The organism is Amycolatopsis sp. NPDC004368 (assembly GCF_053602515.1).
The window spans coordinates 1-55,592 of record NZ_JBSGDT010000029.1; the positions used below are offsets into that span (position 1 = coordinate 1).

Here is a 55,592-nt window from a genome sequence, read left to right on the forward strand (position 1 = left end):
CCCCCCGGATCATGGGTTCGACTGGGGGCGTTAGTCATGCCGGGTCTGGTGACCACAGCTCCTTGATCAGGAACTACGAAAAAGGTAACGGGGGGCCTGGCCCAGGTCGAATCGCACGTTCGAGGCGCCGGTCGTCGCGGCCAGGCCGGCGACGTCGAGGACGCCCATGGGTTGCGCGTCGAAATCGGGCAGGCCGGTGCGGGACACCGAGCGGATGTTGTCGGCCTGGACCAACCAGTCCCACTGGCCGTCGCGGCGGACCAGGCTCGGGGTGAAGAACGCGCCGCTGTCGTCGGCGGTCATCGTGCCCGTGGCGTCGGCCGGGTCGAAGAGGGCGGACAGCTCGATGGTGTCGACCCGGGCGAACTCCCGTGCGGCGGTCAACGCCGCGTACGTGGTGGCGCCGGCTTGCAGTGCCCCAGCAGCAGCGCGGGTTTGCGCGCCATCGAAGCCGCGGCGAGCGCGGTGGGGCCGACGTTGTCCACCTTGCGCACGATCCCGATGTGCGCGGCGCCGGCGCGCAACGCCGCGAGAAGCAGGTCGTCGTGCGGATCCTGCACCATCGAGATCACCAGGTCGACGGCGCCGGCCGCGGCCATCGACGCCTCGGCGTCGGCGATGTCGAACCGCACGACCTCGGCTCCCACTTCACCGGCCAGCGGACGGCCGGCGTCGGGGGACCGCCCGCCGAGAACGATCTCCAGGTCGTGGCCCGCCGCCCGGAGGTGCCGGGCCACCCAGCCTCCGACCAGTCCGTAGCCGCCGACGATCAGCACCCGAGTCATGTCCACCTCACCTTTCCGTAAGTTACTAGTAGTAAGTTACCACTCATAACTTAAGTGGTTCAAGGTGCGGCTCGGTGCCCAGGACTTCGACCTGGGACGGCGACCAGCCCGGCTCGCCTCGGTGGACGAAGGCGACCCAGGTCGCGTGGGTGCGCCTCGCCGGCTCCGCCGGCAGCGGGTCCGGCCCGAGAAGGCCCTTCGCGCCACGCAGTGCCGGCAGGTCGAGCCGAGCGAAGACGAACGGGGGCTCCACGCGGTGGCAGGCACCGAGCCGACCGTCCACAGCGGACGAACGCATCGGTGATCAACCGCGCGGTGAGCTCGCCTCCGGTTGCGCGGTGCTTGCGGCTCCGCGACCCGTCGGCGGACAGCCGACAGCAGGGCCTGCTCCGATCCCGCGTCGCCGGACGGGGCGGTGTACAGGTTCGCCTCCTCTGCGTTCGTCTCGATCAGCAGGTCGATGCCGGCGCCGGCGCCCGCGCGGACCGCGTCCGAAGGCCGGGCGGGCAGGAGTTCGCCGTCCAGCACGGGTTCGAGCGGGCTGTTCGCCAGGGCTCGGTCGACGAACGCGTGGTCGGCGTGCTCGATCGGTCCCCTCGCGTCGGCCGCTTCGAGCAGCCGGTCCTCGGTGAGCTCGGCCAGGACCGCCGCGCTCGCGAGCGCCCCGAAGGCCCGGCCGCGTCAAGCGTGAGGTGCAGCGACAACGGCAGCAGCCGCAACAGCAGAGCGCCGACCGAGTCGAACCGGAAAGTGCCGCGGCACGGGTCCAGCTCGAACGCCCCGTGTCGCGGGCTGGGCGCCGTCGTCACGTGGTGCGCCTCGCCGTCCGTGACCAGCAGCAGGTCGCCGCGGCCGAGCTCGGCCGAGCCGGACGCGGTGGTCACCGTGCAGGTGCCGGCGAGCGACCGGCGCTCGCTTCGTGACTTGAGTGTCAAGGTGGGTCGGTCAGGACCACCGCGGCAGGAGTTGGCCGCGTCGCACGAGTTCTGATCGCAGACGGGTTCGCTTCTCGTGTGCCGGCTCTTCGGTGATCGCGAACCGGGGCACGAAAATCGTCGGAAGGCGGCAGTTCCATCGGCCGAGGCAACCGGATGCCGGGTTCGCGCGTGGGATGGGCATGACGACCACAACGCCACGCCTGTTGGACGAGGACTGGTGGGATGCGCTGCCCTACGCGGTCCGGCGTCGTGACCTCCGCGGGGCCGGCGCGAAAAGGCCGCTGCCGGATCCGCCCGCGTGGCAGCGGATCTGCGCGATCGCGGTCGATCTCGTGCTGCACCTGACGGTCGCGATCGTGCTCCTGGCCGTGGCCGGAATCGACCTGCCGGACCTGGTGGTGCTGATCGGGTCGTACGTCGGGGTGTCGTTCGTCCACCGGGTCGTGCTGCAGTGGTGGTGGCGCGCGACGATCGGCCGGGCGCTGTTCGGATTGCGCAGCGCGGTGGCCACGGGGGCGAGGCCGCGCTTCGGGGCGCTGCTCACGCTGTGGGTCTTCCAGGGGCTCGTCGCGGCGACTGGCGTGCTCGGTTAGCACACCGAGGCCGGAGATCCACTGTGGACAGATACGTTCCCGAGGTCGGGTGCGCCGAGGACCTCTCCGCTCGTCGGCGACGGCGCGCCGTTCGGCATCGGTTGCCCACCGCTGGTTCGGAGGTGGTTGCGGTGGGGGTGCCGCGGTGAAGATGATCGTGCGGGCTGCTTTTCGCGCGGTCGCGGCAGCGGCCGGGTGGTGCGGCCGCACCGTCCACTGTGAAGTGTCGAGAAGGGATTCCGATGCACCGTCTCACTGTGCTCTACCGTCCGCCGGTCGACCCGGAGCACTTCCGGGAGTACTACGTCAGCACGCACCTGCCGTTGGCCGCGAAGCTGCCGGGGCTGATCCGGTCGGACTACTCGATGCAGGTGTCGGCGCTCGGTGAGGAGAACCCGTACTTCGCGGTGTTCCACGGTGACTTCGAGTCGGCCCAGGCGATGACCGCCGCGCTGGAGTCCCCGGAGGGGCAGGCCGTGGCGGGCGACGTGGCGAACTACGCGACCGGCGGCGTGGAGATGATCCATTACCCGTTGGCCTGAGCCGAACCGCACACCCCGGTCGCCGCGGACGGCATTGCGCTGCGAGCTCCACCGCGTGCGCACCGGGCGCCCGGCGAGCCGAGTCGTGACGGCCGGGAGTCACCCGGCCGTCACGACGGGGGGTTCTTCTCCAGCACCGAGCGCAGTTCCCCCAGCAAACCGTCGGGGTCGGTGCCGAACATGGCGGCGTCCACCTTTTCCACGGCCCGCACCGCTTTGCCGACCAGGTCGAGGCCTTCCGGGGTGAGCCGGACGAGTTTGGCGCGCGTGTCAGCGGTGTCGACGGTGCGGGTGAGCAGGCCTTTGGCCTCCAGGCGGGCGATGACCTGAGAGGTCATCTTGATGTCGGTGCCCGCCTGGGCGGCCAGCGTCTGCTGGCGCGGTGTGGTGCCGTGGCTTTCGAGCCACCAGCAGCACGCCAGCAGCACGAACTGCACGTGGGTCAGGTCGAGCGGCTCGAGGGTGAGCCGGATCCGCCGTTGCCACGCGAGGGTGACGTGCCAGAGCAGGAAGCCCGGGCTTTCACCCGGGCCGGAAAAGCGGGTCATCGCGCGGCGGCGCCGGTGCGTTCCGCGAAGGCGAGCAGGTCGGCCATGGCCACGGGGAAGTCTTCGCTGATCTGCGGGCCCAGTTCGGGCGCCATCGCCGCGGCGCCGGGGCCGTCGATCTCGAGGCGGTGGGTCACGGTGGTGCCGCCGTCGGCGCGACGCACCAGCGTGTGGCGGAAGCGCAGGAGCACGTCGCCGAAGCTGGTTTCGTCTTCGTACACCTCGTTTTCGACGAGTTCGGTGATGCGCGAGCGGAACGTGTCCTGGCCCTGCGGCGTGACCGAGACCTCGGTGCCCTTCGCGAACGGGCCGTGCAGCTCGAACTTGTCGCTGCGCTCGCTGAGCCGTTCGCCGCTGTGCAGAGCGCGCAGCGCCGCCCACACCGCCTCGGGAGCGGCAGTGGTGTCGGCGGAGTGGTCAGTGGTCCACATGGGAAGTCCCTTCCAGTTAGTCTGTGCGTAGACTATCTGCGCGCAGACTGATTGCCAAGGCCGGGGTCACGCGTAGCAGTCGGGGAGCCGGCCGCCGTTGTAGGCCACCATTTCCCCGAACACGCTCGCCACGTCGAGCGGCGCGCCCGGCTCCGCGCCACCGAGTTCGGCGTACGCGCGGTGCAGGTTGCCGACGACGCGTTCGGCGTCGAGCAGACCGGCGAACTCGCCGAGGTCCAGCTCGCGCGCCGCCTCGGCGGGGGCCTGGCCGTGGTCCGCCGCGTCCGCCGCGGTGCTGCAGTCGATCGGGGCGCGGTCGTGAGCGCCGTCGTCGTCACCGGCATCGGCGCGATCGCCCAGGTCGCCGGCAAGGGCCTGATGGGCCGGGTGATGAGCACGGTGGGCATGGCGCTGGTGCTCGGGCCCGCGATCGGGCCGAGCCTCGGTGGTTTCCTCATCGCGCACGCGTCGTGGCCGTGGCTGTTCGTGATCAACGTGCCGGTGGGCCTGGTGGGGCTCTGGTTCGGTTCGCGGGTGCTGCCGAAGCAGGCGGGGGGACAGCGTTCGCCGTTCGACGTTCCGGGGTTCGTGCTGATCGGGCTGGGCCTGCCGGTGCTCACGTACGTGATCAGCCAGTCGGGTGCCGCGGCCGGACCTTCCGTCGGCTGGCTCGTCGTGCTGGGTGTGGCCGGTGCCGCGCTGCTGGTGTGGTTCGCGGTGCGCTGCGCGCGGCGGCCGGAAAGCCTGCTGCGCGTGCGGCTGTTCGGCAACCCGGTGTTCGCCGCGGCGGCGTTGTCGAGCTTCTGCGCCGGGTTGCTGCAGTTCGGTGTGCTCGTGGTGTGGGCGCTGTACTTCCAGTTCGTGCGCGGCTACAGCCTCACCGAGGCCGGGGTGGCGATGATCGGGTTCGCACTGGGGTCCGCGGCGCTGCCGGTCGCGGGCCGGCTCACCGACCGCTGGGGCGGCGGGGCCGTCGCGTTCGGCGGGGCGGTGCTGAGCGTGGCCGCGCTCGTGCCGGTGGTGGTGCTGCCCGGCGGAGCGGATCTGTGGGTGCTCGAGATCTTGCTGGTACTGCTGGGAATCGGCAACGCGTTCTCGGTGGTGCCCTCGTCGACGGCGGGCTACACCGCGATCGAACCGGCCGCGATCCCCGACGCGGTCACCCAGATCAACATCCTGCTGCGGTTCGGCGGCGCGGTGGGCACGGCGCTCGTCGTGGCCGTGCTCGGCGCCCCGGCCGCCGGGGTGGCCGCACCGCCTTCGCCGTGCTCGCCGCGGCAGCTCTCGTCGCGGCTGCCGCCGCCGCGTTGTTGACCGTGACCGGGCGCCGGGCCGCGGTGTGATCGAGGAGGTTCCGATGGGTGAAGTGCTCGAACTGCCGGCCGCCGCGCCGTTCGACTTCGAGGCGAGCCTGCGCTTCATCACGCGGTTCCCCGCGATGACCGGGGAACAGGGCAGCACCGGCGGCGTGCTGGTGAAGGCACTGCGCGAGGCCGGCACGGTCGTGGGCGTCCACCTGTCGGCGGCACCCGGAGGATTGACCGCGCGGCTGTACTCCGCGGAACCCCTGTCGTCCGAAGCCCGCGAGGCGCTCCGCGACCGGCTGACGTTCTTCCTCGGCCTGGACGACGACCTCGGTGAGTTCTACTCGGTGGCCGCCGGCGACCCGCCGTTCGCCGCGGTGGTGAAGAAGCTGCACGGGTACCACCAGGTGAAGTTCCCGTCGCCGCTGGAAATGCTGTGCTGGTCGATCCTGTGCCAGCGCGTGCCCATGCCCGTGGCGCGCGGCATGAAACGCGCGATCGTCGACGCGTGCGCCAACACGATCGACATCGACGGCACCACCCACCACGCTTTCCCCGATCTCACCCAGCTGCTCGCGTTCGACGAGTCCCGGTGGCAGGAGCTGATCGGCAACAGCCGCAAGGCGGGGTACCTGCACCGCGCCCTGCCGCAGTGGGCGGAACTCGACGAGCCGTTCCTGCGCCACGGCCCCTACGACGAAGTCCGCGAGGCCCTGCTGGCCCTGCCGGGCATCGGCCCGTGGTCGGCGACGTTCATGCTGATCCGCGGACTCGGCCGCATGGAACACATGGATCCGGACCGGGAAGCGCTGAAGGCTGCGGCGCGTGTTTACGGCACCGCGGTGAACGAGGACGATTTTCGGCGGCTCGCGGATCGGTATGGGGTGTGGCGGGGGTATTGGGGGCACTACCTGCGGGTCGGGAGCTGAAGCGCCTGCCGCGGGCGGACTTCGGCGGCACGGGTGGTTTGCGGAAGTCGCAGCACCAGGTCGGCCTCGGCGCCCGCCACCCGGATGACGTCCACCGGCGCGGTGTTGTCCGCGAAGGCCGCGACGAGTGCTGCCGTCAGCACGGTGGGGGCCCAAGCGGCTGGTGATTCGTGCTGCCCGCCGCGTTGTCGGTGGCCGTCGTCAAACCGGCGCGACGCGGCGGAGTTCACCGCAAAACGGGCATCCAGCCCAAGAAGCACATCGCCCTCAAGGCCTTGACGCGGTCGAATACAGCAGCGTATTCATGATTGTATTCACCGCGGACGAGGAGGCCGAGATGCCAGAGACACGAACGATGTCCCTGGCCGAACGGGCCGTGCTCGCGCTGCGGGAACTGGTCCACGACGGCGTGCTGCTGCCGGGTCAGCCGATCCGGCAGGCGGCGATCGCGGAGCAGCTGGGGATCAGCCGCGTCCCGGTGCGGGAGGCGTTGAAGAACCTCGAAGCCGAAGGTCTCGTCGAGCCCTCGCCCAGCGGTGGGTTCGTGGTGGCGCGGCTGTCCGCCGACGAGCTGAGCCAGATCTACCTGATGCGGCGGCTGCTGGAAACCGAGCTGCTGCGCCGGATCACCTCGGTGCCCGAGGCCGAACTCGCGGCGCTCAGCGAGCTCAACGGCCGCATGGCCGAGCTGATCGACAACCCCTCCCGCGAGCTCAGGCACCTCAACCGGGAGTTCCACTTCCGGATCTTCCGGTTGTCCGGCCTGGACCACGTCGTCGCCGAGACGGCGCGGCTGTGGGACAAGACCACGCCCTACCGGCTGGTCTACAGCACCGAGCGCGCCGCCAGGGTGCGCATCGTGGACGATCACGAGAAGCTCATCGGCGCGCTGCGGCGCGGCGATGTCGACCGGTTGATCCAGTCCATGGACGACCATCGGGGCACCGGCGAGCAGAACGTCGTCTCGGTGCTCTCCCACCCCCACCGGTAGCGCCCCGGGGACCCGCGACACCGGTGTGCACGCCGGTGCGTCCCACCCTGCCCTCGGCGCGCCGCGACGTGTGCAAGGAGGCACCGTCATGACCTCTGCCCACCCTCGGTCCGCACAACTTGCCCCGCCGGAAGCCCGCAGCAGCAACGGTTACGTGACCTTCGTGGTCGTGCTGTCGTTCCTCGCCTGGGCCCTGGTGTCGATGGACAACGTGATGCTCGGCGTCGCCGTGCCCGCACTGGCGCCGGCGCTGCACCTGTCACTGTCCACAATAGAATACCTGGTCGGCGTGTTCTCGTTCGTCACCTTCGCCGCGCCGGTGCTGGCCGGACGACTGATCGACCGGATCGGGCGCCGCGCCAACTTCCAGCTTTCCCTGGTCGGCACCGGAGTTTTCGGCGGGCTGACCGCGCTGGTGGCCAACGCGTGGCAGTTCATCGTGGTGCGGCTGCTGGTCTCGACCTCCTACGGCCTCACCGAACCGGTGATCAACACCCTCGTCGCCGAAGAAGCGCCCCGCCACCGCCGCGGTGTGCTGATGGGGCTCGTGCAGGCCGGCTACCCGCTCGGCGCCGGCGTGGCGGGCACGATCGCCGCGGTGCTGCTGCCCGCCCACGGCTGGCGGCCGCTGTTCTACCTCGCCTTCGCGCCGCTGCTGCTCGTGCTCGTGGCCGGCTGGTTCCTGCGCGACTCCGCCCGCTTCAAGCAGGTCAAGGCAGCGACCGCGCGCCACGCCGTGGAGCACAAACCGGGGTGGCGCAAGCTGTTCACGCCCGAGCAGCGGCGGCAGACGATCGTCACCAGCCTGTTCGGGTTCTGCATCAACGGCGGGATCGGGTTGATCATCGGCGTGGTCACCACGTACCTCGTGCACGTCGACCACCTCTCGCTCGGCTCCGCGGCCTTCCTGTTCGGCCTGAGCAACTGGGTCGCGCTCGGCAGCCAGGTCCTGGTGGGCTGGCTCGCGGACCACGTGCCGTCGAAGTGGCTGATGACCGGCTACTCGGTGCTGGCCGCGGCGGCGCTGGCGTTGCTCGCGATCCCCGGTCTGTCGTTCACCACGGCGACGGTGAGCCTGGTGGCGTTCGGGTTCTTCGGCAACGGCACGTTCGGCTGCTACACCCGCTACACCACCGAGTCCTACCCGACCGAGCTGCGCGGCACCGGCACCTCGTTCTCGCTGGGCTGCTCGTTCCTGACGCTGTCGTTCATGCCGATCATCGGCGGCGCGCTCATCGACTCGGCGGTCCCGGCCGCGATCCCGCTGATCTCCGCCGCGCTGGTGCTGATCGGCGCCGGGGTCATGGCGTGCGGCAAGAGTTTCGCGCCACGCCGGGACCTCGACGAGCTGACCCCCTCGAAGCTGCTGACCGACTAGAGGAGCCCGCATGGCGGACCTGGAGTACACGAAATCCGACGGCATCGGCACGATCCTGCTGAACCGCCCGCACCGCAAGAACGCCTTCACCCACGAGATGATCGACGAGTGGGCGCGGATCCTCGTCGACGCGCGCACCGACCCGGACGTCCGCGTGATCGTGCTGACCGGCGCGGGTGACGCGTTCTGCTCCGGTGTCGACTTGTCGTCGATGTCAGGTGAGCGCACTCCGCTGCAACGCAAGACCCAGCTGTCCGAACGCATCCACCGCATCCCGTTCGCGCTGGAGGACCTCGACAAACCGGTGATCGCGGGGATCAACGGCGTGGCCGTCGGAGCGGGCATGGACATGGCGCTGATGTGTGACCTGAGGATCATCGCCCGGTCCGCGCGGCTGTCGGAGGGCTACATCCGGGTCGGGCTGGTTCCCGGCGACGGCGGTTGTTACTACCTGCCGAGGCTCGTGGGGCAAGCCAAGGCGCTGGAACTGCTGCTGACCGGCGACTTCATCGACGCCGAGGAGGCCGCGCGTCTCGGCATCGCCAACCACGTCGTGGACGACGACGAGCTGCCCGCGGCGGTGCACACGCTCGCCCGCAAGCTCGCCGACGCCCCGCCGATCGCGGTGCGCACCATCAAGCGGGCCGTTTACCAGTCCGCGCGCAGCGACCTGCGCACCGCGCTCGACCTGATCTCGTCGCACATGGCGGTGGTGACGTCCACGCAGGACTCGGTTGAGGCGCTCGCCGCGTTCAAGGAGAAACGGCCCGGCGCCTACGTCGGCCGCTGACCAGAAAGGAGCACCCTTGTCGTTCCAGGGTTTCGACCTGCCGGAAGACCTGAAGATGCTGTCGGACACGATCGCGGAGTTCGTGCGGGACGAGATCGTGCCCGCCGAGTCGTCCGTGCCCGGCGACGAGCGCTCGATCCCGGCCGAGCTGCTGGCACCGTTGCAGAAGAAGGCGCGCGACGCCGGGTTCTGGTGCCTGGAGGCGCCGAAGGAGTTCGGCGGCGGCGGGCTGAGCACGTTCGAGGGCACGGTGCTGGCCGAGCAGATGGCCAAGCACCGCTACAGCTTCCCGTCGCCGGGCGGGGGTGTGTTCGGGATCGAGCCGCCGGTGGTGCTGTACAAGGGAAGCCCGCACCAGATCGAGAAGTACGTGGTGCCGACGATCGAGAACGCGTGGTCGGCCTTCACCGCGATCAGCGAACCGACCGGCGGCTCGGACCCGGCCCGCGCGATCCGCACGACCGCGACCCGCGACGGCGACACCTACCGCATCAACGGGCACAAGCTCTGGACCACCGGCGCGGACTCCGCGCGCTACGGCATCGTCTACGCCCGCACCGACCGCGCCGCCGGCCGCAACGGGATCAGCGCGTTCATCGTCGACGGCGAGGTTCCCGGGATGACCGTCACCGGCGTTCCCGTGCTGCGCGATCACTGGACCACGGAGGTGGTCTTCGACGACGTGGTGGTGCCGGTGGAGAACCTCGTCGGTGAGGAGGGACAGGGGTTCGGGCTGGCGCAACAATGGCTGGTGCGCGGCCGGCTGCGCTACGCGGCGCAGGCGATCGGGGTCGCCGAGGAAGCGGTGCGGATCGCGACCGAGTGGGCCAAGTCGCGCGAGACGTTCGGCGCGCTGCTGGCGACCCGGCAGGCGGTGCAGTTCGCCATCGCCGACGCGCGGGTGCGCATCACCGCGGCCCGGCACCTGACGTGGGACGCGGCCTGGGACGCCGACCAGGGCCGCGACGCGCGGACGAAGGCGTCGGTGGCGAAGCTGTACGGCACCGAGACCGGCTTCGCCGTGGTGGACGCGATGATGCAGATCCTCGGCGGCATGGGCATGACGAAGGACCTGCCGCTGGAGCACTGGTTCCGCGGCCTGCGGGTGGCGCGGGTCGTGGAGGGGCCGAGCGAGATCCACCGGTTCCTCATCGCGCGCGACATCCTCGGCGGCGCCGCGCTGGGACGCACGTCGTGACCGCGGACCTGGGCTCGCTGCTGCGCCCGGCGTCGATCGCGATCATCGGCGCGTCGGCGACACCGGACATCATTTCCGGGCTGCCGCAACGGATCCTGGCCCAGCACCGCTACGCCGGCGCCGTGTACCCGGTGAACCCGCGCTACGACGCCATCGACGGCCTGCGCTGCTACCCCGGCATCGAGGCGGTGCCGGGTCCGGTCGACGTCGCGCTGGTGGTGGTGAACGCCGAACGCGTCAACGGGGTCGTCGCCGCGTGCGGGCGCGCCGGCGTGCGGTTCGTGGTGGTCATCAGCTCGGGCTTTGCCGAGCAGTCCGACGGCGGCGCCCGCCAGCGTGAACTGCGGGCGCTGTGCGACGCGTTCCCGGAGATGCGCGTGCTGGGGCCGAACGCCGAGGGCACGATGAACATCGTCGACACGATCCCGCTCGGCTTCAGCCCGACGATCAACTACGACCGGGGCCTCTCGCGGCTCATCAGCGGTGACGTCGCGGTGGTCGCGCAGAGCGGCGGCCTCGGGTTCGCGTTGTTCAACGACGGACTCGGCCGGGGGCTCGGGTTCAGCCACGTCGTGAGCACGGGCAACGAGGTGGACCTCGACCTCGCCGACGTGGCTGCCCACCTCGTCGGCGACCCGGCGACACGGGTGCTGCTGCTGTTCGTCGAAGGCCTGGCCGCCCCGGAACGCCTGGCGAAGATCGGCCTCGCCGCCCGCGCTCGCGGCAAGCACGTGATCCTGGCCAAGGTCGGCGCCACCGCCGCCGGCCGGCGCGCCGCCCTCGCCCACACCGCCCACGACCCGGGCGACGCGGCGGAGTTCGCCCGCGCCGTGCGGGAAGGCGGCATCGTGACGGCGGTCGACCAGGAAGCGCTCGTGGACCTGGCCATGGTGTTCTCGCGCACCCGCACTCCGGCGGGTCGCCGCGTCGGCGTCGTGACCACCTCGGGTGGCGCGGGCACGTGGCTCGCGGACGATCTCGTGTCGGCGGGCCTGGACGTGCCGGTGCTCGGCCCGGCCGTGCAGGAGCGCCTGCGAGCCTTGATCCCGGCGTACGGCAGCGCGGCGAACCCCGTGGACACCACGGCGCAGGTGCTCAGCCGCGGAGGGGTGGCGCCGGTGCTGCGGCTGGTCGCCGACAGCGGGGAGGTCGATGTGCTGGTGCTGGTCGCGACGCTCGCGGACGCCAAACAGCTGGAGCGGGAGGCGGTGGAGCTGACCGCGCTGGCTTCCGAGGTGCCGTTGGTGGTCTACAGCTACACGCGGCCTTGTGCCCGGAGCCTGGAGCTGGCGCAGGAGCTGGGGATCGCGTGTTTCACGAGTGGACGCCGGACTGCCGCGGCGGTGGCGGCGTTGGCGGGTGGGGTGGTGGCCGGCTGACTGTCGGTGCGTGCCCGGCCACCTGCATCGGTGGCCGGGCGCGTCACCGGTGTTCGGGTTTGCCGTTGCCCTTGCCGGGGTGCTTGTCCTTCTGCGGCTCGTGATCCGGCCCGTGCTCGGGCTGGTGCTGTGCCGGAACCGGTGGTTGGCGGGCGGCCTGCGTGGCAGGCTGCTCGACCGCTCGCAGGGTGGCCGCGGCGGTGTGCGGCACGCTCACGGGCGTGGGCGGCGGCTGGGAACCGGCGGCCGGTGGGGCGGCTTGCGGTGTGGTGAACGGGAACGACAGGGTGATGGCGGCGGCGCCGAGAGCGAGGGCCACGACCGCTGCCGCGCGCTTTGCCTTGCGGTGGCGTGGTTTCGCGGCGACGACGGCCTGATCCGGTCGGGCGGCGGCTACGGCAGGAAGTGGTTCGGCCGTGGGGGGAGCAACCACTGCGGCCCGCTGCGTGAGTTCCGTGTGGACTGCCGCGGCGCTTGGGCGGGCCGCCGGTTCGTGGGCGGTCATGCGTCGGATCAGGTCCGCGAGCGCGGCGGGCACTTCGGCGGGGATGCGGGGCGGGCGGGTCAGCCGTGCGACCGCGGCTTCGACCATGGTGCCGGGGTACTCCAGCCGGCCGGTGAGGCATTCGAGCAGGATCAGGCCGAGGGAGTAGACGTCGGCGGGCGGTCCGACGGGGTCACCCACCACCTGCTCGGGCGCCATGTAGGCCGCGGTGCCGACGACCGTGCCGGTCTCGGTGACGCGGGTGACGTCGAGCGCGTGGGCGATGCCGAAGTCGGCGATGAGCGGCCCGTGCTCGCCGAGCAGGATGTTGGCGGGCTTGAGGTCGCGGTGGGTCACGCCGGACGCGTGGAGGTGGGCGAGCGCATCGGCCAGCCGGGCGGCCATCGCGGCCACCTCGCCGGCCGGCATGGGCCCGGTGAGCAGGCGTTGTGAGAGGTTCTGCCCGGCCACGAACTCCATCACCAGGTAACTGCGACCGTCTTCGGCGCCGCTGTCGAGCAGCCCGACGATCCCGGGATGGTCGACGCTGCCGTGGATCCCGGCTTCGCGCAGGCGCCGCCGCTGCTCGACCAACACCGCGTCGCGGTTGAAGACCTTGATCGCCACGGTCCGGTCGAGCCGCCGATCGCGACCTCGGTACACGCGGGCGGTCGCGCCGACGCCGAGCAGGCCGCCCACTTCGTACCGACCACCGAAGACCGGCCCGTGGCCCGCCCGGTCTTCGGCGTCCAGCACGAACCGCGGCCGCGTCGGCTGGTCGCCTCGCAGTGCATTCACGTCGCCTACCCCGTTCCTCGGCTTCCGGCGGCGAGTACCCCCGGCGGATGGGAGCCCAAACGGTGGGTTTTCGGGCGGGTGCGGGAGGAACGGTTCATCCACGGTGCTCGACGCCCTCGGTGTGCCGATCACCCGCCGGCGCCCGGATGACCACCGCTGAGGGGAGTGCGACCGCACGGGAACCAACCACCGAAACCGTACGTCCCAGGACCGGACGAGTGTTACATTACCGGCACGGCATGTCACTCGGCCGAATCGATGGCGGCCGCCGGTGGGGGCGGGGCTGGGCGGAAGGAAGCGCTGTGGGGTTCGAGGTCGAGGTGGAGAACATCAGCAACGCCGCGGCGAAGCTGGGCGAAGGGAAGCCGCCGGAGATCTCCGGGTTGCCCGCGCCGAACGTGGGGGGCACGAGCAAAGCCGGGGACTTCAAGAGTGACTACGAGGTGTGGTTGCTGACGCGGCAGGAGGATCTCGACGCGGCGCACCAGCAGGTGCTCAACCTCGTCGAGACCATCGGCAACGCGGTGAAGAGCTACCGCGGCAGCGACGCCGACGCGAGCGACGTGTTCCTGAAGTCCCTGGACAGCGGGTTCGAACGGATCGACCGATGACGTCGGTGTTCGACACGATCCGGGAGCTCGCCGGGAAAGTGGAGTCGGGCAGCACCATCGAGCTGGACGACCGGGTGCGGGCCTGCCGGGTCGCCAAGGCGGCGGTGAAGGACGCCGAGGCGTTGCTGGAGAACGTGCGCACCCAGCTGGGCGAGGCGTGGCACGGCGGGGCGGGTGAGGCGGCGCTGTCGTCGCTGGATGCGTTCAAGAAGAACCGCGACGACCAGGCCGAGGACCTCGAACAGTCGGCCAAGTCGTTCGAAACGGTGCGCGACGCGCTGGCCAAGGCGCAGTCCGACGCGCGGAGCAAACGCGAGGACGCCGAGGCGCTGGAGAAGAAGCTCGACAACGTGTGGCACAACCTCTCCAACGGCAAGGGCAACATCGTGTTCGCCTGGGCGCAGGACAAGGTCATCAAGGCCCAGGCCGTCCTCCTGCTCGAGGACGTGTCGCGCACAGTCGGCACGTACAACGACGTCCTGCACGCCGAAGGCGGAAAGCTGCGCAACCGCACGGGCCAGATCTGGGAGCTCGCGGGGTCGGAAAAGCGCAGCCGGCTCGAGATCGCCGAGATCCTCGCGCGGGAGATCCCCGGCATCGCCGAGATCGTCAAGAAGGACCCGAAGCTCCAGTGGGCCCTGCTCACGGGGAATCTGGACGCGATCATGCGCAACCCCGAGATAGCGCAGAAGGTCTACGACTACTTCGGCTTCAAGTACGTCAAGGACGGCGACTTCTACACCACCGGCGAACACTCCGTGCAGAGCTACCTCGGCTGGACCGATCTCTACGACAAGCTGGAACCGGTCATCGGCGCGCACCTCGACCGCACCAGCGACGACGGTGACAACATGCAGTTCACCGACCCCAAGACCGGGAAGCAGTACCGCTTGGAGCTGTGGAAGGGCAGCTACGGGTTCGGCAGCGCGTTCGGCGGCGAGGTCGGCTTCTACACCCGCGACCCCAACGCCCAGGGCTCCGCGGGCTACTTCGGCGCCGCCCAGGGTGACGACCAGATCAAGGTCACCCAGACGATCTACGACAAGAACACCAACGAGGTCTACTTCACCAACGACGGCCAAGGCGCCGACGGCAGCGACAAGAAGCACTTCTGGAACCTGGCGATCCGCTCCGAGCCGGGCCACTCGCCGGAGAGCCTGTGCCAGCGCGCCACGATCGAGGTGCGGGACACCGACATGCGCGACCGGATCTACAACGAGATGACCCGCTACGCCGCCGCACACCCGAACCAGAAGCTCACCGTCACGATGGGGTCCGACCACCCGCCGACGCTCAGCTACGACTGGCAGGCCTGACCCGCCGTCACAGCGTGGTCAGCGGCTGGAACTCCCACGGCTCTTCGTCGTCGTCGCGGCTCGGCCGGCGTTCGCGGGTCACCGAACGCACCGGCGCCTCTCGCACGGGCGTCGGCGCCTGGCGCGCGGACGGCGGCGCGGGGGCTGCGCGTTCGGTGAGCCCCGCGAACACCTCGGCCACGTCGATCAGCGCGGCCACCTGATCGGCGACGCCCCGGCCGTGGCGCTCGTCGATCTCTTCCAGCCCTGCGCGCAACGCGGCGGTCGCGGCGGCGCGGGCCCGGTCGCGCAGGGCGCGGGCCAGCTCGTCGGGCGTGCCGCCGGCGCGTCTCGGCTCAGTCATGAGCACACAGTAGCGGCAAACGGTGACAAATCGGAAGCAATTGTCACACGTCGAGCGAGTACCACTCGGCGGCGTTGCCCGCCAGAACCCGCGACCGTTCCCCTTCCGTCAACGCCGCCAGCAGCCGCTCGCCACCCGGGCCGTGGTCGTGGGGGTGGTCGCTGGCGTACATCAGCATCGAGCCCGCGTCGAAGAGGTCCAGGGCGTGGCGCACCTGCACCGGGTCCTGCGGCAGGTGCGCCGGTGCCGTGGTCAGGCGGAGGTGGTGGCGGGCGACCTCGGACGGTTTGCCGGTCAGCCAGGGAACTTCGCGCCAGACGCCCTTCCAGTCCTTGTCGAAGCGCCACAGCAGGGCGGGCAGCCAGCAGAAGCCGCACTCGAGCAAGGAGACGCGCAGGGCGGGCAGCTCGGCGAAAGCGCCCTGGGTGATGAGGCTGGTGATCTGGGCCTGCACGAGCAGCTGCGAGTTCGCGAGGTAGTCCTCGAGGTAGGTGTGGGTGAGGCCGCTCGAGGTCGGGGCCTGGCCGAGGCGGCCCCAGGCGTGCAGGCCCACCACCAGGCCGCGGTCGGCGGCGGCGCGCAGCAGGGCGCGGTGGCGGATGTTGCCCCACGGCACGTCGGTGCGCACCGGCAGCAGCACCTGCACGATCTGCGGGTGACCGCCGATCCGGTCGATCTCGGCGACGGCGGCCGCGGTGTCGAGGGTGGGCACGACCATGCTCGCGCGCAGCCGGTCGTCGCGGCTGAGCCAGTGTTCGACGAGCCAGTCGTTGACCGCGCGGGTGAGGGCGGCCTCGTAGTACGGGTTGCGGTTGCAGTGGAACGACGTCGTGCAGTTGAGCACCGCGAACCGCAGCGCGTCCGCGTCGAGGACGGCCGAGCGCAGCCGGCCGACGTCGCTCGCGGGCAGGAGGCCGGCCGCGCGGGCGGCGGGAGTGGCGCTGGTGGGCGCGAGCGGCGGGTAGGCCCCGCCCTGCGATGGCGAAAGCGTCTGCCCACCGTCCACGAGGTACTCGCGCCAGTACTCGTCGAGGAACGGTTCCAGCTCGGCCAGCGACGACGGTGCGCAGTGCACGTCCGTGTCGATCGACCCGAGCCCGAGGACGGCGGTCATCGCGCTTCCCCCGCAACCGGCAGGCCGTACAGGCGGCAAGCGTTGGCGCCCATGATCCCCTCGCGCGCGGCGGCCGGGAACAGCCGCGGCGCCAGGCGGGGCGAGTCGAAGTCCCAGTGCGGGTAGTCGGAGGCGAACATGATCTTGTCGTCCATCCCGAGGTGCTCCAGTGCGGTGGCGAGGTGGCGCGGGTCTTCCGGCTCCTCGATGGGCTGCGTGGTGAACCACAGGTGCTCGCGCAGGTACTCCGAGGGCGGCTTGCGCAGGTGCGGCACGTCGGCGCGCAGCCGCGGCCACGCCTCGTCGAGTGCCCACATCAGCGGCCCGAGCCAGACGATCCCGCCCTCCACGCAGATCACCTTCAGCGCAGGGAACTCCTCGAAAACGCCTTCGCACAACAGGTTCGTGACGAGCGCGGCCATCATGTTGCCGTTCCACACGTGCTCTTCGAGGTAGAACGACGGCCACCCGGCACCGCGGTGCTGCTCGATCCCGCCGGTGTGCGCGGCGATCGGACGGCCCGCTTCCACGGCCGCGCGGTAGATCGGCCAGTAGCGGCGCGAACCGAACCCCGTCTCCCCACCGGTGGGCAGCAGCACCTGCACGAACCGCGGGTCGTCGGCGCGGCGGGCGATCTCCTCGGCCGCGAGGTCGGGCGCCTCCGTCGGGATCGCGATCGAGCTGCGCAGCCGCGGTTCGGGCGTGAGCCATTCGTCGGCCAGCCAGTCGTTGAGCGCGCGGCACAGTGCGGCGGAGTACCGCGGTTCCTCGGCGCCGAAGGTGTGTCCCTGCAACGGGATCAGCACGCCGTGGTCGACGCCGAACTCGTCGAGCAGCTGCGTTTGCACCATTCCCAGGTCGCTGCCGGGGATGCCGCCGGCCTCGGGCCACGCGTCGAGCCGGAAGCCGGCGTTGCGCACCCGTGGGTAGAACTCGGGCGGGTTCGGCACCCGGCTGCCGAACATCTCCCAGCGCGCGAGGTGGTCACCGCTCAGCCGCGCCTTCAGCTCGGCGGCCGGGGCGCTCGGGTGGATGTCGGTGTCGACGATCGGGTGGCCGGCGCGGCCGGTCGCGGTCGGCGCACCGGTGGGCAGGGTGCTGGTCATGACGTACCTCCGACGGGGCTGCGCGGGCTGGTTTCGACCACCACGTAGGCGTCCTCGACGTGGACGGCGTAGGTCTCGGTCACGTACGGGCCGGGGCGCCGGCCGCCTTTCGGACCGGCGGGCAGCGGCGCGACCCGGTCCGCGGCCACGGCGCCCGCCGCAACTTCGGCTTCCACGGACACCGCGTAGGTGCGCGCCGGCGGTTCGCCGGGGCCGAGGAACGACTGGCCGGTCTCGAGGTCGTACTCCCAGCCGTGCCAGGGACAGGCGACGAGGGCTTCCTCCTCGGCCATCGCGTAGTCGCCGGGGCCGGTGGAGCTGACCCACGGTTTCGTGCGGCCGAGGCACAGCGGGCCGCCCATGTGCGGGCAGTGGTTGTTGATCGCGTAGAAGCGGTCGCCGACCCGGAACACCCCGATCGACCGGCGCCCGGCCTGCACGATCCGGCGTTCGCCGGGCGGGAACTCGTCGAGCCGCGAAACGACAATCTTCACGGTTTCCGACTGTAAGCAGGCCGTTTCCACGGCGGAAACAGAAAGTCGGGATGGCCGACATCAACGCCGTGAATACGCACTCGTTCGGCGGATCACCGGCGGGTGTCCTCAGTGGACGGTTCCGGTGAGCGGCACCGCGACAAACGACGTAGGCGGAACGGGTCACCGCGGCCGTGCCTGGGACGGATTTGTCTGGTTTCCTCGGGTGCGCCGCCCGTGCCGAACCGCTCGCGAGGAGTACGGATCCATGGCCGAACCGTCAACGCCGACGCGTCCGTCGAAGAAGACCCTCTTCGCCGCGAGCCTGGTCGGTACGTCGATCGAATGGTACGACTACTACATCTTCGGGACGGCCGCGGCGCTCGCGTTCGGCTCGGTGTTCTACCCGAAGTTCGACTCCGCCGCGGGCACGCTCGCCGCGTTCGCGACGTTCGCGGTGGGCTTCGTGGCCCGCCCGCTCGGCGGCGCGGTGATCGGCCACTTCGGCGACCGGATCGGCCGCCGGTCGATGCTGGTCCTCACCCTGCTGCTCACCGGCGGCACGACCACGCTGATCGGTGTACTGCCGACGTACGCCGCGATCGGGGTCGGCGCGCCGCTGCTGCTCGTGCTCCTGCGGGTGCTGCAGGGCTTCGGCGTCGGCGGGGAGTGGGGCGGGGCGGTGCTCATCGCCACCGAACACGCGTCCGCGCGCCGCCGCGCGGTCTACGGCAGCTTCGCGCAGTTCGGCGTGCCGGTCGGGGTGCTCACGTCCAACCTCGCGTTCCTGGCCGTGGCCGGTCTGCCCGACGAGGACTTCCTCGCCTGGGGCTGGCGGCTCCCGTTCCTGTTCAGCGTGGTCCTGGTCGTGGGCGGGCTCCTGGTGCGCAGCCGGCTCACCGACTCCGCCGAGTTCACGAAGGCCAAGCCCGAGCGGGCGCCGTTCCTCGAACTGGTCCGCCGGCACCCGAGGACGCTGGCGCTGGCGAGCCTCGCGTCGATCGCCCCGCCCGCGGTCGGCTACACGGTGATGGTCTACATGCTGACCTACGGCACCACCGTGGTCGGCTACAACCGGACCACCCTGCTTTCCCTGATCCTGGCCTCGACGGCGGTCTGGATCGCGACGATCGTGCTCGCGGCACTGGCGAGTGACCGGTTCGGCTCGCGGCGGGTGTACGCGATCGGCGCGGTGACGGCCGTGGTGTGGCCGGTGCCGATGTTCCTCCTGGTGGACACCGGGAACGCGGTGCCGGCGTTCGTCTCGTTCGCCATCGCGGCGCTCGTGCAGGGCATCATGGCCGGGGCACAGGGCGGACTGTTCACCGACCTGTTCGACGTGCGGGTGCGCTACAGCGGGATCTCGATCGCCTACCAGCTCGGCGGGATGGTCGGGGGCGCGGTCACCCCGATCGTCGCGACCGCGCTGTTCGGGGCGAGCGGTTCGTCGATCCTCGTGGGCCTCTACGTCACCGCGTTGTCGCTGGTGAGCCTGGTCTCGGTGGCCGGCTTGCGACCCCGGCGCTCGGGGGCGGGCGAACCGGTGGCGGCGCCCGCCGCGTCACCTCCTGCGTGATTTTCGCTGCGGCGCCGCATAATGGGGCCATGCCGGGGCAGGGAAGCTCGCACGAAACGGGGAGCGCGCGCGAAACCGAAGCCCTCGACGCCCTCGTCGCGGTGTCCGCCGACGGGCTCGCCGTGCTCGACGCCGGCGGCCGGTTCACCCGGCTCAACGAGTCCGCCGCGGCGCTGCTCGGCGCACCCGCCGCGGAGCTGCTCGGCACCCCGGCCCCCTTCGACACCGGGGCTCCGCCGAACGTGGTGCAGACCGTGCGCTGGTTGTTCCGAGATCTGGAGTACCGGCTCTCGCCGCTGTCCGACGGCAGCCGCGCGGTCTGGTTCAGCGACCGCACGGACGTGCGCCGGCAGCAGGAACGGCTCACCGCGATCGCGCGGGCCGCGGCCAGCGTCGCCGGGGCGTTTTCGCTGCGGGCCACGCTCGACGCGGTGGCGCGCGAGATGGTCATGACGGCCGGTGTCGTCGCGGTGCAGATCCTGGCACTGGACGATCCGGCCGCCGACCTGCGCATCCTCGGCATGGCGGGGTTCGGTCCGGCCGCGGACTTCGTCGACCGCCTCAGTGCGTGCCGGCGGCTCGGGGCGCACGTGCGGTTCTTCGATGCGTTCGTGGGCGGTGAACCGGTGGTGGAGGTGCACCGCAAGGCCTCGATCATGACCGATCCGCGGTGGGAGCCGCTGCACGAGATCATGAACCGGCCCGACTGGGACGGGTTCGTCGCGATGCCGATGGTGGTCCGGGCCCGGACCGTCGGTGTGATCAACGCCTACTACCGCGCCGGCGAGGACCCGGGGCCGGGCTCGCTCGCGTTCCTGCAGGCGATGGCCGACCACGCGGCCGTCGCGATCGACACCGCTTCGCTGCTGTCCCAGACCCGCACGCGTGCCCAGTCGGACGAACGCCGCCGGCTGGCCCGCGATCTGCACGATTCGGTGGTGCAGCAGCTCTTTTCCATGCGCATGCAGGCCAAGGCGCTGCGCAGCCGGCTCGACGCGCCCGACGCCGAGCTCGAGCACCTCCGGCCGATCGCCGAGGAGCTCGCCGAACTGTCGGCCAGCGCGCTGTCGGACCTGCGGCTGCTGGTGTTCGAACTGCGGCCGCTGGACCTCGCCGAGCACGGTCTCGTCGCGGCCGTGCGCGCCCACGCCGAGAGTGTGCGCGCCCGGACCGGCCTGGTGATCGACGTGGTCACGGCCGATGAGCTGCGCCTGACCGGCGGGCTCGACGCGCAGGAGGACCTCTACCGGATCGTTTCCGAGGCGGTGCACAACGTCGTGAAGCACGCCCACGCGTCGACGGTCGAGGTCCGGCTCCGCGTGGAGGAGGACGATCTGGTGGTGCGGATCCAGGACGACGGTGCCGGCGGCGGCGAGCCACCCGGAGGCCGTGAACAGCTGGGCCTGGTGTCGATGCGCGAGCGCACCGAACGCTGGGGCGGCCGGTTCGCGGCGGGACCCGGCCCCGGCGGCGGCTGGACGGTGCGGGCGGCCGTGCCGCTGCGGCGCGTCCGGGAAGAAGCCGCCGGATGACCGCCGACGTGATCCGGATCGTGCTCGTCGACGACCACGTGGTGGTGCGCCGCGGGCTGCGCGCGTTCGTCGAGACGGAGCCCGCGCTGGAAGTGGTGGGCGAGGCCGGGGACGGCGAGCAGGTGATCGAGCTGCTGCGCGAGTGGCGGACCCTCGACCGGCCGTTGCCGCACGTGGTGCTGATGGACCTGCAGATGCCGCGGATGAACGGCGCGGAGGCGACCAAACGGATCCTCGCCGAGCACCCGGACGTGAAGGTCGTGGTCCTGACCAGCTTCGGCGAGGCCGAACGCGTGCACACCGCGCTCGCGGCCGGTGCCGCGGGTTACCTGCTCAAGGACGCCGAGCCCGAGGAGGTCGCCACGGCCATCCGCACCGCCGCGGCCGGAGAGGTGCACCTGGGCTCGGCCGTGGCCAAGCAGCTCACCCGCCGGATGGCCGCGCCGCGGATCGGGCTGTCGTCGCTGACCGCGCGCGAGCGGGAGATCCTGGTGCTCGTGGCGCGGGGTTACGCGAACCGCGACATCGCCGACGCGCTGGTGATCAGTGAACGCACGGCACGCACGCACGTCAGCAATGTGCTGAGCAAACTGCAGTTGTCGTCGCGGACGCAGGCGGCGCTGCTGGCGATCCGGGAAGGTCTGACGCCGCCGCCGGGCTGAGCACGTTTTCCGCACCGCCGAAGGGCTTTCCCGGCACGACGACGGAGAAAGCCCTTCGGCGGCGTCAGCCGGACACGCCCGGCGTGGTTGTTTCCTCCCGCGCGACCCGGCCCACGCTCTCGTCCGTGGTCGGCGGACGCAACGAGCCGTCTGCCGTGGCGGGAAGCCGGCGCTGGATGCGGCCCAGGCCGAACAGCAGCGTCATCATCGCGAGCGGGAACACGGCGAACACGAAGAACGTGTCCTTCGCGTCGAGCCCGTGGTCCAGCAGAACACCCGCGAGCCAGGGGCCGAGCATCGCGCCGAGCTTGGACACCGAGGTCGCCCAGCCGGCGCCGTTGGCGCGGATCGCCGGCCGGTAGAAGATGCCCGACACGCTGATCACGCCGCCGTGGCCGCCGATGATGAACACGTTGGACACCAGCAGCACCAGCACGTAGGCGACCGAAGACAGGTGCACGAACCCGATCACCAGCAGGCACGGCACCGCCAGCAGCGGCATGTAGGCGATGGCGCCGGCGCCGCGGTGGTCGATGAAGCGGCCGATCACCACCTGCCCCAGCGCGCCCGCCGCCGAGGTGCCCGCGGCGAGGGTGGCGGCCGCCGAGACGCTGAAGCCGATCTGCTCGTTGAGGATCGGTCCCCAGAACGTCAGGTAGAACACCACGGTCGCGGAGCAGAAGTACGATGCCCAGACCAGCAGGGTGATCGCCGCCAGCCGGCCGCAGAACAGGGCCGCCGGGGTGAACTGCTTGCGCTCGGTGACTTCCGTGCCGACGACGTAGCCGGCGTCGTCCGGCAGCGTGAGGCCCGGCCGGACGCGCCGCAGGATGCGGCCGATCCGATCCGGGGCGAGGCCCTTCTGCGCCAGGAACTTCACCGACTCCGGCAGCACCGCGACGACCGCGACCAGCACGACCAGTGACGCCGCACCGCCCACGAGGAACACCGACTGCCAGCCGAAGCGCGGGATCAGCAGGTTCGACAGCGGCCCGCCGGACGCGCTGCCGAGGCTGTAGCCGACCATCACGATCACCACGGACGTCGAGCGCAGGCGGATCGGCGCGAACTCGCTGACCAGCGCCCACACCGGCGGCAGCGCGCCCCCGACGAACAGCCCGGTGACCAGGCGCAGCAGCACCAGTTCGGGGTAGTTCTGGGCGAAGGCGACCAGGACCATGAAGATGCCGAACCCGGTGACCGACACGACGATGGCCGGTTTGCGCCCCACCCGGTCACCGAGGTACCCGATGACGATGCCGCCCACGAGCGTGCCGACGACACCGACGGTGCCGAGTGTGCCGAGTTGCGTGTTGGTCAGGTGGAACGATTGTTTCAGGTAGCGGCCCGCGAAAGAGATGACTTGGAGGTCGAAGCCGTCGAGAAACGCGACCAGCCACGACACCGAGAAGAGCGCGGTCCAGAACCTCCCCACTTTCTGCTTCTCGATGAGGGGTAGTACGTCGATGATCGGTCTGCTCGTCGATGATTTCGACAAGGCACACTCCTTTGTGCGCTGGGGCCGTGTGCTTCACCGTGTTTCGCAGAATGCCAGTATGTGGGTCGCTGACTGGGTTCGGTAATAAATCGTCTGCACCCGTCGCATAACCGCCGTGAATACCCCGTTCGGCCTCACGCCAGGTCGGCCGCGGCCTTCGCGAGCAGGGCGCGCAGCCACGTGTGCGTGCGTTCCTCGGTGTTCTTGCGGTGCCACCACAGGATCTCGACGATCGGCGGCGGGTTCCCGGGGTAGGGCAGCACGCGAAGATCGGCGCGGTCGGCGAACCGGCCGGCGAGCCGGTGCTGCATCACCGCGACGCGGTCCGTGCCCGCCACGAAGTACGGTGTCGCCTGGTAACTGTCCACCCGCACGGCGACCTGCGGCTGCGTGCTCAGCTCGGCGAGGACGGGCCCGAGCGGGGAGCTCGCCGGGTACCCGTCGTCGGGGTGGTGGGGGATGACCCACGGCATCCGTTCCAGGTCCTTCAGGCGCGGTCGGTCGCCCACCGGGTTGTCGGTCGCCACGACGCAAGACCAGTGGTCGCGGAACAATTCCTGGCCGCGTATTTCGTCGACCTTGAAGGCCGATTTCGGGGCCGAAATGATCACATCGATTTCGCGCAGCGTTTCCGGCAGGTCCGCCGGTAGCTCTCCTTTGGCCACCTTCACGCTCAACCGCGCGCGGGGTGCCGCCGCGTGCAGAGTGCGCGAAAGCTGTTCGCCGAACGCCGCGAGGACGTAGTCGTTGGTCAGAATGGTGAATTCACGCTCGGTGTCTTCGGGGTGGAATTCCGGTTCGGGCGAGAAGAGCCGCTCGATTCCGAGGTACACCGGTTCGATCTCGGCCGCCAGCCGCTCCCCGAGCGGGGAGAGGACGAACCCGGAGCGCGTGCGTTCGAGCAGGTCGTCGCCGAAGTGGCGGCGCAGCCGGGCCAGCGCGGCGCTGGCCGCGGGCTGGGTCACGCCCACCCGCTGGGCCGCGCGCGTCACGTTCTGCTCGCGCAGCAGCTCCCGCAGGATGACCAGCAGGTTCAGGTCGATGTTCGCGAGCGAGCCGACGCCCCGTCGAGCCACGTCCGATCACCACCAGGCGCTCGCGTCCGTTGTCCCCGGTCGCCGCCCGCGATCCAGCGACGGCTCGGACACCGTACTACGGCGCCGAGTGCCGTCGCCGGATCGCGCCGCGGGCACGACGGCTCAGACCTTCACAGCGGAACGCCAGCCCGGGTGGTAGGTCTCCCGGGCCATCGCCGAGTACGGCGCGGGGCTGACGATGGCGCGGACCGCGAGCTGCTCGTGCGGCTGCACGGTGGTCTTGCGGCTGCCGCCGTCGGGCTCGCCCCACACGACCCGCACCTCCGCGCCGAAAGGCACGTCGGGATCGATCGTGGCCAGCGACAACGCGGCGCGCTCGTTGGCGCTGTAGCCGGTGAACAGCGACAGCCCGATCAGGTTTCCGTCGGCGTCGAGCACTGAGTCGAAGTTCGACGAGCCGTAGTTGGCGTTGGGCAGGTCGAAGAACTGGTAGCCCGGACCGGTCGGGTCTACGGGCGAAGTGAGCAGCTTGCCGACGTCCTCGGCGTTCCACGCCAGCGTGACCTTGCGCCGGTGGTTCTCGGGGTCGAGCGCGGCGAGCGCGTCCCGGCCGACGAAGTCGTGGTCGAACTTCACGAACGAGCCGTAACCGAGCTCCCACGGGTTGAGGTAGTAGTCCTCGATGCGCTCGGAGACGAAGCTGCCGGCCAGCGCGTTGGTCGCTTCGTAGCTGTCGGCGCCGAGCCACTCGCGGTACGGGCGCAGTTGCTCGCCGGTGTAGATCGCGGGCAGCGGCGACGGGATCCAGCCCGACTCCAGCGTGTTGCACGAGTACGCGCGGGCACCGGCCGGTTCGAGCCCGAACTCGCGGCCGGCTTCGAGGATCGTCTCGCGGACCTCGTCGTAGGTCTCGTACGGACCCCACAGCTCCAGACCGGGCGCACCGGCCATGCCGTGACGCAGGGTTCGCACTTGCCGGCCGGCGACGTTCAGGTGACCCATGCGGAAGAACCGCACCTGCTCGACCGGGCCGCCGTGGACCTTCTCGATCACCGGCCACGCGTTGGGCCCCTGGATCTGGAAGCGCCACAGGTCACGGGTCACCGGCTTGCCGTACGGCCGCGACGGCGAGCGCTGGTCCAGCCGCAGCTCGACGTCGTAACCCTGGCTCGCGCGGAAGGTGAGCCAGTTGGCCACCGGCGCCCGGCCGACGAACACGAACTCCGCCTCGGACAGCCGGAAGAGGATGCCGTCGCCGATCACTGCGCCGTCGGGCGAGACCGGCACGAACTGCTTGGCGGAGTCGACCGGGAACTTCTCGACGCTGTTGATGCCGGTCTCGGAGATCAGCTTCAGTGCGCCAGGTCCGGAGAGGAAGAGGTTGACCATGTGGTGGGTCTGGTCGAACAGCACCGCCGTGGACCGCCAGGCGGTCACCTCGCGGCGGAAGTTGGTGAACTCCGAGGGGACGACCGGGTAGATGTAGGCGCCGACCTGGGAGTTGCGGAGCAGGCCCACGGTGTTCCCCGCCTGGTCGAGGGCGTCCTGCAGGCTTTTCGCGCTCATGTGCGGTCCGTTCTCGTGCGAGGTCGTCTGGCCCGGTGGCGCTCGGGCGCCGCCGGGGGCCGCGGGCCGTGCGCCGGTCCGGGCCGTCCGAAGCGACGCTAGGCGGGCTCGGGCGGGATCGTGAGGTCCTGCGGACCGGTCTCGCCTACGTCAAACGTCGCGGTCCGGGCCGGTCTCCGTCATTTGTCGCGGTGAACTCGGTCTCGATGCCGGACGAAATCCGCTCGGCGCTTCGTTCTACTGAGCGGGGACCTTCCGGCACCAGGAGACGAGGGCAGCGCATGACGACCCAGCAGGAGGTCGCCGGCTCACGGCGCCGGCGGCCGAGCCCGGCCGACGTGGTGCGGGCCATGAGCTATGAGGTGATGCCGTTTCGCGGCACCGAGGCCGCCGTGCTCGAACACGTGCCCACGAGCGTGCCGCTGACCGTCACCGTCACCGAGGCGAAGGGCCTCGAGCCGACGCTGGACCTGACCGAACGCCTGCTGCGCCACGGTTACCAGGTCGCGCCGCACCTGCCCGCCCGGCAGTTCACCGACCGCGGTCACGTCGCCGACGTGGTTGCCCGCCTGGGCGAAGCCGGCACTCGATCGGTCTTCGTCATCGGCGGCGATGCGCCGACGCCCGCGGGCGAGTTCCCCGACGCGTACTCGCTGCTGGTCACGATGGCCGACCTCGGCCACCCGTTCACCGAGGTCGGCATCGGCGGGTACCCGGAGGGGCACGCGAACATCCCCACTGCCGCGCTGGACGACGCGCTGCGGAAGAAGGCGCCGCTCGCGACCCGCGTGATCACGCAGATCTGCTTCGACGCCACGGTGACCGGCAACTGGGCCGCCGGGATCGCCGCCTCGGGCGTCGACCTGCCGGTCCACATCGGACTGCCGGGGCCGGTCAACCGCCAGAAGCTCGTGCGAATCTCGGCCGGGATCGGGCTGGGCCAGTCGGCGCGGTTCCTGCGCAAGCAGCAGAACCTGGTGTGGCGGCTGCTGCTGCCGCACGGCTACCAGCCGACGAAGCTCGCCCGGCGGCTCGCGGCCGAGGCACCGCGCGGCGGGAACATCGGCGGGCTGCACGTCTTCACGTTCAACGAGCTCGCGAAAACCGAGACGTGGCGCCGCGACCTGCTCGCGCGGCTCGACGGAGAGGAATTGCGCCCGTGACCCGGGACGACTACCTGCTCGACCTCGGCGCGAGCCGGCGGGGCTACGCGTTGAACAAGATGTGCTTGTCGTTCAAGGAAGAACGCAACCGGAGCAGGTTCTCGGAGGACGAAGCGGCCTACTGCGACGAGTTCGGGCTGTCGCCGGAGCAGAAGAAGGCGATCCTCGAGCGGGACTGGACCGGGATGCTCGAGCTCGGCGGGTCGATCTTCTACACCTACAAGCTGGCCATGCTGGACGGGAAGTCCATGCAGTACCTCGGAGGCGTGTTCACCGGCATGACGATGGAGGAGTTCGCCGAGGCGATGCGGTCGGGAGGGCGGAACCTTGGCTAGGGTCACCTGGGGCCTGGCGACCTCGCACGTGCCGTCGATCGGCGCCGCGATGGACCACGGCAAAACCGCCGAGCCGTACTGGAAACCGCTCTTCGACGGCTACGCGCCGGCGCGCGAGTGGATGGCCGGGCACCGGCCCGACGTCGCGGTGGTCGTGTACAACGACCACGCCAACGCGCTCGACCTCGACCTCGTGCCGACGTTCGGTATCGGCACCGCGGAGTCTTACGAGGTCGCCGACGAGGGCTGGGGCCGCCGGCCGGTGCCGCCGGTCGTCGGCGCGCCCGAGTTGAGCGAGCACCTGGTGCGCTCGCTCGTCGACGACTCCTTCGACATCGCGACCTTCCACCACCTCGACGTGGACCACGGCCTGACCGTGCCGCTTTCGGTGTACTGCCCGGAGCCGGGGGAGCAGTGGCCGTGCGCGGTGGTGCCGGTGCTGGTCAACGTGATCCAGTACCCGCAGCCCACGGCCGCCCGGTGTTACGCGCTGGGCCAGGCGATCGGCCGCGCGATCCGGTCGTTCCCGAAGGACCTGGACGTCGCCGTGTTCGGCACCGGGGGCATGTCGCACCAGCTCGCGGGGGCGCGCGCGGGGTTGATCAACACGCCGTTCGACCGGATGTTCCTGCGGCAGATCGAAACCGACCCGGAAGCGCTGGCGCGGCTCACGCGCGAGGAGTACATCGCGCGCGCCGGCACAGAGGGTGTCGAACTGATCATGTGGCTGGTGATGCGCGGCGCGATGGACGAGCGGATCACCCGGATCCACGAGACCTACCACGTGCCGGCCTCGAACACGGCGGCCGCGCTGGCGTTGTTCGAGAACGGAGGGTCATGACCGCGTTCGTCCTGCTGCACGGCGCGTGGCACGGCGGCTGGGCCTGGCAACGGGTCACGCCCGCGCTGCGCGCCGCCGGCCATGAGGTCTTCGCGCCGACGCTGACCGGCCTCAGCGACCGCGCGCACCTGCTCTCGCCCGCCGTCGGGCTCGGCACGCATGTGCAGGACGTCGTGGCGCTGATCGAGGCGCACGACCTGCGTGACGTCGTGCTGGTCGGGCACAGCTACGCCGGGCAGATCGTCACGGCGGTCGCGGACCGCGTGCCGGACCGCCTGGCCAAGCGCGTGTACCTCGACGCCTTCGCCGGCCGCGACGGTGAAGCCGCGATCGACCTGCTGCCCCCGCAGGTCGCCGGGCACTACCGCGAGTCCGTGGCGGGCCCCGGCTTCGGCTGGCTGATCCCGGTCCGCTCGCTCACGGTCCTCGGTGTGACGGACGAGGCCGACCTGGCCTGGCTCGGGCCCCGGCTGACGCCGCACCCGTGGCTCACATACACGGAACCGTTGCGGCTCACCGGTGCGGGCTCACGGGTGGCCGCGGAGTTCGTGGAGTGCACGGACTGGATGCGCGTGTTCCGGCCGCACGCCGAGCGTGCCTCGGCTCTGGGGTGGCCGGTGCACGAACTCGCCACCGGCCACGAGGCGATGGTGACGGCGCCCGATGAGCTGGCGGAGTTGCTGATGGGGATCGCGAAGTCCTGAGGTCCGCGGCCTACAGCAGCACGGCGAACATCACGGCCGTGCCCGCCGCCGTCATCGCCTGGGTGGCGAGGTCCGCCTGCGTGTGGCCGGTGGGAAGTGGTGCGGTCAGGCTGCGGGCGACCAGGCGCCACAGCCACCACACGCCGGCCGCGGCGAAGCCGATCGCGAGCACCCAGTCGAGGCCGGCGGTGAGACCCACCGTGTCGTGCGGGCCGGTCATGCCCGGCATGGTCGGGTCGGACATGACCATGCCGGGCATCGACCCCTGGTGAGGGCGGGACATCCAGGCCATCGCGAGCATCGTCAACACGTGGTAGGCGTTGACCCGCCGGTGGTTGCGGCGAGCCGCGACGACACCGAACCACACGGCCGCCAGCAGAAAAAACACCGTGACGCCCCCGATGCCTTCCCCCGGCCACGCCATCCTGACCATCGCCACGGCCATCAGTGCGTGCATCGCGATCCCGACGACGGCCGTGAAGGACAGACCGCCGGTGAGCCGGTACGCGCACGCGGCGGCGCTCAGGACGAACAGAGCCGTGACGACCCAGCGCAGCAGGGGGTCGGCGATCATGCCAGCGCGCGGGTGACGTGGGCGGCCATCAGCATGTACATCCGGCGGATCACGTCGGTCCGGTCGGTCATGATGTCGTAGCCGTGGTCGACGCCGGGCACCTCGACGTACTCGGCCAGCGCGCCGGCCGCGGCGAGCTTGTCCGCGTAGCGCTTCGCCTCGTCGCGCAGGCGGTCGAACTCCGCGGTGACGACCAGCGCCGGGGCGATGCCGGTGAGGTCGTCGGCGTTGCTGCCCCAGGCCGGTGAGACGAAGCGGTGCCGCCGCTGCGCGCGTTCGGGCACGTAGGCGGTGTCGAACACCTCGCACAACCACGGCTGCAGCACGGCTTTCGAGCCCAGCGGTGTGCGCTTGTGCGACGGCGGGGTCGCGATGTCGAGCGGCGGGTAGTGCAGCAGCTGCAACGAGATCGCGGGACCACCGTTCTCCAGGGCCATCCGCGACACGGCCGCGGACAGGTTGCCGCCGGCGCTCTGGCCGCCGACGCACAGCCGCGTGCCGTCCCAGTCGCGGTCCGGTGCGGCGGCCCAGCTCACCACGTCGGAGAACTGCTCGACCGGCGTCGGGAACCGGGTCGCCGGGGCGAGCGCGTAGTCGGTGTTGAGCACGACCACCCCGGCGTGGACGGCGAGGAACCGGCACCACGCGTCGTCCTGCTGCCGGTGGCCGACGACGAAGCCGCCGCCGTGGGCGTTCACGTAGACCCCGGGGGTGCCGGCCGGCGCCGGCGGGAGGTAGACCGTGGCCTCGACCGGGCCGTGGCGCGTGTCGATGCTCAGGTCCGTGGTGGGAACGGTGAACTCGGGAAACCGGGGCTCGCCGCCGGGGTGGATCGCGGCGTTGATCTTGGCGGCGAACCTGCGGGCGACGATGTCGGCCACCGGCCGGCGCGAAAGTACTGACATCTTTCCTCGTTTCGATTCGATCCGGTGGCACGACGTGCGTCGACCGGGTACCGCTCAGCCCTGGTTCTGGCGCGCGCTGGGGTGACGCAGGTGGTCGCGAGCCAGGATCTCCTCGGGTTCGAGCATGGTGATCATCTCCACGCCGGGAGCGCAGATGCACACGGCGACGAAGCGGGCCCACGAGTCCGGGTCCGGGTTGGCGACCTGGTAGTGCACGACGTCACCCCCGGGCTCCCAGAACGCTTCGCCCGCAACGATTTCCCGGGGCTCCTCGCCTTCCAGCTCGAAGAAGATCCGGCCCTCGGTGACGTAGCCGAACACCGGTCCGGAGTGGCGGTGCGGCGCGAGGCCCGGGTCGGCCGGGGGCAGTTCGACGAGCTGCGTCATCGCGTGCGAACCCTCGGGGATCGAGGGCGGGGTCGCGTGCAGTAGATCGGTGACCTTGACGTTTCCCTTGGCCAGCATGGTGTTTCCTTTCATGGGGGAGCGGTGTTCGGTCAGCGGGTGCGGACGGGTACGCCCGCGGCGGTGAACGTGAAGTGCGTGCGCGGCCCGCCGGTCTCGTCCAGCCCGAAGACGGCGCCGTACGTTTTCGGCGACGCCGCGGCGCGGTGATCGGCGACGGTGACCGTCGCGCGGGGGCGCGTGGTCTCGCGTGCGGCGACCACGGAGATTCCCGGCCGGATCCCGTAGGTCGTGCACTCGACGGTGTCGGCGACGTCGACCGCGGGCCCGGTCGAGGTCGGCGCCGCCTCCGAACCGCTGGTCTCCAGGCCCTCGATGAGGCCGGGCAGGAAGGTGTGGCGGACCCGGACCGGGCCCTCACCCGGCTCGTCGATCGTGCTCACGACCGCCAGGCTGCGGCCGTGCTCGAAGTCCAAGACGAGGCTGACCGCGGCGTTCGGCACGTCGGCACGGTGGTGGAACTGCGTGTACACCAGGCCTTCCGCGACGTCGAACGCCGCGTAGTCGTCACGACCGGACACCGCCGGGTGCGGGTCGCCGGCTCCCGGCTCGTAGCCCCAGTCCACAGTGGTCGCACCGAAGCGGTGCCAGACGCGGCTGCCGTGCGCGTTGGTGAACACGATCTCGCGCCCGGCCACACTGCCCGAGCGGCCGGGGTTCTTGGCGACGTCCCAGCTCACGTGCAGCGCCTCCGGGCCGCGGAAGGAGGTGTTCGGCACGTAGTGGAACTCCTGCTCGTCGAGCGTCAGGTGCGGCAGCCGGCGCGTGAGCTCCTCCAGGTAGATCACCATCTCGAGCCGGGCCAGGTGGTTGCCCAGGCACATGTGCGTGCCCGTGCCGAACGCGATGTGGGCGCCCGCGTCGTCCCGGTCGATGTCGAACCGCTCGGGCTCGTCGAACACCGAACCGTCCTGGTTCGCCGACGCGATCACCATGAGGATCTTCCCGCCGGCGGGGATCGTCACGTCGCCGACCCGCACGTCCTCCTTGGCGAGCCGGCGCCACGCGGCCACGGAAGGGTTGAGCCGCAAGCACTCCTCGACCGCCGCGGGGATCAGGGTCGGGTCGGCACACAGGCGGTCCCACTGGTCGCGGTTGCGCAGCAAGGTCACGATCGCGTTGGCCGTGGCGTTCGTCGTGGTCTCGTGCGCGGCCATCGCGCCGCCCATGACGTTGGTCTGCAACCAGGTGTCGGAGATGACGTCCGGGTTCTCGCGCTGCATCTTGATCGCGTGGCCCAGCCAGCCCGGCGGGTCGTCGAGCTCCTTGAGCTTCGCGATCACGCGCTCGCCCATCGCCCAGAACCGGCCCAGCCCGTCGGCCGCGCGCACCTGCTCCTCGGGGCTCGGGCGCCCCCAGACGAACTCGGTCATGGACGTGGCCAGCTCGCGGACGGTGTCGACGTCCTCCTCGGGAATCCCCAGGAACTGCAGGGCGACCAGACACGGGATGTCCCACAGCAGGTCGGCGATGAGATCCGCGTGACCCCGGTCGATGAAGCGGTCGAGGTAGGCGTTCGTCGTCTGCCGGATGTAGGGCGCGAGTGGCTCGATGCGGTCGGGCATGAACGCCGGCGCGTTGAGGCGGCGGTACTTGCGGTGCATCGGCGCGTCGGAGTCCACGAGCACGGGGCAGGGCGCGAAGTCGTACTTGCCGAGCTGTGCGCCCGCCTCCGCGGACGGCGGGGTGACGGGTTCCAGCGTGATGGCCGCGGAGAAGTCGTTGAACCGGCTGAAGATCGATTTCACGTCTTCGTGGCGCGTGACGACCCAGTAGCCCGAGTCCTCGTTGTAGAACACCGGCCGGCTCTCGCGGGCCCACGCCAGTGAGGCGCCCGGGTTCTCCTGGTATTCACGGCCGAAGAACGAGAATCCCGCGGCGGTGTGCGCGACCGGGCACCCGGTCGTGTTCGCGGTGGCGCTGTCCATGGCTGTCCACTTTCTCTTCGACGGGTGGTCAGAGGTCGAGGCTGAGCTTCGGGCACGCGGCTCTGCTGACGCAGATCATCAGCGTGCTGTTCTCTTCCTGCTCCGCGGGGCTGAGCACCGAGTCGCGGTGGTCGGCCCGGCCCGAAAGGATGGTGGTTTCGCAGGTGCCGCACGTTCCTTCCGAACACGAGAACGGTGCGGGGATACCGGAAGCCCGTGCGGCATCCAAAATAGACTGATTCGGTCCGATTGAGACGGTGATGCCGGTGCGGGCGAACTCGACGTCGAACTCGTCGCGGACCGGCGCGTGCGCCGGGGTCTTCGGGACGAAGCGCTCCAGGTGGATCCGGCTCACGAGGTCGAGTTCCGCCGCCAGCTTCTCCACCGCGCACAACAGGCCTTCGGGGCCGCACACGTACACCGCGGTCTCGGGCCCGACACCGGCGAGCAGGCCGGCGAGGTCGATGCGGCCGTGAGTGTCCTCGGGCACCAGGGTCACGCCGTCGCGGTAGGCCTCGACGAGGTCGCCGGCGTAGGCCATGTTCCCGCGGCTGCGGGCGCCGTAGACCAGGGACCACTCGGCCCCGGCGCGCTCGACCGACTCGATCATCGGCAGGATCGGGGTGATGCCGATCCCGCCCGCGATGAACAGGTACCGCGGCGCGTCGACGAGGCGGAAGTTGTTGCGCGGCCCGCGGACCGTGATGCTCTGGCCTTCGCGCAGCTCGCGGTGCACGTGGGCGGAGCCGCCGCGGCCGTCGGGCTCGTACAGCACGCTCACCTGCCACGAACGCGAGTCGCCGGGTTTGCCGCAGAGGGAGTACTGCCGGACCAGATCCGGGCGGAGCACCAGGTCGACGTGACTCCCGGGCGTCCACTCGGGCAGGTCCCGGCCGTCGGCGCGGACGAGGGTCAGCTGCGTGATGGCGTCGGTGATCGGCGTCTTCGCCTTGACTTCCAGCACGAGGTCCTCGGGTACGTGCTGCACTGCCATGGGACTCCTTCGGGTTTTCGCCGGGTGGCCCGGCGGGGCTTCGTTGCTCCAACCCGCGTCGGCGACCCGGGGGTCGCCGGCTGACGGCTCCCGTAATCTCCGGCACGGGCGCAGGACGCACATGGGGGAAATCACGGGCGGGGGTACGCAAGCTACGGAAACGCACGCTGAACGACGGCGTCGACCAGCAAGGTCCGGTAGCGCAACCGGCTCAAGCCGGGCGAGTACCGCAGTGGGCGGGCGTCAGAGGGATTGCGCGCTGTACCAGGAAGCGATCTGGCTGCGCGAGCCGAAACCCAGGCGCGTCATGATGTTGTCGATGTGGCTCTCCACCGTGCGCACGGAGATCACCAGGGCCGCCGCGATCTGGCGGCTGGTCAGCCCCTTCGAGATCAGCTCCGCGATCTCCTGCTGCCGGCTGGTGAGCGCGGCCGGTTCGCTTTCGGGCGACGCCGCGGCGGCCCGTTCGGCCAGCGCGTAGGCGATGACGCCGGCCGGGGTCTGCCGCGCGCCCGCCTGCTCGGCGGCCGACCGTTCGCGCGGCGTCATGGCCTGTTCGAGCCGCGCGCGGCAAGCGGAGTGGTAGCCGGTGAGCTTCGGTCCGAACGCCGAGAGCTGGGTGCCCGTGCGGCGCCACAGGCTTTCCGACGCGCCGATCAGCTGCGCGGCCCGCTCGAACTCGCTCCTCGACGCGGCGATCCACGCGAGCAGCTCGGTCATCAGCGCGGTGCCCAGCGACGGGTCGAAGGTGCGGTGGTCGCGAAGCGAGTCGAGGGCGGTCGCCTGCGCCGCGGCGAAGTCGCCGCGCAGCCACTGGTCGAGGCCCTGGCTCCACTTCAGGTACGAGCGCGCCCAGCGCTCACCCCGGCTCCGGCACACCGCCAGCGCCGCCGTGCTCACGGCCCACGCGTCCAGGCTGCGGCCGCCGAGCGACAGCGCGACGGCGTACTCGAACGAAGCCATCAGCCATTCGGCGGTTTCGCCGACGTCGGCCAGCTCGCGCAGTGCGACCTCGAAGTGCCGCTCGGCTTCGGCGAGGTCTCCGCGGAGCTGGCCGGCGAGCCCGCGCAGGCCGCGGCACTGGGCCGCCGCGTCGGCGAGGTTCAGGCGGGCCGCGGCCGCTTCGCATTCCTCCAGGCGTTGCCGTGCCACCTCGTGGTCGCCCTGCAGCAGCGACACCCGGGCCGCGACCCACAGCGCTTTCGCCCGGGCTGCCGACGGTGCTCGGTCACCGTCGGGCGCGTCGAGCGCTTCGTCCGCCCAGCGGCGGCCCTCGGCGAGGTACCCGTCGGCGTACCAGCGGTACCGCAGTCCCGCGACCAGCGCGAGCTGGTGGTCGTCGCCGGGCGTGGCGGTGTCGAACGCGGCCCGGAGGTTGTCCCGCTCCACGCGCATCCACTCGGCCGAGGCGGTCTGATCGGGCCCGGACCAAGACCGTTCCAGATCCTCGACCACGCCGAGGAAGTACTCGCGGTGGCGGCCGCGGAAGGTCTCCGACTGCCCGGTGCGCGTGAGGACCTCCGCGCCGTAGGCCCGGATGGTCTCCAGCATCCGGAACCGCCTCGACGATCCGTGGCCCTCGACGTCCAGGATGGACTGGTTCACCAGTGAGTTCACGAGATCGAGCGTCGAGGCTTCGCCGTTCTCGCCGCACACGCCTTCGGCCGACGTCAGGTCGAAACCCCCGGCGAACACCGACAGGCGCGCCCACAGACGGCGTTCCGGTTCCGTGCAGAGGTCGAAGCTCCAGTCCACGAGCGAGCGCAGCGTCTGCTGGCGTGGGGCGGCCGACCGGTTCCCCGTGGTGAGCAGCCCGAACCGGTCGGTCAGCCGGTCGAGGATCTCTTCGAGCGACAGGATGCGCAGGCGGGCGACTGCCAGCTCGATCGCCAGCGGGATGCCCTCGAGCCGGATGCACAAGCGCGCCGCTGCGGCGGCGTTCTGCTCGTCGAGCACGAAACCCGGGGACGCAGCCGCAGCCCGTTCCTGCAGCAGCCGGATCGACTCGAACTGCGACAGGGACTCGGCGCTGACCGGGTGCGCGGCGTCGGGCACGGTGAGCGGGGGCACCGGGTAGAGGAACTCCTCGGTCACCGTCAACGACGTGCGGGTGGTGACGAGGATCCGGGCGGCGGGCGCCTGCCGCAGGATCTCGAAGACCAGCGCGGCGGCCCCGGCGAGCACGTGCTCGCAGTTGTCGAGGATGAGCAGGATCTCGCGGTCGCGCACGTGCTCGATCAGCTTCGTGACGGCGTCGCGGTTCGACTGGTCGGTGATGCCGAGCGCGTGGACGACCGCGCTCGGCACGTCTCCTCCGTCCGAAATGGACGCCAGCTCGACGAAGTACACGCCGTTTTCGAAGAGGTGGTTCATCTCGTCGGCGAACTGCAGCGCCAGCCGGGTCTTGCCCACGCCCCCGGGCCCGATCAGGCTCACGAGCCGCCCGTCCGCCAGCCGGTCGCGGATCTCCTTGCGCTGCCGGCGCCGGCCGATGAAGCTCGTCGCGGTGGAGGGCACGTTGCCGCTGCGGGTTCTCGCCTTCGACACAGCGCCCTCCACGAGTCTCCGAACATGATCAGGAGACGGGAAGCAGCGCTGCCTGACCGGCGGTCGGAGTCCATGATGGGTTCGAACCCGAGGGGGGTCAACCGGCCGAATCGGGCGGGCGCGGTCAGTCCCCGGCGATGAGCCCGGACGTCAGCGCGAGCGCGGCCGCTTCCCCGCGGGAGCTGACGTCGAGTTTCTTCAGCACGCCGGCGACGTGGAACTTCACGGTGCTCTCGGTGATGCCCAGGTCGTGCGCGATGGCCTTGTTGCGCTGTCCTCGCGCCACGAGGCGCAGGACTTCGAGCTCACGGCGGTTGAGGTCCGGCAGCTTGGCCTCGTCGGCCGGGTCGGAGGCGGGGGCGAAGGGCACGTGGATGGCGACCCGGCTGCCCCAGCCGGGCACGGAGTCCACCTCGACGGCGGCGCCGAGGGTTTTCGCGCGCCCTTCGAGCTGTCCCCGCAGCGCCTCGGCGTCGAGGTGCCCGGACTCGCGGTCGCGGATGTCGAGGTGGAGCGTGGTGGCATCCGTCGACCACGCGATCCGCAGGCGCGTGAGGTCGGGCTGGGCGGTGAAGGCCAGCACCGCCGTGCCGGTCATGGCGCGCGCGGCGTGGGCGATCTCGCCAGGCAGCGGGTGCGCGTCCTTCGCCGGGCCGGCGAACTCCAGGTCCGCGTCGTGGTGGCGCAGCATCTGCCGCACTTGTCCGCGCAGTCTGGCGAACGCGCTGCGCGCGGGCTCTTCGGACAGCACGAGATCGGACTTGCCCGCCGAGCGCAGGGCCACGAGCGCGGCCGAGGCGGCGTCCGTCGCGGCGAGCCGGGCCCGGTAGTCGTCGAGGCGGGTGGAGCGCAGCGCGGTCAGGATCGTGACGAGCGTGGTCTCGTGGGCCGCGGCCATTTCGGCGATCGTGCGCGCCCGTTCGGTCGAAGCCGCGCGCGACTCGGCGAGGTAGTCGGGGCTGGCCTGGGCGACCTGCTGGCGGATCGAGGTGGCGACGATCCCGAACAACGCCGCCAGCAGCTCCGGCTGTGGGCAGCGGGCCCGCAGGGGCCGCGGCGGGCGTGGGAACAGCACCAGCAGGGTGCCGCCCGGATCCAGTACCGTCCAGACGGTGCGCTCGGTGCCGCCCAGCGTGGCCTGCGTGGTCACCGGCCGGTGACCGGCGACGGCGGCCTTGAGCTCCTCGAGTTCGGCGACGGTGATCTTTTCCGTGATGGCCGGGGCGCCGGCGACCTTGCGGGGGCGGCCGGTGCACTCGAGGGTGAAGATGACGAGCGCCTGGTGCGGCCAGCCGTCGGCGAGCAGCCGCGAGAACCGCACGGCGATCTCGCGCAGCGGGCCTTCGACGACTTCACGCAGCTCGGTCAGTTCGACGGCGTCGGGCACCGGGACGAGCGTACTGACCACCGCGCCTGATCGGAAGACCAGGTTTCCCTCGACCGACGACCAGGTCGCTGTCCCGCTCACCCGATCTAGGGTCGCGGAAGGCATGCGTTGCCACGCATGCCTTCGGTCGTCGAGGAGGTTTCGGGGAATGCCACAGCAGGTGCGCGGGGTGATCGCCCGGTCGAAGGGCGCGGCGGTCGAGCTGACCGACATCGTCGTCCCGGACCCGGGTCCCGGTGAAGTGGTCGTCGCGATCGCGGCGTGCGGCGTCTGCCACACGGACCTGACCTACCGCGAAGGTGGCATCAACGACGAGTTCCCGTTCCTGCTCGGGCACGAAGCCGCGGGCACCGTGGAGAGCGTCGGCGCCGGCGTCGACTCCGTGCAGCCGGGGGATTTCGTGGTCCTGAACTGGCGCGCGGTGTGCGGGCAGTGCCGGGCGTGCAAGCGTGGCCGTCCGCAGTACTGCTTCGACACGTTCAACGCGACCCAGCGGATGACCCTGACCGACGGCACCGAGCTGACCCCGGCGCTGGGCATCGGCGCGTTCGCGGACAAGACGCTGGTGCACGAGGGCCAGTGCACCAAGGTGGACCCGAACGTGGACCCGGCGGTCGCCGGCCTGCTCGGCTGCGGCGTGATGGCGGGCCTCGGCGCCGCGGTCAACACCGGCGGTGTCGGCCGCGGTGACTCGGTGGCGGTCATCGGCTGCGGGGGAGTGGGCGACGCCGCGATCGCGGGCGCCCGCCTCGCCGGCGCGACGACGATCATCGCCGTCGACCGCGACGACCGGAAGCTCACGTGGGCGCGCGACCTCGGCGCGACGCACACCGTCAACGCCGCGGAGATCGACGCGGTGGCCGCCGTCCAGGAGCTGACCGGCGGGTTCGGCGCCGACGTCGTGATCGACGCGGTCGGGCGCCCCGAGACGTGGCAGCAGGCGTTCTACGCGCGTGACCTGGCCGGCACCGTGGTGCTCGTCGGCGTTCCGACGCCGGACATGCGCCTGGAGATGCCGCTGCTCGACTTCTTCGCCCGCGGCGGCTCGCTGAAGTCGTCCTGGTACGGCGACTGCCTGCCCTCGCGCGACTTCCCGATGCTCGTGGACCTCTACCAGCAGGGCCGGCTCCCGCTCGACAAGTTCGTCACCGAGCGGATCTCGCTGGACGACGTGGAGAAGGCTTTCCACACCATGCACGCCGGCGAGGTGCTGCGTTCCGTGGTCGTGTTGTGAGCGGCGCGCTGCGGATCGACCGCGTGGTCACGTCCGGCGTCTTCGCCCTCGACGGCGGCACGTGGGACGTCGACAACAACGTCTGGCTCGTCGGCGACGACGACGAGGTCGTGATCGTGGACGCCGCCCACGACGAGAAGGCCATCACCGAAGCGGTCGGCGACCGCAACGTCGTCGCCGTGGTGTGCACCCACGGCCACAACGACCACGTCACCGTCGCGCCGCAGCTGGGCGACCACCTGCACGCGCCGGTGGTGCTCCACCCGGCCGACCGCCAGTTGTGGGAGCAGACCCACCCCGGGCAGCGGTTCTGGCGCGCGGAGGACGGTGAGCGGCTCGCGGTCGCCGGCACCGCACTGGAGTTCCTGCACACGCCGGGTCACTCACCGGGCTCACTGTGCCTGTATCTGCCCGAGGCCGGCGCCTTGTTCACGGGCGACACCCTGTTCGCCGGCGGCCCGGGCGCGACCGGGCGCTCGTTCTCGGACTTCCCGACGATCATCGCGTCGATCCGGGAGCGGGTCCTGGTGCTGCCGCCGGAAACCCGGGTCCACACGGGACACGGCGACGGCACGACGGTCGGTGGCGAGGCTCCGCATCTGGAGGAGTGGGTGGCGCGGGGCTTCTGACCCGGTGCCCCGGCGGCGCACCGGACAGCGTGACTCCGAGTGCCGACCTCGCGCAGACGGACGCCGACGTTGAGCAGCTCGTCCGGCCCGTGGTCGAGCAGGCCCAGCTGCACTCTCTGCCGCAGGACCCGGGTCGGACGCGCGTGTGTTCGGCTATCCGGGGTCGTCCTGTGCCCGTCGTGGCCGGCCGGCCGGAGCCGGCCCACCGTGTCCCGATCGGCCACCCGGCGGTGGTTGATCTCCTTGGCAGACGTTCGCTTGGTATCCGCCGCGGGGGCGGCAGCGTGCCGGCCCGCCGAGATCGTGCTTGCGCCCGCCGCGGCGGCCGAAGGCTGGGTGCGCCACATCGCCGAAGAGCCGCACCGGTTCCTGAGCGACTGCCTGTTCGCCACGGCGACCTTCGAGTTCGACGCGCTCACCGGTGTGGTCCACGACGAGGTCGTCGAGGGCACGACGCGGTGGCGCGCCCGCCTCGCCGAAGCGGCCCGCGAGGTCGCGGATCTCGGTGACCTGCCGGCCCGCGCGGAACCCGATCAGCTGGCGTTCGACCTGATCGGGTGACGATCGTGCACCCTTTCGCCTCCTCGCCACCGCGAACCGTTGAGGCAACCGTCACATCGGTCCCCTGAAACGACTTCTCCGGATTCCGCGATGACTGATCGCGCAAATGCGTGGAGTTCAGCGCAAGCGTGGCGTGGAGGGCACTCGAGTAGCCCACCCGTCATCGCTTGATGATCGTTGCGGGAAAAGCGCCCGATCGACGCTTACCGTGATCATCACTCGTGCCCCAAAGGAGTGAATGATGAAGCCGGCCCTGAACAGACGGGTGGCGGTCACCGGGATCGGCGTCGTCTCACCGGTGGGGATCGGCGTGAAGGACTTCTGGGAAGGCTTCTCACGCCCGGCCCCCGCGGCGGCTTTGCGGCACGTGACCGGGTTCGACCCGCGGCAGTGGCTGTCGCACAAGCTCGCGCGGACGACGGACCGCACGACGCAGCTGGCCGTGGCGGCCGCCGACGAGGCCCTGGCCGACGCGGGCCTGCTGCCGGGCCACATCGTGGATTCCGCGCCCGGGCTGACCGGCGTCGACGCCGAACGCGCCGCCGTCGTCCTCGGCACGGCCACCGGTGGCGCGCTCACGTTCGAGGCCCAGGCCGAGGTCCGGACACAGTCGGGTGAGCGCCGCGTGTCGCCGCACTTCGTCCCGATGACCCTGCCCAACGCGGCGGCCGCGACGCTGAGCATCCGCTACGGGCTGCGCGGCGGCGCGAGCACCGTCACCACCGCGTGCGCGGCCGGGACCGACGCCATCGCCGCGGGGGCCAAACTCGTGGCCTCGGGCGCGGCCGACATCGTCCTCGCGGGCGGCAGTGACGCGAACATCACGCCGACCTACATCGCGGGCTTCAGCAACATGCGCGCGCTGACCCCCACCGGGATCTCCCGTCCGTTCGATGTGGACAGAGACGGCACCGCGGGCTCGGAGGCCGCCGGCGCGGTCGTGCTCGAACCGCTGGAGAAAGCGCTTGCTCGTGGTGCGCACGTCTACCTGACGATCGACGGCACAGGTGCGACCGCCGACGGCTACCACGTCACCGCGCCCGACCCGACCGGCGCCGGTGCCGAACGCTGCATGCGCCTGGCGATCGCCGACGCGGGCTACGTTCCGCACGACATCACCCACGTCAACGCGCACGGCACCTCGACCGCGCTCAACGATGCCGCCGAAGCCCACGCCATCCGCCGCGTTTTCGGGGCGGCGCGCCCGCTCGTCACCAGCATCAAGGGTGCCACCGGGCACTCGTTCGGCGCGGCCGGCGCGCTGGAGGCCGTGGCCGTGGCGCTCACCGTGGCCCACGCGACCATCCCTCCGACGCTCGGACTGTCCACACAGGATCCCGACCTCGATGTCGACCTCGTGCGGGAACCCACGCCGTGGACGCCCGGGCCCGTGCTGTCCAACAGCTTCGGGTTCGGCGGCCACAACGGCAGCCTCGTGTTCACCCCGGTCGGCTGAGCTCGGCACAACAGACCTGGCACTCCTGCGCCCGGTGCGGACTGAGCGATCAGTTCTTTGTGGACGGACGCCTCGAGGCCGGTGGACCATCCCCGGATCTCGTGCCGTGGTGGTGCCGGGCCGCGCCGCTCCGGTCCGCGGTGAGGCCCGCGCCGGGTCCGGGGCTGGCTCGGCATCGAGTACGCGACGACCGCAGGGATTCGCTTCGCAGCTGCCGGGCCGGCTCGCGAAGGTGATGGGTGGCGGTGAATCGGCCAACTCCCAGGACGAGGACGCGTTTTTCCTCAACGTCTGGGAGCCCGAGCACAGGGAGCGGCTGCCGGCGCTGTTCTTCGTCGTCGGCGGCGCGCGGACCACGGGCGGGGGCTCGCTGCCCTGGTACGACGGGCGTGCGCTCGCGTTCGTCGGTCAGTCGGCGGGGGCGTGGTACGGGCACCTGCTGGGCGTGACGCCGGAGGCCCGCGGGCTGTTCCGCCGGCTCGCGCACCTCAGCATGGGCACGAGGCAGCCGTGCTCGCCGGAGCACTCCGCGCGCGTGTGGCAGCTGACGCAGGAGGGGCTCGGCTCCACGTCGGCCGATTCCCTGCTGCGCGCCGGAATGGCGGCGTTGCGCGGGCTCGCGCGCCCGCGGGAGCTGGGTGAGCTGCCCGCGGCGTACCTGCCGACGGTGGCGGAGAACGTCCCTGCGCAGCTGATGGACGCGGTGTGGGCGGCGGAACAGAGCCACGTAGACGCCGTTTTCCTCCGGTACACCGCCGACGAGGCGACGGCATTTCTGTCGGGAGAGAAACCAGAATCCGAGGCCACTTCCGAGCTCGTGGACGAATGGCTCGCGACGGTGCCCCCGGAGGACGTCCCACCGGACTGGGCCATTCCGTCGACGCCGTACGAGAAAGTGGCCGGCGTCGCTTCCTGGCGGCAGTTCCAGCGTTTTCCGGCCGAGCTCGCCGATGCATTGCGGGCCGGGGGATCCCGGCCCAGCTGTCCGCGTTCACGGCCCGCGGCGCCGTGCCGCGCGTGCTCAGCTGTCACTGCTTAGACCTGCCGTTCCGGTTCGGGAACCCGGCGGCGTGGCGGGACGCGCCGATGCTGCGTGGGTTCGACGCGGACCGGTTCACGGGAATCTCGTCCGGATTGATGACGGGACTGATCGATTTCGCCGCCGCCGCGGGGTCCTGACCGGCGTCAAGGCTGGGCCGGGCAGGAAGGAAGGGGATGATCGGGCTCGTTGCACGCCGTCGGCTCGCTCTTGTGGCCGCCACTGGGGTACGAAAGATTCGTACACGAGGGTTGTGGGCGGATTTCGCGTGCCGGTCGGAAAGGACATGGGGAGACGTGACCGATTCGCCTTCTTGCGAAGTGGTGCCATGGACGCGTTGAGCCGGCTCATCCGCCTGGCCCGACTCGAAGCCAAGCTGGCTGTTCGCTGCGTCACGGCCGGACAGTCCACTTCGGACCACGAAGCCGCCGGCCCGGGGCGGGTGCCGTTCCACCTGGTGCTCGAGGGCACCTGCACCGTGTCCACCGGCTCGGCCACGGTCGAGCTCGGCCCGGGCGACCTGCTCCTGCTCCCCGGCGGGAACGCGCACCGCGTGACGGCCGTGCGGCGCCGGTTCGACGACGTGCCCGGCCCGAGGTCGTCGGCGCGGCGCGACGCCGAGCTCGAGCTGTACTGCGGCTACTTCCGCTTCGACTCGGCCGCCGGCGCGCTGCTGTTCCGGCTGCTGCCGGACCTGGTGCACGTCACCCTGGACACGCCGGCGGTGCGGCTGGCGGGCGTCCTGCGCGGCGAAACCCGCTTCGACGGCCCCGGGGCCGACATCCTGCTGTGCTCCCTGTGCGACGCGCTGCTCACCATGGCGCTGCGCCGCCGGCCCGAACACCGGCTCGACACCCCCGCCCTGTGGACCGTGATGGGCGACGACGTGCTGGGCCGCGTGATCGTCGACGTCGTCGAACGCCCCGGCGAGCCGTGGACGATCGACCGCATGGCCGCCGCGGCCGCCATGTCGCGCGCGACTTTCCTGCGCCGCTTCAGCGCCCGCACCGGCACCACCGTCGGCTCCCTGCTGACCTCGATCCGGATGATGGTCGCGGCCGACCTGCTCGCCCGCTCCGACTACTCCGTGGGCCGCGTCGCCGGCGAGGTCGGCTACCGCTCGGAGTCGGCGTTCGGGCAGGCGTTCCGCAGCACGGTCGGCACGCTGCCCTCGGAGTTCCGCAAGAACTCGGTGGGGGCTCGCTGAGCCGTCAGGGGGCGACGCGGTCGAACGCCGACTCGTCGGCGCTCGGAACCGACTCCTCGCTGCCGCAGAAAACCTCCGGGGCAGCCGCACCGGGACGCTGTCCACGCTGCCCGCATCTTCTTCTCGAGGCCGGCTCGGCCGCTCAGGTGCTGCTTTCGCGGATCTGCAACTTCGGCGTCAACCGGGCCGACTCCGCGGGCTCGCCGCGCATCACGGCGCGCAGCAGGCGCACCGCGGCCTGGCCGATCTCGAACATCGGCGAGCGCACCGACGACAGCGGGATCGGCAGCTCCGCGGCCAGCGACGTGTCGTTGAACCCGACCACCGCGCAGTCGCGGCCCACGGTGAGACCGTGGGAGCGCAGGGCACCCATCGCGCCGATCGCGGCGAAGTCGTTGACCGCGAAGAGCGCGGACGGGCGACGGCCCGAGGCGAGGATCCGCTCGGCCGCCTCCCGGCCGCCCTGGGTGTCGAAGCGGGACAGCACGATGTCGTCGGCGCCGATGTCGCCGCCGAGGTCGCGCCAGCGTTGCACGAAGCCGGCCGTGCGGTCCACGCCGGTGGTCGCGTAGGCCTCGCCGGCGATCACGCAGACGTCGCGGTGGCCCTTGTCCCACAGGTGTTCCGCGACGAGCTCGCCGCCGCGGGTGTCGTCGCAGGTGGCCGACGGGATCTCCGGGTGGCGGCGGTTCATGAGCACGAACGGCACGGCCCGGCGGCGAAGGTCGGTCAGCACCACGTCGACGTCGAGGTGCCGGTCGCCGATGATCAGCCCGTCGACGCGCCGCGCCAGCATCAGCTCGACCTTGCGGCGCTGCTCGTCCACGTCGTCGCGGGAGTTGGTGACGAACGACGAGTAGCCGATGGTCGCCGCCTCGGCTTCGACGCCCTCGTACATCACGGCCAGCACCAGGTCGGACAGCCGCGGCACCACCACGCCGAGCAACCGCGTGCGGCGCGTGCGCAGGCCGGACGCCTGCGGGTCGGGGGAGTAGCCGAGTTCGGCCGCGAGCTCCCGGATCCGGCGCGCGGTGGCGTCCGAAGCCGCGCCGCGCGCCGACTCCGGGTCGGAGTGCAGCACGCGGGACACGGTCGAGGGGTGGATGCCCAGCTGCTGGGCGAGGTCCTTCAGCGTCGGCACGCGGTCGACGGCCGGTCCCTCCCCGACGGCCGTGTCATCGCCTTCGCGCGCAGCCTTCGCCCTGGGCAAGCCCCCACCTCTCCGCCGGGTATTGACCCGGATTCGAACCACACCGTACAGTCCGCACCCATCGTACCCAATCGTTTGGGTACGCCTCGGGCGCCGTAACCCAAACGATTGGGTTCGGAAACGACCAGGCAACGACGGAAGGAGATCGTTCGTGACGACCGGCCGGACGAGAGAGCGAGGTGAGCACGTCGTGCTCCTCGCGACCGGCGGCACGATCTCCTCCCGCAGCCGCGCCGAACTGAACGGCGCCGCCGTCGCCTCGGACGGCGCCGACGACCTGCTGCGCAGCACCGGTGGCCCGCACTCGCTGCCCGTGCGCGTGGTCGACGTGCTGCGGGTCGGTTCGTACACCCTCGACGTGGACGACATGCTCCTGGTCTGCGCCCGGATCCGCGAGGCGCTGGCCGACCCCGCGGTGGTCGGGGTCGTGGTCACGCACGGCACCGACACCATGGAGGAGACGGCGTTCCTGGCCGAACTCGTGCACGCGGACCCGCGACCGGTGGTGTTCACCGGCGCGCAGCGGGCCGCGGACGCACCCGACCCGGACGGCCCGGGCAACCTCGCCCGCGCCCTGACCCTGGCGGGCGCACCCGGCACCCGCGGCCGCGGGGTGCTGGTCTGCTTCGCGGGCGAGGTGTTCCCCGCCCGCGGGGTGCGCAAGTCGGAAACCCTGCTGGCCCACGCGTTCAGCAACCCCGACGACGGCCGCGACGGCTGGGCGGGCGAGCGGTCCGAACCGTTGCCGCTGCCCGACAGCGGCGCCGGCTGCCGCGTGGACCTGGTGGCGTCCTACCCGGGAGCCGACGCGGCGCACCTGCGCGCGTCGCTGGCCGCCGGCGCGGCCGGGATCGTGCTGCAGGGCACCGGGATCGGCAACGCCAACCCGGTGCTGTGCGAGGCCGTCTCCGAGGCCACGGCGCGGGGCGTCGTGGTGGTCACCAGCACCCGCGTGCAGGCCGGCCCGGTCGTCCCGGTGTACGGCGCCGGCGGCGGCAAGGACCTGCTGGCTGCGGGCGCGATCCCGGCCGGGCTGCTGCGTCCTTCCCAGTCGCTCGTCCTGCTGTCCCTGCTCCTGCGGCTCGGGTGGTCCCGCGAAGACATCGCGGCGGCTTTCGCGCGGAGGGGAGGCGAACCCTGACTCCGCCGCCCGGCCCGCCCGTTTCCCCACACCACCGTTCCCCACACCCCACACCACGAGAGGCTTGTTCATGACAAAGGACATCCAGGTCGCGTTCGGCATCGACGTCGATGCCGTGGCCGGCCAGCTCGGCTCCTACGGCGGTGAAGACTCGCCCTGCGACATCTCCCGAGGGATGTTCGCCGGCGAGGTCGGCGGCCCCCGGCTGCTGCGCCTGTTCGAGCGCTACGGGCTGACCACCACGTGGTTCGTGCCCGGCCACTCCATCGAGACCTTTCCCGACCTGACGCGCGCCATCGTCGACGCCGGGCACGAGATCGGTGCGCACGGCTACTCGCACGAGAACCCGATCGCGATGACCCGCGAGCAGGAGACGGCGATCCTGGACCGCTCGATCGAGCTGATCGAGAAGGTCGCCGGCCGCCGGCCCACCGGGTACGTGGCGCCGTGGTGGGAGTTCTCCCCTGTCACCAACGAGATCCTCCTCGAACGCGGCATCAAGTACGACCACTCGCTGATGCACCGCGACTTCGAGCCGTACTACGTCCGCGTGGGCGACAGCTGGACCAAGATCGACTACGCCCAGCCCGCCGAGACCTGGATGAAGCCGCTCGTGCGCGGCGAGGAGACGGACCTGGTCGAGATCCCGGCCAACTGGTACCTCGACGACCTGCCCCCGATGATGTTCGTCAAGGCGTCGGCCAACTCCCACGGTTTCGTCAGCCCGCGTGAGCTCGGCCAGACCTGGCAGGACCAGTTCGACTGGGTGTACCGCGAGATGGACCAGGCCACCTTCACCATGACCATCCACCCGGACGTGTCCGGGCGGCCGCAGGTGCTGCTCATGCTGGAGCGCCTCATCGACCACATCAACGGCCACGAGGGCGTCAGCTGGCTCACCTTCGACCAGATCGCCGACTCCTTCCTCGCCCGCAACCCGCGCAAGGGAGCCGGATCATGAGCGTCGAACCCCTCGACCTGACGGCGCCCGCCGTCGACGAGAAGCGCAGATTCCCGGTCTTCTCGCGCAAAGCCACCCGCACCGCCACCGTCCTGGCGCTGATCGCCTGGACGATCGCGGTGTTCGACTACGGCCTGTTCGGCACGCTGCTGCCCGCGATGCAGGAGTCGTTCGGCTGGACCGCGTCCGAGGCCTACCAGATCAACACGTGGATCGCCGTCGGCACCGCGATCGTGTGCTTCGGGATCGGCCCCATCATCGACCGGCTCGGCCGCCGCCGCGGCATGATGACCAGCATCGGCGGCACCGCGATCATCTCCACGCTGACCGCGCTCATCCCGGCCGCGCTCGGCGCGGTCAGCGGCGTGATCATCACCGTCATCCGCTCGTTCGGCGGGCTCGGCTTCTCCGAGCAGGCGGTGAACGCGACCTACATGAACGAGGTCTACCAGGTCACCGAGGACGAGAAGCGCCGCAAGCGCCCCGGGTTCTACTACTCGTTCATCCAGGGTGGCTGGCCGCTGGGCTTCCTGCTCTCCAGCGCGCTCGCGTTCGTCTTCCTCGATTCGCTGGGCTGGCGCGCGCTGTACGTGGCGGCCGCGGTCCCGGCGGCGATCGTGGTGTGGGTGATCTGGCGCAAACTGCGCGAGACGCCGCAGTTCGAGCTGCACCAGAAGCTGACCGAGCTGGAGAAGGGCGGGCGCACCGCCGACGCGCACGCGCTGGCCGCCTCCTACGGCGTCGAGCACTCCTCGGCCTCGCCGCTCAAGCGGCTGTGGGAGCCGGCGTTGCGGCGCAACACGATCGTGCTGTCGCTGGCCTGGATCCTGAACTTCTTCGGCATCGCGATCTTCAGCGTGCTGGGCAGCTCGGTGCTGAAGAACGCCAAGGACGTGTCGCTGTCCAGCGCGTTCTGGATGCTGATCGTGATCAACGCGATCGGCTACTTCGGCTACGTCTTCCACGGCTGGCTCGGCGACCGCATCGGCCGCAAGCGCACCATCATCATCGGCTGGATCATCTCCGGCCTGTGCTTCGCGCTGATGCTCAGCCCGGTCGCGAGCAGCTCGTTCGTGATCATCCTGACCTACGGCGCCGGGTTGTTCTTCCTGGTCGGCCCCTACGCGGCCATCCAGTACTTCATGGCCGAGTGCTACCCGGTCAGCTGCCGCGCCACCGGCACGTCGTTCATCGGCGCGATGAGCCAGCCCGGCACGATCATCGGCGGCGCCCTGTTCACCGCGGTCGCGGCGGGCTCGGGCACCGGCGCGGCGGCCCTGTGGGTCGGCGCGCTCGGCACCGTGGTCTCCGGCGTGCTGATGATCGCCGCCAAACCGCCCGCCGAAGCCCTGCGAGAGGACCACGTGGATGTCTGAGCCGAAAGCGGCGATCATCACCGGCGCCGCCAGCGGAATCGGCCGGGCGCTGGCCGTGCACTACGCGCGGCGCGGGGTGCACACGGTGATCGGCACGTTCCCCGGTGACCCGCACGACCCGGCCGAAACGCTGCGGCAGGTCGAGGCCGCGGGCGGCGAGGCCGTGGTGCACGAGGTCGACGTGCGCAGCACCGAGCAGGTGGAGGCCTTCGCGCAGCGGGCGGTGGACGAGTTCGGCCGGCTGGACTACGCGGTCGCCAACGCCGGCATCCTGCGCAACGCCGCGCTGGCCGATCTGTCGGACCAGCGCTGGCACGACATGCTCGACGTCGACCTGACGGGCGTGCTGCGCACCCTGCGGGCCGGCTCGACCCGCATGGGCGAGGGCGGCGCGATGGTCGCGGTGTCGTCGATCGCCGGCGGTGTCTATGGCTGGGAGGACCACGCCCACTACGCCGCGGCCAAGGCCGGGGTGCTGGGCCTGGTCCGCAGCGTCGCGGTCGAGCTCGGGCCGAGACAGATCCGCGCCAACGCGGTGATCCCCGGCCTGATCGAGACGCCGCAGTCGCTCGACCCGGTCAACTCGCTGGGCCCGGACGGGCTCGCGCGCGCCGGTGGCGACATCCCGTGGGGCCGCGTCGGCCGGCCGGAGGAGGTGGCCGACGTGATCGGCTTCCTCACCTCCGCGGCCGCGAACTACGTGACCGGTCAGGCCATCGTCGTCGACGGCGGCCTGACCGTCCGGATGCGCGCGTGACCGCCCGGACCGTGGTGGTCACGGGCGGCGCCAGCGGCATCGGGCAGGCCATCGCGACCGCGTTCCGGGCGAACGGCGACCGCGTCGCCGTGCTCGACCGGGCTCCCGGCGCCGACGTGATCACGGTGGACGTGTCCGACGAGGACAGTGTGCGCTCGGCGTTTTCCTCGGTGCGCGAGGAGTTCGGCACGGTCGACGTGCTGGTGAACTCGGCCGGGCTGCTCACCGAGTCGCCGGCCGAGGACATGGACCTGGCGCTGTGGAACGAGACCATCGCGGTCGACCTGACCGGGGTGTTCCTGTGCTGCCGCGAGGTGCTCAAACCGATGCGGGCGCAGCGGTGGGGCCGCATCGTCAACATCTCGTCGCAGCTGGGGCTGAAGGGCGGCACCGGCCTCGGTCACTACAGCGCGGCCAAGGCCGGGGTCATCGGCTTCACCAAGGCGGTGGCGCTGGAGGTGGCGGCGGACAACGTCCTCGTCAACGCCATCGCCCCCGGGCCCATCGAAACCCCGTTGGTGGACGGCATTTCCGAGGCGTGGAAGGTGGCGAAGCGAGCCGAGCTGCCCCTCGGCCGCTTCGGCACCCCCGACGAGGTCGCCCCGGCCGCGCTCCTGCTCGCCAGCGACCCGGGCGGCAACCTGTTCGTGGGCCAGACGCTGGGGCCCAACTCCGGTGATGTGATGCCCTGAAAGGGGTTCGAGGATGTGCGGAGCCTGCGGCCGGACGGTCGTCACCGACCCGGTGTTCCCGGCCGGCCGCAGCACCCGCGGGAACCTGATCGCCGGGCAGATGCTCGACGCGTTGTGCGCCGGAACCCGGATCCGGGTTTCCGGGCAGCCCGACGGTTTTGCCGTCACCCCGCCGGGCCGGCGGCCGCTGTCGTGCGCGACCGTGGCCGAGGTCTGGGCGGCGGTGCTGGCCGCGGCACCGGGCACCGTCGTCATGCTCACTGCCGAGCTGGAAGCCCGGTACCGCGCGGAACTGCCGTTGCTGCAGGCTGTCGTCGCCGCGTTTCCCGGCGGGGCGTGACCGGCGTTCAGCGGGAAACGCTTGCGCCGCACCGGTTGCACTGTGCACCACCCCGCTCCCGAACGTGGTGCGGTTTGCGGTCGACGGCATGGCGCGCGGCCCTGGATCGTCTTCACGACCCCAGAGCCCGACGACGTCGCCCGGGAGCGCACCGATGCCTGCCAAGACCACTTCACCGAAAACCTCGCCCGAGCCGGCCGAGCACCTCGACGTCCTCGTCATCGGCGCCGGGATCAGCGGGATCGGCGCCGGCTGCTCGGACCAGGAGGGCTGGCATCCGGCGCGCCGACGAGCTCTTGCCGCGCCCCCTCGCGCAACGACGGATGGAGGTCGCGGTGGCGGTGAACGTGGTCCGGGTGCGGACTGCCGAACCCGGGTGCTGAGCGGGGAAGCGGCCGGTCGGCGCGCTAGGGGAGTGCGCAGCCCGCTCGCGGCACCCACCGGCTGATCAACCATTGCTGTTCACACCGGGTTCACGGCCACGGACGACCCGGGTCACCCTCGGTCGAAAGAGTGGGCGGGCTTTGCCCCGACTCAGACAAGGACCCCCACTCATGAGACTGCGCAGATCGCTGGTGGCGCTCGCGCTCACCGCCACTGCGGCCACGGCCACGACGACGCTGCCCGCGGTGGCCGGCGCCGACACCGGGCTCGACGTGACCTCCACCGAGCAGGTCGCGCCCGGTGTGCGGCTGCAGACCTTCGCCGCGAGTTCGGCGAGTGCGACGAGCCTGCAGGGTGAGCTGCTGACCGTGGACCTGCGCAACCCGCGCGTGTCGGTGGACCTGCTGCACCCGCAGGCCGTGGCGCAGGCGCAGAAGGTGTCGCAGATGGCGAACGCGCAGGGTGCGGTGGCCGGGGTCAACGGTGACTTCTTCAACAACACCGAGGCTCAGCACCCGGGCGTCGCGTTCACGAACTCGTCCGACGGGCCCGAGATCGCGGACCGGCGGGTGCTCAAGGCGGCCGTGCCGAACGGGCAGCGGTTCGGGCCCGGCATGCCGCCCGGCGTGACGACGCAGGCGATTCTCGGGGTCGGCGTGGACCGGGTGGCGCGCCTGGGCACGGCGAGCCTCGTGGGCAGCGTCCGTTTCGAGTCGGTGACGCACCCACTGGGCGGGCTGAACCAGTACGCGATCCCGGTCGGCGGCATCGGCGCCTACACCAGCGCGTGGGGCGCGACCTCCCGCGCCCGTTCGGTGTGCGGCACCGACACCAGCCGGGGCGCGGCGTGCAGCGCGGACACCACCGAGGTGACGCTGAAGCACGACCGGGTCGTCGCCGTGGGCAACGCGGTCGGTGCCGGCGCGATCGGGCGGGACGAGACGGTGCTGGTCGGGCGCGAAGCCGGCGCGGACGCGCTGCGGACGCTCACCGTGGGCCAGCACGTGCAGGTGCGCTACGACCTCTCGACCGGGCGCGGGGTCCCGTTCCGGTTCGCGGTCGGTGGCTTCCCGGTCCTCGAGAACGGCACCGTGGTCGCCGGCCAGGACGCCAAGACCGCCGCCGTGCGGACGGGTGCCGGGTTCAGCGCCGACGGCCGCACGATGTTCCTCGTGGCGGTCCAGGCGGCGCCAGGCACCAGCGGCGGCATGACGACACCCGAGGTCGCGCTGCTCCTGCAGCGCGCCGGCGCGGCCGACGCGGTCAACCTCGACGGCGGCGGCTCCACCACGCTCGTGGCCCGCGACCCCGGCGCGCCCGCCGTGACGGTGCGCAACCGCCCGACCGACGGCGCGGGTGAGCGTTCGGTCGCCAACGGGATCGGGATCTTCGTTCGCTGACGACATCGAGGACCTTGAGAACAACGCGCTCGCCGCCGTGGCATCGGGCCACGGCGGCGAGCCGTCACCGCCCGGCTGCCCGGCGGCGGGCGAGCTGCGCCCCCAGACCGGTCAGGGCGAAGGCGATGTCGACCACCGCGTACCCGTTCGCGACCGGCCCGAGCCCGAACGCGCCGACCAGCAGGCCGGCGACGATGGCCGGCACACCGAGTGACAGGTAGCTCACCACGTAGATCGCGGCGAACAGCTCACCCCGCTCGTGGGCCCGGGCGTGCGGCACGATCAGCTCGATCGAGCCCGCGAACGCCGCCCCGATGCCGAGCCCGCCGACGACGTCGCCGAGGAAGAACAAGGCGAGGCTGCGGTCCGCGAGCGCGAAGACCGTCAAGAGCATGCCGACGGCGAGCGCCGCGGGGCCGATGATCACCGCCGTCCGCGCCGAGTACCGCCGCAGCACCACGACGGACACCGCGGCGAGGGCGAACCCCACGGTGACCGCCGCGCCGTCGACGAGACCGCCCTGGATCCGGAACACGTCCCGCAGCACGGCGGCGGCCAGGGCGAGGTAAAAGCCGGTCAGCGCCCACGCGCCGACGATCACGGGGATGCCGGCGCCGAACTCGCCGCGCGCCGCGGGCGGTACCGAAACCCGCGGCACGAGGCTGCGCAGGGCGCCGGGCCGGCGCGTCACGGATTCGCGGGTGAGGGTCACGACCACCAGCGCCGCCACGAAAAGACCGTCGAGAACGGCGAAGACGATCGTGCTCGCGTGGGCGGTGCCCTGGATGAGCGCGCCGGTGGCCAGCGCGCCGAACGCCAGCCCGACCATGGGGGCGAGGCTGCTCACCACGCCGCCGAGCTTCTTGTTCGGCTCGGGCGCGAGGTCGGTCAGCGCCGCGGCCAGCGCCCCGGTCGCCAGGCCGGCGGCCAGGCCCTGCAGGATCCGCGCGGTGATCACGACCTCGATCCCCGGCGCGAGGAGGAACACGGTCATCGCCGCGATCTGCACGAGCAGGCCCGCCGTGATCACCGGTTTGCGCCCGAGGTGGTCGGACAGCGACCCGAACACGAGCAGCGCCAGCAGCAGGGCCAGGGCGTAGATCGCGAACGCCAGCGTGAGCAGCCACGGCGCGAACCCCCACTGCGCCTGGTACACGACGAGCAGCGGTGACGGCGCGGCCGCGGCCGTGAACAAGGCCACGAGCACGAACGCGATCGCCACGAAGGACGCCCGCGGCGATAGGCCCCGGCCACGACCTCGGGAAACCTTGATCAGAGCACTGTCGATCATGCCAGCCCCAAACGCTAGAAAGTCTGCTAACGCACAATATGATGCGATAGCGGCCGCGGGAAGCGTCCGTGACGAGCGCAACTTCTACTGCGTTAAGGTGGAGGCATGGCCAGTGGTCGGGTAACGGGTGAACGCAGTGGCGGCCGCAGCTCGCTCGTGGTCGCCGCGGTCCGGCGGGCGGTGGAAGACCTCGTGCGCGAGCTCGGCGCCGAGAAGGTGACGGTGGCGCTCGTCGCCGAGCGCGCCGGCGTCGCGGCCACGAGCATCTACCGCCGGTGGGGCGACCTGCCGAGCCTGATCAACGAGGTGGTCCTCTACCGCCTCGACCCGAACCGCGAGCTCCCCGACACCGGCGACACCTGGGCCGACATCCGCTCGTGGGCCCAGGAGATCGCCCGGCACTTCGGCACGCCCGCCAACACGGCCCTGCTGCGCGCCGGTGCGGCCCTGGCCCACACGACCCCGAGCGACTGCACGGCCACCCGCCGCAAGGAGGCCGCCTCGCTGGCCGAACGCACCCGCGCCGGTGGCCCGACCACCGAGCAGCTGATCCACCACCTGGTCGCGCCCATCGCGTACGGCACGATCTTCGGGGTCGCGAGCGTGACTCCCGAGACCGTCGACCGGCTCGTGGACGATCTGAAGAAGATCACGGCGAACTGAAGCGGCGGCCTCCCCGGGAGTTCCGAGGAGGCCGCCGGCTTCGGGTCCGGTCACCGGTCACGCGGTCACGCGGTCACGCGGTACGCGTCCACCATCCCGACCGACGTGCTCCGGTTCACGATCCGGATCGTGTGCTGAGCCCGGCTCAGTCCGGACTTCTGCCACACCACCTGTTGCGCCTGGCGGGCGCCGCTCACGCGAAGGTCCACAGTGGCCTGGAGCGTGTTGTCGAGGTAGACGTCCACCGTGCCCATGTCGCCGTTGCGCTCCGAGAGGTACTGGATTCCCGTGCCGGTGAACGTGTACGACGCGGCCGCGTCGAGGGTGGTCGTGAAGTGGACGTCGTCGTTGTAGTCGCCGAGGCCGCGGTTGGTGGCGGAGAACCAGTTGCTGTCGTAAGTGCCCTCCGTGTCGTTCACCAGGCCGCCGCCGGTGCCGTTGAGGCCGAGGGTGGAAGCCGTGCCGCTCAACGACTTCGCGCCCTGGTTCGATGACCCGGTGAGCCGGGTGGTGGTGTAGGACGTGAGTGGTTTCGCCGTGCGTTCCACGAGGTACGTCGCGTTGGCCGCGGTCGCGAACTCGAACTCGGCCGCCGAGGTGGTGAGCAGGATGGCGTTGTCCGAGGCGCGGCGCACGCGGATCTGCTGGGTGCCCCACGGGTTCACCACGTGGGCGGTCGCGCCCCACTGGCTGCGCAGGCCCACGTACTTGGTCTCGTTGGCCTCCCGCTCCGAGCTCACGAGGAAACCGTTCTCGGCGAGCAGCGTGAACTTGCCGACGAACGACGAGTCGGCCGGCACCGCGGGGAACACGCGGATCTTGTCGTTGTAGGACTGCAGGAGTCCCTCGTTCATCGCCGAGAGGTTCACGCCGTGGTACTCGTACACGCCGTTGGTGTTGCTGGTGAACCCGTTCGGGTAGTTCTGGTACTGCTGCAGCATGCGTTTCATGCCGCTGAACGTCTGGTCGCCGAGGCCGAGGCGGGCGGCCTGCACCGCGTCGTTGGCCCACACGTTGCCGTACGGGAACGGCCGGGTGTTCCAGGTGTTCAGCGCGGTCTGGTAGTCCGGGGCGCCGATGCCGGTGACGCTGTAGGGCCAGATCAGCTCCGACGCCACGTTCTCGCCGTTGCGGATCTGCGAAGCCGGCGGGTCGTGCGGCAGGTACACCCCGTTCTGCTGCGGGTAGGCCACGAGGTTGTCGAGGACCTTCTGCCAGCCGGCGCGCAGACCGGAGTCCAGGCCGAGCTGTTGCGACACCGACAGCGCGATGGGGAAGATGCTGCGCACCGCGGCGAGGTCGGTGATCGCGTCGCGCACGTTCCAGTAGGTCTCGTGGGCGTTGGAGTTCGCGAGGTAGTACTTGCCATTGCCGTCGAGGGAAAGCATGGCCGAGTAGAACTTCGCGGTGTCGCGGATGAACGGGTACGCGACGTTGCGCAGGTAGTTCGCGTCGTTGGTGTAGCGGTACTGCAGGTACATGTTGT

Annotated in this window: 56 protein-coding genes (1 of these 56 running past the window's edge); 32 read left to right on the forward strand and 24 right to left on the reverse strand. The window is 71.2% G+C overall.

Annotated elements, in window-relative coordinates:
* Positions 1-66: 66 nt before the first annotated feature.
* The 3 genes from ACWEOE_RS31115 to ACWEOE_RS31125 form a co-directional block, all read right to left on the reverse strand.
* Positions 67-384, reverse strand: coding sequence for a hypothetical protein (locus tag ACWEOE_RS31115; protein ID WP_452015417.1), 318 nt, complete (start codon positions 382-384; stop codon positions 67-69).
* Positions 381-785: a saccharopine dehydrogenase NADP-binding domain-containing protein gene (locus ACWEOE_RS31120; RefSeq protein WP_452015419.1), complete on the reverse strand. Its 405-nt coding sequence runs from the start codon at positions 783-785 to the stop codon at positions 381-383. Before ACWEOE_RS31120 ends, ACWEOE_RS31115 begins: the two co-directional genes overlap by 4 nt.
* A 449-nt stretch (positions 786-1,234) precedes the next feature.
* On the reverse strand, positions 1,235-1,720 hold the full coding sequence (locus ACWEOE_RS31125) for a hypothetical protein (RefSeq protein WP_452015421.1): 486 nt from the start codon (positions 1,718-1,720) through the stop codon (positions 1,235-1,237).
* A gap of 182 nt (positions 1,721-1,902) precedes the next feature.
* On the opposite strand from ACWEOE_RS31125, the gene ACWEOE_RS31130 reads away from it, so the two are divergent.
* Together ACWEOE_RS31130 and ACWEOE_RS31135 are read left to right on the forward strand one after the other, a co-directional pair.
* Positions 1,903-2,316: an RDD family protein gene (locus ACWEOE_RS31130; RefSeq protein WP_452015423.1), complete on the forward strand. Its 414-nt coding sequence runs from the start codon at positions 1,903-1,905 to the stop codon at positions 2,314-2,316.
* Positions 2,317-2,558: 242 nt separating this feature from the next.
* Positions 2,559-2,858: an EthD family reductase gene (locus ACWEOE_RS31135; RefSeq protein ID WP_452015425.1), complete on the forward strand. Its 300-nt coding sequence runs from the start codon at positions 2,559-2,561 to the stop codon at positions 2,856-2,858.
* Positions 2,859-2,968: 110 nt separating this feature from the next.
* Here the strand turns inward: ACWEOE_RS31135 and ACWEOE_RS31140 are convergent, their stop codons facing one another.
* Together ACWEOE_RS31140 and ACWEOE_RS31145 are read right to left on the reverse strand one after the other, a co-directional pair.
* Positions 2,969-3,406 carry a MarR family winged helix-turn-helix transcriptional regulator gene (locus tag ACWEOE_RS31140; protein ID WP_452015427.1) on the reverse strand — a complete coding sequence of 146 codons (438 nt, stop codon included), beginning with the start codon at positions 3,404-3,406 and terminating at the stop codon, positions 2,969-2,971.
* Positions 3,403-3,837, reverse strand: a complete 435-nt coding sequence (locus tag ACWEOE_RS31145) for an SRPBCC family protein (RefSeq protein WP_452015429.1) — start codon at positions 3,835-3,837, stop codon at positions 3,403-3,405. Before ACWEOE_RS31145 ends, ACWEOE_RS31140 begins: the two co-directional genes overlap by 4 nt.
* A 180-nt stretch (positions 3,838-4,017) precedes the next feature.
* On the opposite strand from ACWEOE_RS31145, the gene ACWEOE_RS31150 reads away from it, so the two are divergent.
* Both ACWEOE_RS31150 and ACWEOE_RS31155 read left to right on the forward strand, forming a co-directional pair.
* Entirely contained in the window at positions 4,018-5,151 is a 1,134-nt protein-coding gene (locus ACWEOE_RS31150) for an MFS transporter (protein WP_452015431.1), read from the forward strand.
* A gap of 43 nt (positions 5,152-5,194) precedes the next feature.
* Complete coding sequence (locus tag ACWEOE_RS31155; RefSeq protein ID WP_452015433.1) at positions 5,195-6,070, forward strand: DNA-3-methyladenine glycosylase family protein; 876 nt, start codon at positions 5,195-5,197, stop codon at positions 6,068-6,070.
* Here the strand turns inward: ACWEOE_RS31155 and ACWEOE_RS31160 are convergent.
* The gene (locus ACWEOE_RS31160; protein WP_452015435.1) at positions 6,049-6,300 is read right to left on the reverse strand and encodes a hypothetical protein; all 252 of its coding nucleotides are present in this window, start codon (positions 6,298-6,300) and stop codon (positions 6,049-6,051) included. The genes ACWEOE_RS31155 and ACWEOE_RS31160 overlap by 22 nt on opposite strands.
* A 107-nt stretch (positions 6,301-6,407) precedes the next feature.
* On the opposite strand from ACWEOE_RS31160, the gene ACWEOE_RS31165 reads away from it, so the two are divergent.
* From ACWEOE_RS31165 to ACWEOE_RS31185, 5 genes are all read left to right on the forward strand, one after another.
* Positions 6,408-7,061, forward strand: a complete 654-nt coding sequence (locus ACWEOE_RS31165; RefSeq protein ID WP_452015437.1) for a GntR family transcriptional regulator — start codon at positions 6,408-6,410, stop codon at positions 7,059-7,061.
* Positions 7,062-7,149: 88 nt separating this feature from the next.
* The gene (locus tag ACWEOE_RS31170) at positions 7,150-8,439 is read left to right on the forward strand and encodes an MFS transporter (RefSeq protein ID WP_452015439.1); all 1,290 of its coding nucleotides are present in this window, start codon (positions 7,150-7,152) and stop codon (positions 8,437-8,439) included.
* A 10-nt stretch (positions 8,440-8,449) separates the two neighbouring features.
* Entirely contained in the window at positions 8,450-9,229 is a 780-nt protein-coding gene (locus tag ACWEOE_RS31175) for an enoyl-CoA hydratase/isomerase family protein (protein WP_452015441.1), read from the forward strand.
* A 16-nt stretch (positions 9,230-9,245) separates the two neighbouring features.
* Positions 9,246-10,427, forward strand: a complete 1,182-nt coding sequence (locus ACWEOE_RS31180; protein ID WP_452015443.1) for an acyl-CoA dehydrogenase family protein — start codon at positions 9,246-9,248, stop codon at positions 10,425-10,427.
* Positions 10,424-11,806, forward strand: a complete 1,383-nt coding sequence (locus ACWEOE_RS31185) for a CoA-binding protein (RefSeq protein WP_452015445.1) — start codon at positions 10,424-10,426, stop codon at positions 11,804-11,806. Before ACWEOE_RS31180 ends, ACWEOE_RS31185 begins: the two co-directional genes overlap by 4 nt.
* A gap of 43 nt (positions 11,807-11,849) precedes the next feature.
* On the opposite strand, the gene ACWEOE_RS31190 is transcribed toward ACWEOE_RS31185, so the two are convergent.
* Positions 11,850-13,088 (reverse strand): protein kinase domain-containing protein, encoded by a 1,239-nt coding sequence (locus tag ACWEOE_RS31190; protein WP_452015447.1) that lies wholly within the window; start codon positions 13,086-13,088, stop codon positions 11,850-11,852.
* 302 nt (positions 13,089-13,390) lie between these two features.
* Here ACWEOE_RS31190 and ACWEOE_RS31195 point away from each other — a divergent pair, with 302 nt between their 5' ends.
* Positions 13,391-13,699 carry a hypothetical protein gene (locus tag ACWEOE_RS31195; protein ID WP_452015449.1) on the forward strand — a complete coding sequence of 103 codons (309 nt, stop codon included), beginning with the start codon at positions 13,391-13,393 and terminating at the stop codon, positions 13,697-13,699.
* Positions 13,696-15,015 (forward strand): DUF4474 domain-containing protein, encoded by a 1,320-nt coding sequence (locus ACWEOE_RS31200; protein WP_452015451.1) that lies wholly within the window; start codon positions 13,696-13,698, stop codon positions 15,013-15,015. The genes ACWEOE_RS31195 and ACWEOE_RS31200 overlap by 4 nt, the downstream gene beginning before the upstream one ends.
* A gap of 7 nt (positions 15,016-15,022) precedes the next feature.
* Here the strand turns inward: ACWEOE_RS31200 and ACWEOE_RS31205 are convergent, their stop codons facing one another.
* From ACWEOE_RS31205 to ACWEOE_RS31220, 4 genes are read right to left on the reverse strand one after another with little or no spacing between them, the layout of a single operon-like run.
* Positions 15,023-15,358: a hypothetical protein gene (locus tag ACWEOE_RS31205; protein WP_452015453.1), complete on the reverse strand. Its 336-nt coding sequence runs from the start codon at positions 15,356-15,358 to the stop codon at positions 15,023-15,025.
* A gap of 43 nt (positions 15,359-15,401) precedes the next feature.
* Entirely contained in the window at positions 15,402-16,472 is a 1,071-nt protein-coding gene (locus ACWEOE_RS31210) for an amidohydrolase family protein (RefSeq protein ID WP_452015455.1), read from the reverse strand.
* Complete coding sequence (locus ACWEOE_RS31215) at positions 16,469-17,578, reverse strand: amidohydrolase family protein (RefSeq protein WP_452015457.1); 1,110 nt, start codon at positions 17,576-17,578, stop codon at positions 16,469-16,471. The genes ACWEOE_RS31210 and ACWEOE_RS31215 overlap by 4 nt, the downstream gene beginning before the upstream one ends.
* The gene (locus tag ACWEOE_RS31220) at positions 17,575-18,072 is read right to left on the reverse strand and encodes a Rieske (2Fe-2S) protein (RefSeq protein WP_452015459.1); all 498 of its coding nucleotides are present in this window, start codon (positions 18,070-18,072) and stop codon (positions 17,575-17,577) included. Before ACWEOE_RS31220 ends, ACWEOE_RS31215 begins: the two co-directional genes overlap by 4 nt.
* A gap of 247 nt (positions 18,073-18,319) precedes the next feature.
* Here ACWEOE_RS31220 and ACWEOE_RS31225 point away from each other — a divergent pair, with 247 nt between their 5' ends.
* The 3 genes from ACWEOE_RS31225 to ACWEOE_RS31235 are packed head-to-tail and all read left to right on the forward strand — an operon-like array spanning position 18,320 to position 21,821.
* A complete protein-coding gene (locus tag ACWEOE_RS31225) occupies positions 18,320-19,627 on the forward strand; it encodes an MFS transporter (protein WP_452015460.1) in 1,308 nt (435 codons plus the stop codon).
* Between the two features lie 29 nt (positions 19,628-19,656).
* Positions 19,657-21,159, forward strand: a complete 1,503-nt coding sequence (locus ACWEOE_RS31230; RefSeq protein ID WP_452015462.1) for a GAF domain-containing sensor histidine kinase — start codon at positions 19,657-19,659, stop codon at positions 21,157-21,159.
* Positions 21,156-21,821, forward strand: a complete 666-nt coding sequence (locus tag ACWEOE_RS31235) for a response regulator (RefSeq protein WP_452015464.1) — start codon at positions 21,156-21,158, stop codon at positions 21,819-21,821. The genes ACWEOE_RS31230 and ACWEOE_RS31235 overlap by 4 nt, the downstream gene beginning before the upstream one ends.
* A 64-nt stretch (positions 21,822-21,885) precedes the next feature.
* Here ACWEOE_RS31235 and ACWEOE_RS31240 read toward each other — a convergent pair whose 3' ends face one another.
* The 3 genes from ACWEOE_RS31240 to ligM form a co-directional block, all read right to left on the reverse strand.
* A complete protein-coding gene (locus tag ACWEOE_RS31240) occupies positions 21,886-23,319 on the reverse strand; it encodes an MFS transporter (RefSeq protein WP_452015466.1) in 1,434 nt (477 codons plus the stop codon).
* A 134-nt stretch (positions 23,320-23,453) separates the two neighbouring features.
* On the reverse strand, positions 23,454-24,395 hold the full coding sequence (locus ACWEOE_RS31245; protein ID WP_452015468.1) for a LysR family transcriptional regulator: 942 nt from the start codon (positions 24,393-24,395) through the stop codon (positions 23,454-23,456).
* 123 nt (positions 24,396-24,518) lie between these two features.
* On the reverse strand, positions 24,519-25,922 hold the full coding sequence (ligM, locus tag ACWEOE_RS31250) for a vanillate/3-O-methylgallate O-demethylase (RefSeq protein ID WP_452015470.1): 1,404 nt from the start codon (positions 25,920-25,922) through the stop codon (positions 24,519-24,521).
* Positions 25,923-26,203: 281 nt separating this feature from the next.
* On the opposite strand from ligM, the gene ACWEOE_RS31255 reads away from it, so the two are divergent.
* Genes ACWEOE_RS31255 through ACWEOE_RS31270 form a run of 4 tightly spaced genes read left to right on the forward strand, consistent with a single transcriptional unit; the run spans position 26,204 to position 28,965 of the window.
* Complete coding sequence (locus ACWEOE_RS31255; protein WP_452015472.1) at positions 26,204-27,085, forward strand: methylenetetrahydrofolate reductase; 882 nt, start codon at positions 26,204-26,206, stop codon at positions 27,083-27,085.
* Entirely contained in the window at positions 27,082-27,420 is a 339-nt protein-coding gene (locus ACWEOE_RS31260) for a protocatechuate 3,4-dioxygenase (RefSeq protein ID WP_452015474.1), read from the forward strand. Before ACWEOE_RS31255 ends, ACWEOE_RS31260 begins: the two co-directional genes overlap by 4 nt.
* On the forward strand, positions 27,413-28,261 hold the full coding sequence (locus ACWEOE_RS31265; protein ID WP_452015476.1) for a class III extradiol dioxygenase subunit beta: 849 nt from the start codon (positions 27,413-27,415) through the stop codon (positions 28,259-28,261). The genes ACWEOE_RS31260 and ACWEOE_RS31265 overlap by 8 nt, the downstream gene beginning before the upstream one ends.
* The gene (locus tag ACWEOE_RS31270; protein WP_452015478.1) at positions 28,258-28,965 is read left to right on the forward strand and encodes an alpha/beta fold hydrolase; all 708 of its coding nucleotides are present in this window, start codon (positions 28,258-28,260) and stop codon (positions 28,963-28,965) included. The genes ACWEOE_RS31265 and ACWEOE_RS31270 overlap by 4 nt, the downstream gene beginning before the upstream one ends.
* 10 nt (positions 28,966-28,975) lie before the next feature.
* Here ACWEOE_RS31270 and ACWEOE_RS31275 read toward each other — a convergent pair whose 3' ends face one another.
* The 7 genes from ACWEOE_RS31275 to ACWEOE_RS31305 form a co-directional block, all read right to left on the reverse strand.
* Positions 28,976-29,539 (reverse strand): DUF5134 domain-containing protein, encoded by a 564-nt coding sequence (locus ACWEOE_RS31275; protein WP_452015480.1) that lies wholly within the window; start codon positions 29,537-29,539, stop codon positions 28,976-28,978.
* Complete coding sequence (locus tag ACWEOE_RS31280) at positions 29,536-30,444, reverse strand: alpha/beta hydrolase (RefSeq protein WP_452015482.1); 909 nt, start codon at positions 30,442-30,444, stop codon at positions 29,536-29,538. Before ACWEOE_RS31280 ends, ACWEOE_RS31275 begins: the two co-directional genes overlap by 4 nt.
* Before the next feature lie 54 nt (positions 30,445-30,498).
* Entirely contained in the window at positions 30,499-30,909 is a 411-nt protein-coding gene (locus ACWEOE_RS31285) for a cupin domain-containing protein (protein ID WP_452015484.1), read from the reverse strand.
* A 32-nt stretch (positions 30,910-30,941) separates the two neighbouring features.
* On the reverse strand, positions 30,942-32,837 hold the full coding sequence (locus ACWEOE_RS31290) for a cytochrome P450 (RefSeq protein WP_452015486.1): 1,896 nt from the start codon (positions 32,835-32,837) through the stop codon (positions 30,942-30,944).
* A 28-nt stretch (positions 32,838-32,865) separates the two neighbouring features.
* Positions 32,866-33,831, reverse strand: a complete 966-nt coding sequence (locus ACWEOE_RS31295; protein ID WP_452015488.1) for a PDR/VanB family oxidoreductase — start codon at positions 33,829-33,831, stop codon at positions 32,866-32,868.
* Between the two features lie 243 nt (positions 33,832-34,074).
* Positions 34,075-36,378, reverse strand: coding sequence for an ATP-binding protein (locus ACWEOE_RS31300; protein WP_452015490.1), 2,304 nt, complete (start codon positions 36,376-36,378; stop codon positions 34,075-34,077).
* Positions 36,379-36,502: 124 nt separating this feature from the next.
* A complete protein-coding gene (locus ACWEOE_RS31305; protein ID WP_452015492.1) occupies positions 36,503-37,765 on the reverse strand; it encodes a response regulator transcription factor in 1,263 nt (420 codons plus the stop codon).
* 148 nt (positions 37,766-37,913) lie between these two features.
* Between ACWEOE_RS31305 and ACWEOE_RS31310 the strand changes: the two genes are divergently transcribed.
* The 6 genes from ACWEOE_RS31310 to ACWEOE_RS31335 all read left to right on the forward strand — a co-directional run bounded on the left by ACWEOE_RS31310 (position 37,914) and on the right by ACWEOE_RS31335 (position 43,891).
* On the forward strand, positions 37,914-38,999 hold the full coding sequence (locus ACWEOE_RS31310; RefSeq protein ID WP_452015494.1) for an S-(hydroxymethyl)mycothiol dehydrogenase: 1,086 nt from the start codon (positions 37,914-37,916) through the stop codon (positions 38,997-38,999).
* On the forward strand, positions 38,996-39,628 hold the full coding sequence (locus ACWEOE_RS31315; RefSeq protein WP_452015496.1) for an MBL fold metallo-hydrolase: 633 nt from the start codon (positions 38,996-38,998) through the stop codon (positions 39,626-39,628). The genes ACWEOE_RS31310 and ACWEOE_RS31315 overlap by 4 nt, the downstream gene beginning before the upstream one ends.
* Before the next feature lie 243 nt (positions 39,629-39,871).
* On the forward strand, positions 39,872-40,189 hold the full coding sequence (locus ACWEOE_RS31320) for a TetR family transcriptional regulator C-terminal domain-containing protein (protein ID WP_452015498.1): 318 nt from the start codon (positions 39,872-39,874) through the stop codon (positions 40,187-40,189).
* Between the two features lie 241 nt (positions 40,190-40,430).
* On the forward strand, positions 40,431-41,645 hold the full coding sequence (locus ACWEOE_RS31325; protein ID WP_452015500.1) for a beta-ketoacyl-[acyl-carrier-protein] synthase family protein: 1,215 nt from the start codon (positions 40,431-40,433) through the stop codon (positions 41,643-41,645).
* A gap of 235 nt (positions 41,646-41,880) precedes the next feature.
* A complete protein-coding gene (locus tag ACWEOE_RS31330; protein ID WP_452015502.1) occupies positions 41,881-42,684 on the forward strand; it encodes a hypothetical protein in 804 nt (267 codons plus the stop codon).
* Positions 42,685-43,012: 328 nt separating this feature from the next.
* Positions 43,013-43,891, forward strand: coding sequence for an AraC family transcriptional regulator (locus ACWEOE_RS31335; protein WP_452015504.1), 879 nt, complete (start codon positions 43,013-43,015; stop codon positions 43,889-43,891).
* 142 nt (positions 43,892-44,033) lie between these two features.
* Here ACWEOE_RS31335 and ACWEOE_RS31340 read toward each other — a convergent pair whose 3' ends face one another.
* Positions 44,034-45,101: a LacI family DNA-binding transcriptional regulator gene (locus tag ACWEOE_RS31340; protein WP_452015506.1), complete on the reverse strand. Its 1,068-nt coding sequence runs from the start codon at positions 45,099-45,101 to the stop codon at positions 44,034-44,036.
* Between the two features lie 151 nt (positions 45,102-45,252).
* Here ACWEOE_RS31340 and ACWEOE_RS31345 point away from each other — a divergent pair, with 151 nt between their 5' ends.
* The 7 genes from ACWEOE_RS31345 to ACWEOE_RS31375 all read left to right on the forward strand — a co-directional run bounded on the left by ACWEOE_RS31345 (position 45,253) and on the right by ACWEOE_RS31375 (position 52,152).
* Positions 45,253-46,242 carry an asparaginase gene (locus ACWEOE_RS31345; RefSeq protein ID WP_452015508.1) on the forward strand — a complete coding sequence of 330 codons (990 nt, stop codon included), beginning with the start codon at positions 45,253-45,255 and terminating at the stop codon, positions 46,240-46,242.
* A gap of 70 nt (positions 46,243-46,312) precedes the next feature.
* Entirely contained in the window at positions 46,313-47,203 is an 891-nt protein-coding gene (locus tag ACWEOE_RS31350; RefSeq protein ID WP_452015510.1) for a polysaccharide deacetylase family protein, read from the forward strand.
* Positions 47,200-48,579 carry an MFS transporter gene (locus ACWEOE_RS31355; RefSeq protein ID WP_452015512.1) on the forward strand — a complete coding sequence of 460 codons (1,380 nt, stop codon included), beginning with the start codon at positions 47,200-47,202 and terminating at the stop codon, positions 48,577-48,579. The genes ACWEOE_RS31350 and ACWEOE_RS31355 overlap by 4 nt, the downstream gene beginning before the upstream one ends.
* Entirely contained in the window at positions 48,572-49,336 is a 765-nt protein-coding gene (locus ACWEOE_RS31360) for an SDR family NAD(P)-dependent oxidoreductase (RefSeq protein WP_452015514.1), read from the forward strand. Before ACWEOE_RS31355 ends, ACWEOE_RS31360 begins: the two co-directional genes overlap by 8 nt.
* Positions 49,333-50,028, forward strand: a complete 696-nt coding sequence (locus ACWEOE_RS31365) for an SDR family NAD(P)-dependent oxidoreductase (RefSeq protein ID WP_452015516.1) — start codon at positions 49,333-49,335, stop codon at positions 50,026-50,028. Before ACWEOE_RS31360 ends, ACWEOE_RS31365 begins: the two co-directional genes overlap by 4 nt.
* 13 nt (positions 50,029-50,041) lie before the next feature.
* The gene (locus tag ACWEOE_RS31370) at positions 50,042-50,368 is read left to right on the forward strand and encodes a hypothetical protein (RefSeq protein WP_452015518.1); all 327 of its coding nucleotides are present in this window, start codon (positions 50,042-50,044) and stop codon (positions 50,366-50,368) included.
* A gap of 554 nt (positions 50,369-50,922) precedes the next feature.
* On the forward strand, positions 50,923-52,152 hold the full coding sequence (locus ACWEOE_RS31375; protein ID WP_452015520.1) for a phosphodiester glycosidase family protein: 1,230 nt from the start codon (positions 50,923-50,925) through the stop codon (positions 52,150-52,152).
* Between the two features lie 64 nt (positions 52,153-52,216).
* On the opposite strand, the gene ACWEOE_RS31380 is transcribed toward ACWEOE_RS31375, so the two are convergent.
* The gene (locus tag ACWEOE_RS31380) at positions 52,217-53,443 is read right to left on the reverse strand and encodes an MFS transporter (RefSeq protein ID WP_452015522.1); all 1,227 of its coding nucleotides are present in this window, start codon (positions 53,441-53,443) and stop codon (positions 52,217-52,219) included.
* 105 nt (positions 53,444-53,548) lie between these two features.
* On the opposite strand from ACWEOE_RS31380, the gene ACWEOE_RS31385 reads away from it, so the two are divergent.
* A complete protein-coding gene (locus ACWEOE_RS31385; RefSeq protein ID WP_452015524.1) occupies positions 53,549-54,106 on the forward strand; it encodes a TetR/AcrR family transcriptional regulator in 558 nt (185 codons plus the stop codon).
* Between the two features lie 65 nt (positions 54,107-54,171).
* Here the strand turns inward: ACWEOE_RS31385 and ACWEOE_RS31390 are convergent, their stop codons facing one another.
* A protein-coding gene (locus ACWEOE_RS31390; protein WP_452015526.1) for a glycosyl hydrolase family 95 catalytic domain-containing protein crosses the window boundary here: on the reverse strand, positions 54,172-55,592 show its 3' portion. Its footprint extends 1,294 nt past the window's final position; the window shows 1,421 of its 2,715 coding nt (coding positions 1,295-2,715); its start codon lies beyond the right edge, outside the window; it ends in the stop codon at positions 54,172-54,174.

Bases quoted from the DNA above. Each gene is read 5' to 3' on its own strand.
- ACWEOE_RS31290 (WP_452015486.1), bottom strand. From the start codon at position 32,837: ATGGACAGCGCCACCGCGAACACGACCGGGTGCCCGGTCGCGCACACC.
- ACWEOE_RS31215 (WP_452015457.1), bottom strand. From the start codon at position 17,578: ATGACCAGCACCCTGCCCACCGGTGCGCCGACCGCGACCGGCCGCGCC.
- ACWEOE_RS31255 (WP_452015472.1), top strand. From the start codon at position 26,204: ATGACGACCCAGCAGGAGGTCGCCGGCTCACGGCGCCGGCGGCCGAGC.
- ACWEOE_RS31310 (WP_452015494.1), top strand. From the start codon at position 37,914: ATGCCACAGCAGGTGCGCGGGGTGATCGCCCGGTCGAAGGGCGCGGCG.
- ACWEOE_RS31155 (WP_452015433.1), top strand. From the start codon at position 5,195: ATGGGTGAAGTGCTCGAACTGCCGGCCGCCGCGCCGTTCGACTTCGAG.
- ACWEOE_RS31205 (WP_452015453.1), bottom strand. From the start codon at position 15,358: ATGACTGAGCCGAGACGCGCCGGCGGCACGCCCGACGAGCTGGCCCGC.
- ACWEOE_RS31385 (WP_452015524.1), top strand. From the start codon at position 53,549: ATGGCCAGTGGTCGGGTAACGGGTGAACGCAGTGGCGGCCGCAGCTCG.
- ACWEOE_RS31270 (WP_452015478.1), top strand. From the start codon at position 28,258: ATGACCGCGTTCGTCCTGCTGCACGGCGCGTGGCACGGCGGCTGGGCC.
- ACWEOE_RS31350 (WP_452015510.1), top strand. From the start codon at position 46,313: ATGACAAAGGACATCCAGGTCGCGTTCGGCATCGACGTCGATGCCGTG.
- ligM (WP_452015470.1), bottom strand. From the start codon at position 25,922: ATGAGCGCGAAAAGCCTGCAGGACGCCCTCGACCAGGCGGGGAACACC.
- ACWEOE_RS31225 (WP_452015460.1), top strand. From the start codon at position 18,320: ATGGCCGAACCGTCAACGCCGACGCGTCCGTCGAAGAAGACCCTCTTC.
- ACWEOE_RS31170 (WP_452015439.1), top strand. From the start codon at position 7,150: ATGACCTCTGCCCACCCTCGGTCCGCACAACTTGCCCCGCCGGAAGCC.
- ACWEOE_RS31210 (WP_452015455.1), bottom strand. From the start codon at position 16,472: ATGACCGCCGTCCTCGGGCTCGGGTCGATCGACACGGACGTGCACTGC.
- ACWEOE_RS31230 (WP_452015462.1), top strand. From the start codon at position 19,657: ATGCCGGGGCAGGGAAGCTCGCACGAAACGGGGAGCGCGCGCGAAACC.
- ACWEOE_RS31140 (WP_452015427.1), bottom strand. From the start codon at position 3,406: ATGACCCGCTTTTCCGGCCCGGGTGAAAGCCCGGGCTTCCTGCTCTGG.
- ACWEOE_RS31380 (WP_452015522.1), bottom strand. From the start codon at position 53,443: ATGATCGACAGTGCTCTGATCAAGGTTTCCCGAGGTCGTGGCCGGGGC.
- ACWEOE_RS31200 (WP_452015451.1), top strand. From the start codon at position 13,696: ATGACGTCGGTGTTCGACACGATCCGGGAGCTCGCCGGGAAAGTGGAG.
- ACWEOE_RS31325 (WP_452015500.1), top strand. From the start codon at position 40,431: ATGAAGCCGGCCCTGAACAGACGGGTGGCGGTCACCGGGATCGGCGTC.
- ACWEOE_RS31370 (WP_452015518.1), top strand. From the start codon at position 50,042: ATGTGCGGAGCCTGCGGCCGGACGGTCGTCACCGACCCGGTGTTCCCG.
- ACWEOE_RS31145 (WP_452015429.1), bottom strand. From the start codon at position 3,837: ATGTGGACCACTGACCACTCCGCCGACACCACTGCCGCTCCCGAGGCG.
- ACWEOE_RS31280 (WP_452015482.1), bottom strand. From the start codon at position 30,444: ATGTCAGTACTTTCGCGCCGGCCGGTGGCCGACATCGTCGCCCGCAGG.
- ACWEOE_RS31295 (WP_452015488.1), bottom strand. From the start codon at position 33,831: ATGGCAGTGCAGCACGTACCCGAGGACCTCGTGCTGGAAGTCAAGGCG.
- ACWEOE_RS31285 (WP_452015484.1), bottom strand. From the start codon at position 30,909: ATGCTGGCCAAGGGAAACGTCAAGGTCACCGATCTACTGCACGCGACC.
- ACWEOE_RS31360 (WP_452015514.1), top strand. From the start codon at position 48,572: ATGTCTGAGCCGAAAGCGGCGATCATCACCGGCGCCGCCAGCGGAATC.
- ACWEOE_RS31175 (WP_452015441.1), top strand. From the start codon at position 8,450: ATGGCGGACCTGGAGTACACGAAATCCGACGGCATCGGCACGATCCTG.
- ACWEOE_RS31135 (WP_452015425.1), top strand. From the start codon at position 2,559: ATGCACCGTCTCACTGTGCTCTACCGTCCGCCGGTCGACCCGGAGCAC.
- ACWEOE_RS31275 (WP_452015480.1), bottom strand. From the start codon at position 29,539: ATGATCGCCGACCCCCTGCTGCGCTGGGTCGTCACGGCTCTGTTCGTC.
- ACWEOE_RS31355 (WP_452015512.1), top strand. From the start codon at position 47,200: ATGAGCGTCGAACCCCTCGACCTGACGGCGCCCGCCGTCGACGAGAAG.
- ACWEOE_RS31335 (WP_452015504.1), top strand. From the start codon at position 43,013: ATGGACGCGTTGAGCCGGCTCATCCGCCTGGCCCGACTCGAAGCCAAG.
- ACWEOE_RS31235 (WP_452015464.1), top strand. From the start codon at position 21,156: ATGACCGCCGACGTGATCCGGATCGTGCTCGTCGACGACCACGTGGTG.
- ACWEOE_RS31375 (WP_452015520.1), top strand. From the start codon at position 50,923: ATGAGACTGCGCAGATCGCTGGTGGCGCTCGCGCTCACCGCCACTGCG.
- ACWEOE_RS31130 (WP_452015423.1), top strand. From the start codon at position 1,903: ATGACGACCACAACGCCACGCCTGTTGGACGAGGACTGGTGGGATGCG.
- ACWEOE_RS31120 (WP_452015419.1), bottom strand. From the start codon at position 785: ATGACTCGGGTGCTGATCGTCGGCGGCTACGGACTGGTCGGAGGCTGG.
- ACWEOE_RS31165 (WP_452015437.1), top strand. From the start codon at position 6,408: ATGCCAGAGACACGAACGATGTCCCTGGCCGAACGGGCCGTGCTCGCG.
- ACWEOE_RS31330 (WP_452015502.1), top strand. From the start codon at position 41,881: ATGGGTGGCGGTGAATCGGCCAACTCCCAGGACGAGGACGCGTTTTTC.